Annotated in this window: 61 protein-coding genes (2 of these 61 only partly in view); 9 read left to right on the top strand and 52 right to left on the bottom strand. The window is 67.3% G+C overall.

The window, feature by feature from the left end; all coding sequences use genetic code 11:
• Together HZF05_RS04855 and HZF05_RS04850 are read right to left on the bottom strand one after the other, a co-directional pair.
• Positions 1-67, bottom strand: the 5' end (the start) of a protein-coding gene (locus HZF05_RS04855) for a GGDEF domain-containing protein (protein ID WP_160363259.1). Its footprint begins 1,151 nt before the window's first position; 67 of the gene's 1,218 nt are visible here — the first part of the coding sequence; its start codon is at positions 65-67; its stop codon lies beyond the left edge, outside the window.
• A gap of 159 nt (positions 68-226) precedes the next feature.
• Positions 227-742, bottom strand: a complete 516-nt coding sequence (locus HZF05_RS04850; RefSeq protein WP_160363258.1) for a Spy/CpxP family protein refolding chaperone — start codon at positions 740-742, stop codon at positions 227-229.
• Between the two features lie 322 nt (positions 743-1,064).
• Between HZF05_RS04850 and HZF05_RS04845 the strand changes: the two genes are divergently transcribed.
• Positions 1,065-1,262, top strand: coding sequence for a hypothetical protein (locus tag HZF05_RS04845; RefSeq protein WP_160363257.1), 198 nt, complete (start codon positions 1,065-1,067; stop codon positions 1,260-1,262).
• Positions 1,263-1,549: 287 nt separating this feature from the next.
• On the opposite strand, the gene ftsZ is transcribed toward HZF05_RS04845, so the two are convergent.
• The 19 genes from ftsZ to HZF05_RS04750 all read right to left on the bottom strand — a co-directional run bounded on the left by ftsZ (position 1,550) and on the right by HZF05_RS04750 (position 22,257).
• A complete protein-coding gene (gene ftsZ, locus HZF05_RS04840; protein ID WP_160363256.1) occupies positions 1,550-3,025 on the bottom strand; it encodes a cell division protein FtsZ in 1,476 nt (491 codons plus the stop codon).
• Positions 3,026-3,145: 120 nt separating this feature from the next.
• The gene (ftsA, locus tag HZF05_RS04835) at positions 3,146-4,408 is read right to left on the bottom strand and encodes a cell division protein FtsA (RefSeq protein ID WP_160363255.1); all 1,263 of its coding nucleotides are present in this window, start codon (positions 4,406-4,408) and stop codon (positions 3,146-3,148) included.
• A gap of 4 nt (positions 4,409-4,412) precedes the next feature.
• The gene (locus HZF05_RS04830) at positions 4,413-5,363 is read right to left on the bottom strand and encodes a cell division protein FtsQ/DivIB (RefSeq protein ID WP_160363254.1); all 951 of its coding nucleotides are present in this window, start codon (positions 5,361-5,363) and stop codon (positions 4,413-4,415) included.
• The gene (locus HZF05_RS04825; RefSeq protein WP_160363253.1) at positions 5,360-6,361 is read right to left on the bottom strand and encodes a D-alanine--D-alanine ligase; all 1,002 of its coding nucleotides are present in this window, start codon (positions 6,359-6,361) and stop codon (positions 5,360-5,362) included. Before HZF05_RS04825 ends, HZF05_RS04830 begins: the two co-directional genes overlap by 4 nt.
• Positions 6,328-7,230: a UDP-N-acetylmuramate dehydrogenase gene (gene murB / locus HZF05_RS04820; protein WP_160363252.1), complete on the bottom strand. Its 903-nt coding sequence runs from the start codon at positions 7,228-7,230 to the stop codon at positions 6,328-6,330. Before murB ends, HZF05_RS04825 begins: the two co-directional genes overlap by 34 nt.
• Positions 7,227-7,430 carry a hypothetical protein gene (locus tag HZF05_RS04815; protein WP_160363251.1) on the bottom strand — a complete coding sequence of 68 codons (204 nt, stop codon included), beginning with the start codon at positions 7,428-7,430 and terminating at the stop codon, positions 7,227-7,229. Before HZF05_RS04815 ends, murB begins: the two co-directional genes overlap by 4 nt.
• A gap of 124 nt (positions 7,431-7,554) precedes the next feature.
• Positions 7,555-8,982, bottom strand: a complete 1,428-nt coding sequence (murC, locus tag HZF05_RS04810; protein WP_160363250.1) for a UDP-N-acetylmuramate--L-alanine ligase — start codon at positions 8,980-8,982, stop codon at positions 7,555-7,557.
• Positions 8,979-10,112 carry an undecaprenyldiphospho-muramoylpentapeptide beta-N-acetylglucosaminyltransferase gene (gene murG / locus HZF05_RS04805; RefSeq protein WP_343046833.1) on the bottom strand — a complete coding sequence of 378 codons (1,134 nt, stop codon included), beginning with the start codon at positions 10,110-10,112 and terminating at the stop codon, positions 8,979-8,981. Before murG ends, murC begins: the two co-directional genes overlap by 4 nt.
• Positions 10,109-11,320 carry an FtsW/RodA/SpoVE family cell cycle protein gene (locus HZF05_RS04800; RefSeq protein ID WP_160363249.1) on the bottom strand — a complete coding sequence of 404 codons (1,212 nt, stop codon included), beginning with the start codon at positions 11,318-11,320 and terminating at the stop codon, positions 10,109-10,111. Before HZF05_RS04800 ends, murG begins: the two co-directional genes overlap by 4 nt.
• The gene (gene murD, locus HZF05_RS04795) at positions 11,317-12,663 is read right to left on the bottom strand and encodes a UDP-N-acetylmuramoyl-L-alanine--D-glutamate ligase (RefSeq protein WP_160363248.1); all 1,347 of its coding nucleotides are present in this window, start codon (positions 12,661-12,663) and stop codon (positions 11,317-11,319) included. The genes HZF05_RS04800 and murD overlap by 4 nt, the downstream gene beginning before the upstream one ends.
• Positions 12,660-13,733 (bottom strand): phospho-N-acetylmuramoyl-pentapeptide-transferase, encoded by a 1,074-nt coding sequence (gene mraY / locus HZF05_RS04790; protein WP_160363247.1) that lies wholly within the window; start codon positions 13,731-13,733, stop codon positions 12,660-12,662. Before mraY ends, murD begins: the two co-directional genes overlap by 4 nt.
• Entirely contained in the window at positions 13,733-15,106 is a 1,374-nt protein-coding gene (locus HZF05_RS04785) for a UDP-N-acetylmuramoyl-tripeptide--D-alanyl-D-alanine ligase (RefSeq protein ID WP_160363246.1), read from the bottom strand. The genes mraY and HZF05_RS04785 overlap by 1 nt, the downstream gene beginning before the upstream one ends.
• A 127-nt stretch (positions 15,107-15,233) precedes the next feature.
• Positions 15,234-16,682, bottom strand: coding sequence for a UDP-N-acetylmuramoyl-L-alanyl-D-glutamate--2,6-diaminopimelate ligase (locus HZF05_RS04780; protein WP_160363245.1), 1,449 nt, complete (start codon positions 16,680-16,682; stop codon positions 15,234-15,236).
• Between the two features lie 10 nt (positions 16,683-16,692).
• The gene (locus HZF05_RS04775) at positions 16,693-18,357 is read right to left on the bottom strand and encodes a peptidoglycan D,D-transpeptidase FtsI family protein (protein ID WP_160363716.1); all 1,665 of its coding nucleotides are present in this window, start codon (positions 18,355-18,357) and stop codon (positions 16,693-16,695) included.
• A gap of 83 nt (positions 18,358-18,440) precedes the next feature.
• Positions 18,441-18,974 (bottom strand): hypothetical protein, encoded by a 534-nt coding sequence (locus tag HZF05_RS04770; RefSeq protein ID WP_160363244.1) that lies wholly within the window; start codon positions 18,972-18,974, stop codon positions 18,441-18,443.
• Positions 18,971-19,942 carry a 16S rRNA (cytosine(1402)-N(4))-methyltransferase RsmH gene (gene rsmH / locus HZF05_RS04765; RefSeq protein WP_160363243.1) on the bottom strand — a complete coding sequence of 324 codons (972 nt, stop codon included), beginning with the start codon at positions 19,940-19,942 and terminating at the stop codon, positions 18,971-18,973. Before rsmH ends, HZF05_RS04770 begins: the two co-directional genes overlap by 4 nt.
• Complete coding sequence (locus HZF05_RS04760) at positions 19,939-20,445, bottom strand: division/cell wall cluster transcriptional repressor MraZ (RefSeq protein WP_160363242.1); 507 nt, start codon at positions 20,443-20,445, stop codon at positions 19,939-19,941. Before HZF05_RS04760 ends, rsmH begins: the two co-directional genes overlap by 4 nt.
• 424 nt (positions 20,446-20,869) lie before the next feature.
• Positions 20,870-21,262: a hypothetical protein gene (locus HZF05_RS04755; RefSeq protein WP_181638800.1), complete on the bottom strand. Its 393-nt coding sequence runs from the start codon at positions 21,260-21,262 to the stop codon at positions 20,870-20,872.
• The gene (locus HZF05_RS04750) at positions 21,259-22,257 is read right to left on the bottom strand and encodes a cysteine synthase A (protein ID WP_160363241.1); all 999 of its coding nucleotides are present in this window, start codon (positions 22,255-22,257) and stop codon (positions 21,259-21,261) included. The genes HZF05_RS04755 and HZF05_RS04750 overlap by 4 nt, the downstream gene beginning before the upstream one ends.
• 158 nt (positions 22,258-22,415) lie before the next feature.
• Between HZF05_RS04750 and HZF05_RS04745 the strand changes: the two genes are divergently transcribed.
• A complete protein-coding gene (locus HZF05_RS04745) occupies positions 22,416-22,826 on the top strand; it encodes a hypothetical protein (protein ID WP_160363240.1) in 411 nt (136 codons plus the stop codon).
• Between the two features lie 130 nt (positions 22,827-22,956).
• Positions 22,957-25,131 (top strand): phosphoribosylformylglycinamidine synthase subunit PurL, encoded by a 2,175-nt coding sequence (gene purL, locus HZF05_RS04740; RefSeq protein ID WP_160363239.1) that lies wholly within the window; start codon positions 22,957-22,959, stop codon positions 25,129-25,131.
• A gap of 509 nt (positions 25,132-25,640) precedes the next feature.
• Here the strand turns inward: purL and HZF05_RS21755 are convergent.
• Positions 25,641-26,612, bottom strand: a complete 972-nt coding sequence (locus HZF05_RS21755; RefSeq protein WP_246331591.1) for a hemerythrin domain-containing protein — start codon at positions 26,610-26,612, stop codon at positions 25,641-25,643.
• A 111-nt stretch (positions 26,613-26,723) separates the two neighbouring features.
• Here HZF05_RS21755 and HZF05_RS04730 point away from each other — a divergent pair, with 111 nt between their 5' ends.
• The 3 genes from HZF05_RS04730 to bfr all read left to right on the top strand — a co-directional run bounded on the left by HZF05_RS04730 (position 26,724) and on the right by bfr (position 28,778).
• Complete coding sequence (locus HZF05_RS04730; RefSeq protein ID WP_343046832.1) at positions 26,724-27,956, top strand: DUF418 domain-containing protein; 1,233 nt, start codon at positions 26,724-26,726, stop codon at positions 27,954-27,956.
• Between the two features lie 64 nt (positions 27,957-28,020).
• Entirely contained in the window at positions 28,021-28,194 is a 174-nt protein-coding gene (locus HZF05_RS04725; RefSeq protein WP_022688425.1) for a (2Fe-2S)-binding protein, read from the top strand.
• A gap of 83 nt (positions 28,195-28,277) precedes the next feature.
• The gene (bfr, locus tag HZF05_RS04720; RefSeq protein WP_160363238.1) at positions 28,278-28,778 is read left to right on the top strand and encodes a bacterioferritin; all 501 of its coding nucleotides are present in this window, start codon (positions 28,278-28,280) and stop codon (positions 28,776-28,778) included.
• A 96-nt stretch (positions 28,779-28,874) separates the two neighbouring features.
• On the opposite strand, the gene HZF05_RS04715 is transcribed toward bfr, so the two are convergent.
• The 8 genes from HZF05_RS04715 to HZF05_RS04680 all read right to left on the bottom strand — a co-directional run bounded on the left by HZF05_RS04715 (position 28,875) and on the right by HZF05_RS04680 (position 35,133).
• Positions 28,875-29,309, bottom strand: coding sequence for an Hpt domain-containing protein (locus tag HZF05_RS04715; RefSeq protein ID WP_160363713.1), 435 nt, complete (start codon positions 29,307-29,309; stop codon positions 28,875-28,877).
• Positions 29,310-29,381: 72 nt separating this feature from the next.
• Positions 29,382-29,612 carry a sulfurtransferase TusA family protein gene (locus HZF05_RS04710; RefSeq protein ID WP_160363237.1) on the bottom strand — a complete coding sequence of 77 codons (231 nt, stop codon included), beginning with the start codon at positions 29,610-29,612 and terminating at the stop codon, positions 29,382-29,384.
• Positions 29,609-30,988: a ribosome biogenesis GTPase Der gene (gene der, locus HZF05_RS04705; protein WP_160363236.1), complete on the bottom strand. Its 1,380-nt coding sequence runs from the start codon at positions 30,986-30,988 to the stop codon at positions 29,609-29,611. Before der ends, HZF05_RS04710 begins: the two co-directional genes overlap by 4 nt.
• Before the next feature lie 68 nt (positions 30,989-31,056).
• Positions 31,057-32,454, bottom strand: a complete 1,398-nt coding sequence (locus tag HZF05_RS04700; protein WP_160363235.1) for an outer membrane protein assembly factor BamB family protein — start codon at positions 32,452-32,454, stop codon at positions 31,057-31,059.
• Between the two features lie 52 nt (positions 32,455-32,506).
• Positions 32,507-33,196, bottom strand: coding sequence for a tetratricopeptide repeat protein (locus tag HZF05_RS04695; protein WP_246331664.1), 690 nt, complete (start codon positions 33,194-33,196; stop codon positions 32,507-32,509).
• 84 nt (positions 33,197-33,280) lie between these two features.
• Entirely contained in the window at positions 33,281-34,138 is an 858-nt protein-coding gene (gene panB / locus HZF05_RS04690; protein ID WP_160363233.1) for a 3-methyl-2-oxobutanoate hydroxymethyltransferase, read from the bottom strand.
• A gap of 9 nt (positions 34,139-34,147) precedes the next feature.
• Positions 34,148-34,786 carry a hypothetical protein gene (locus HZF05_RS04685; protein WP_160363232.1) on the bottom strand — a complete coding sequence of 213 codons (639 nt, stop codon included), beginning with the start codon at positions 34,784-34,786 and terminating at the stop codon, positions 34,148-34,150.
• Positions 34,786-35,133, bottom strand: a complete 348-nt coding sequence (locus HZF05_RS04680) for an ArsC family reductase (RefSeq protein ID WP_160363231.1) — start codon at positions 35,131-35,133, stop codon at positions 34,786-34,788. Before HZF05_RS04680 ends, HZF05_RS04685 begins: the two co-directional genes overlap by 1 nt.
• Before the next feature lie 146 nt (positions 35,134-35,279).
• Here HZF05_RS04680 and HZF05_RS04675 point away from each other — a divergent pair, with 146 nt between their 5' ends.
• The gene (locus tag HZF05_RS04675) at positions 35,280-36,110 is read left to right on the top strand and encodes an alpha/beta fold hydrolase (RefSeq protein ID WP_160363230.1); all 831 of its coding nucleotides are present in this window, start codon (positions 35,280-35,282) and stop codon (positions 36,108-36,110) included.
• A gap of 36 nt (positions 36,111-36,146) precedes the next feature.
• Here the strand turns inward: HZF05_RS04675 and bla are convergent, their stop codons facing one another.
• From bla to guaA, 3 genes are all read right to left on the bottom strand, one after another.
• Positions 36,147-36,983 (bottom strand): subclass B3 metallo-beta-lactamase, encoded by an 837-nt coding sequence (gene bla, locus HZF05_RS04670; protein WP_246331588.1) that lies wholly within the window; start codon positions 36,981-36,983, stop codon positions 36,147-36,149.
• Entirely contained in the window at positions 36,980-37,348 is a 369-nt protein-coding gene (locus tag HZF05_RS04665) for a YciI family protein (protein ID WP_160363229.1), read from the bottom strand. The genes bla and HZF05_RS04665 overlap by 4 nt, the downstream gene beginning before the upstream one ends.
• A gap of 93 nt (positions 37,349-37,441) precedes the next feature.
• A complete protein-coding gene (gene guaA, locus HZF05_RS04660) occupies positions 37,442-39,004 on the bottom strand; it encodes a glutamine-hydrolyzing GMP synthase (RefSeq protein WP_160363228.1) in 1,563 nt (520 codons plus the stop codon).
• Between the two features lie 118 nt (positions 39,005-39,122).
• Here guaA and HZF05_RS04655 point away from each other — a divergent pair, with 118 nt between their 5' ends.
• Entirely contained in the window at positions 39,123-40,178 is a 1,056-nt protein-coding gene (locus tag HZF05_RS04655) for a methyl-accepting chemotaxis protein (RefSeq protein ID WP_160363227.1), read from the top strand.
• On the opposite strand, the gene HZF05_RS04650 is transcribed toward HZF05_RS04655, so the two are convergent.
• From HZF05_RS04650 to rpsM, 5 genes are all read right to left on the bottom strand, one after another.
• Complete coding sequence (locus HZF05_RS04650) at positions 40,175-42,241, bottom strand: prolyl oligopeptidase family serine peptidase (protein ID WP_181638798.1); 2,067 nt, start codon at positions 42,239-42,241, stop codon at positions 40,175-40,177. The genes HZF05_RS04655 and HZF05_RS04650 overlap by 4 nt on opposite strands.
• 130 nt (positions 42,242-42,371) lie before the next feature.
• Positions 42,372-42,794: a 50S ribosomal protein L17 gene (rplQ, locus tag HZF05_RS04645; protein ID WP_160363226.1), complete on the bottom strand. Its 423-nt coding sequence runs from the start codon at positions 42,792-42,794 to the stop codon at positions 42,372-42,374.
• 122 nt (positions 42,795-42,916) lie between these two features.
• Entirely contained in the window at positions 42,917-43,981 is a 1,065-nt protein-coding gene (locus HZF05_RS04640; RefSeq protein ID WP_160363225.1) for a DNA-directed RNA polymerase subunit alpha, read from the bottom strand.
• A gap of 95 nt (positions 43,982-44,076) precedes the next feature.
• Positions 44,077-44,466 (bottom strand): 30S ribosomal protein S11, encoded by a 390-nt coding sequence (rpsK, locus tag HZF05_RS04635; RefSeq protein WP_022689616.1) that lies wholly within the window; start codon positions 44,464-44,466, stop codon positions 44,077-44,079.
• 53 nt (positions 44,467-44,519) lie between these two features.
• The gene (gene rpsM / locus HZF05_RS04630; protein WP_160363224.1) at positions 44,520-44,888 is read right to left on the bottom strand and encodes a 30S ribosomal protein S13; all 369 of its coding nucleotides are present in this window, start codon (positions 44,886-44,888) and stop codon (positions 44,520-44,522) included.
• A 274-nt stretch (positions 44,889-45,162) separates the two neighbouring features.
• Between rpsM and HZF05_RS04625 the strand changes: the two genes are divergently transcribed.
• Positions 45,163-46,212, top strand: coding sequence for an NAD(P)-dependent alcohol dehydrogenase (locus HZF05_RS04625; protein ID WP_160363223.1), 1,050 nt, complete (start codon positions 45,163-45,165; stop codon positions 46,210-46,212).
• Positions 46,213-46,323: 111 nt separating this feature from the next.
• Here HZF05_RS04625 and HZF05_RS04620 read toward each other — a convergent pair whose 3' ends face one another.
• The 14 genes from HZF05_RS04620 to rplX form a co-directional block, all read right to left on the bottom strand.
• On the bottom strand, positions 46,324-46,623 hold the full coding sequence (locus tag HZF05_RS04620; RefSeq protein WP_246331586.1) for a hypothetical protein: 300 nt from the start codon (positions 46,621-46,623) through the stop codon (positions 46,324-46,326).
• Between the two features lie 28 nt (positions 46,624-46,651).
• Positions 46,652-47,404, bottom strand: a complete 753-nt coding sequence (locus HZF05_RS04615) for an AAA family ATPase (RefSeq protein WP_343046831.1) — start codon at positions 47,402-47,404, stop codon at positions 46,652-46,654.
• A 13-nt stretch (positions 47,405-47,417) separates the two neighbouring features.
• Positions 47,418-48,068, bottom strand: coding sequence for an adenylate kinase (locus HZF05_RS04610; protein ID WP_160363222.1), 651 nt, complete (start codon positions 48,066-48,068; stop codon positions 47,418-47,420).
• Between the two features lie 35 nt (positions 48,069-48,103).
• A complete protein-coding gene (secY, locus tag HZF05_RS04605; protein ID WP_160363221.1) occupies positions 48,104-49,462 on the bottom strand; it encodes a preprotein translocase subunit SecY in 1,359 nt (452 codons plus the stop codon).
• 114 nt (positions 49,463-49,576) lie between these two features.
• Positions 49,577-50,110: a 50S ribosomal protein L15 gene (rplO, locus tag HZF05_RS04600; RefSeq protein WP_160363220.1), complete on the bottom strand. Its 534-nt coding sequence runs from the start codon at positions 50,108-50,110 to the stop codon at positions 49,577-49,579.
• A gap of 85 nt (positions 50,111-50,195) precedes the next feature.
• Positions 50,196-51,278, bottom strand: coding sequence for an acyltransferase family protein (locus HZF05_RS04595; RefSeq protein WP_160363219.1), 1,083 nt, complete (start codon positions 51,276-51,278; stop codon positions 50,196-50,198).
• Positions 51,279-51,559: 281 nt separating this feature from the next.
• Positions 51,560-51,736, bottom strand: a complete 177-nt coding sequence (gene rpmD, locus HZF05_RS04590) for a 50S ribosomal protein L30 (RefSeq protein ID WP_160363218.1) — start codon at positions 51,734-51,736, stop codon at positions 51,560-51,562.
• Positions 51,737-51,742: 6 nt separating this feature from the next.
• Positions 51,743-52,462 (bottom strand): 30S ribosomal protein S5, encoded by a 720-nt coding sequence (rpsE, locus tag HZF05_RS04585; RefSeq protein WP_160363217.1) that lies wholly within the window; start codon positions 52,460-52,462, stop codon positions 51,743-51,745.
• A 2-nt stretch (positions 52,463-52,464) separates the two neighbouring features.
• Positions 52,465-52,809: a 50S ribosomal protein L18 gene (gene rplR / locus HZF05_RS04580; protein ID WP_160363216.1), complete on the bottom strand. Its 345-nt coding sequence runs from the start codon at positions 52,807-52,809 to the stop codon at positions 52,465-52,467.
• 1 nt (position 52,810) lies between these two features.
• Positions 52,811-53,344, bottom strand: a complete 534-nt coding sequence (gene rplF / locus HZF05_RS04575) for a 50S ribosomal protein L6 (protein ID WP_160363215.1) — start codon at positions 53,342-53,344, stop codon at positions 52,811-52,813.
• A complete protein-coding gene (gene rpsH, locus HZF05_RS04570; RefSeq protein WP_160363214.1) occupies positions 53,344-53,739 on the bottom strand; it encodes a 30S ribosomal protein S8 in 396 nt (131 codons plus the stop codon). The genes rplF and rpsH overlap by 1 nt, the downstream gene beginning before the upstream one ends.
• A 10-nt stretch (positions 53,740-53,749) precedes the next feature.
• The gene (rpsN, locus tag HZF05_RS04565) at positions 53,750-54,055 is read right to left on the bottom strand and encodes a 30S ribosomal protein S14 (RefSeq protein ID WP_160363213.1); all 306 of its coding nucleotides are present in this window, start codon (positions 54,053-54,055) and stop codon (positions 53,750-53,752) included.
• A gap of 21 nt (positions 54,056-54,076) precedes the next feature.
• Positions 54,077-54,655, bottom strand: a complete 579-nt coding sequence (gene rplE / locus HZF05_RS04560) for a 50S ribosomal protein L5 (RefSeq protein WP_160363212.1) — start codon at positions 54,653-54,655, stop codon at positions 54,077-54,079.
• Positions 54,648-54,795: the end of a 50S ribosomal protein L24 gene (gene rplX / locus HZF05_RS04555; RefSeq protein WP_160363211.1), read on the bottom strand. Its footprint extends 170 nt past the window's final position; 148 of the gene's 318 nt are visible here — the last part of the coding sequence; its start codon lies off the right edge, out of view; it ends in the stop codon at positions 54,648-54,650. The genes rplE and rplX overlap by 8 nt, the downstream gene beginning before the upstream one ends.

Genomic DNA, 54,795 nt, shown 5'->3' with positions numbered 1-54,795 from the left:
CGACCAGGAAGGTGATGCCGAAGGTGATGTGCATCAACGGCAGTTCGAATGCGAAAGTGCCGTTCATACGCGCCGCAACCGCTCCATCCGCGCCCATCGCGGGTCCCGGCGGAAAATTACGAGGCGTGGGTAAAGATTTGGCGAATGCTGCCGTACTCGTTCGTCTCCGGGCGCCGCGTGCATCGGCTCGCGCGGCGCCCGGAGGATGGCATCCTCGTAACCGACCTTAGGCAGCGGGCGGCGGCGGAGCGCCCGGGCCATCGGGCCGGTGCCAGCCACCCATGCGGCCGTGCCCGCCATGCATGCGATCGCGGCGCAGATCGTCCAGCGCATCGAAGCGGCGCTGCTGCTCGGGCGACAGGCTCGCATAGAATTGCCGCGTCGCCGCGATCTTCTGCTTGAGCATCGTGTCGCGCGCGTCGGCCCGCGCCGCCATGGCATCGAGGCGCGCCGGCGTCGTCATGTCGGCGGGCGACGGCCGGCCCGGATCCGCGCGGTGCATCCCGCCGGCCTCGTCATGCGGCGGGCGCAGCGACTGGAGGTAGCTGGTCAGCGCCGGCTTCTGGTCCGGCCGCAGCCCGAGCAGAACGGCCATGTCGTCGATCCGCCGCGCCTCGCGCTGCGCATGCCTCTGCTCCATGTCGGCGCGGTTCCAGCGCGGGTGATCGGCCGGCGCGTCCGCCGCGATCGCGATGCCGGAAAGCAGGAATGCGGCCAGGGCCGCTATCGGTGTCTTGTTCATCAGGGCCTCCCCATTGGATGATGGCGGCCTCCGACTGCCCCGCATCCGTGTCGCGCGGATGTCCGTGGTTCGAGCGGAGCTGAAATCTTCGGATGCACTGCGATGGGCTTTGGTGCTCTGAGCGGGTCTTGGAGCGGTCGGGCAGCTATCGCCCCAGTTGTTGCCGTTCGCGGCTGATGTTACCGTACCCGGAAGCGGTCATAGCGACGTCGCAAAAGGGGTCCCTTTCGCGACAAATTGTCCGGGTTCGATCTGGTTGAAAGCCGCTTGTCGGCTACCGGAGAGAGGAATAACGTAAAAGCGACACACCAAGGAGGGCGGAATGAAGCCGGCACTGGTTTACCCGATCGCTGTCGGTGTGCTGACGGGCCTCTCCTTGACGCTCTTGGATGCATTCCATGTTGTTGGAGAGCATTCGGCATGGCGCGCTGCCCTAGTAGGCGGCCTCTGCGGAGGTTTGGTTTACTGGCTAGGGCCGAAGCTGGCTGGCAAATCAATCAAACGGACCGGCAGCCTCTGAGCGTTCACATAAGGCGATCGAGTGAATGCGTAGGAGGCGCTTTCTGCGTTCTCGGCGGTTGCGAAAGGGTTCCCTTTCGCACTTGTGGCCACCCAACCGCGAGATCAAAGGCTTGGCTGATGCAAAAGGCCGTAGCGGAATGGCGGCTTCCCGAGGGGACTTTCCCGAAAGCGGCCCGACTGCTCGCCACCAATAATTGCCATTCCCAGACACCGCGAGCCTAGAAAGAAAAGAGCGCCGGACCCTCGCGGATCCGGCGCCCCCATAACTCTAACGGGATCGCGTGCTTACTGATTGTTCTGGCGGTTCAGGAAGCCCGGCAGGTCCAGCGTGCTGTCGCGGCGCTGGGTGGTGGGCTGCTCCTCCTCCACCTGCGCCTTCTGCGCGCCGCGCGCGATCGAGCTCATCCGCTCGAACAGCGTGCCGCCGCTCTCGCGCGGAGCAGCCGCCGCGCGGCTGGTGCGCGGCGCGGGGGCCGGCTCCTCGGCGGCGGCGCCGGTGTTCAGGAAGCGGCGGCCCTGCTCGGGCGCCGGATCGATCGACGCGGCTTCCGGCAGCGGGTTGGGCGCGACCGGCGGGGTGAAGATCGTGTCGGCGCCGAGGACCAGCTCGTCACTGTCGTCCTCCGAAGCGGGCGCGTCCGCGCTCTCTTCGGCGGCAGGCGCCGGGCGGGCCGCCTCGGGCGTCACCGGGGCGGTGGCGACGGGGGCCGGGGCCGGAGCGGCCGGCGCCTCGACGCGCGGCTTGCTCGCCGCCGGGAAGCTGAACACCTTGGCCGGCTCCGCCTGCGAACCGACCTCGTTCTCGATGCCGGTGGCGACCACCGACACGCGGATCTTGCCTTCCAGATCGTTGTTGAAGGCCGAGCCCCAGATGATGTTCGCGTCCGGATCGACCAGCTCGCGAATGTGGTTGGCGGCCTCGTCGACCTCCATCAGGCGCATGTCCTCGCCGCCGGTGATCGAAACGATCACGCCCTTGGCGCCCTTCATGCTGACGCCGTCGAGCAGCGGGTTGGCGATCGCCTTCTCCGCCGCCTCGATCGCGCGGTTGTCGCCGGACGCCTCGCCGGTGCCCATCATCGCCTTGCCCATCTCGCCCATCACCGAGCGAACGTCGGCGAAGTCGAGGTTGATGAGGCCGGGCATGACCATCAGGTCGGTGATGCCGCGCACGCCCTGCTGCAGCACCTCGTCCGCCATCTTGAACGCTTCCTTGAAGGTCGTGTTCGGGTTGGCGATCAGGAACAGGTTCTGGTTGGGGATGACGATCAGCGTGTCGACGTGCTTCTGCAGCTCCTCGATGCCGCTGTCGGCCGAGCGCATGCGGCGCGCGCCCTCGAAGCTGAACGGCTTGGTGACGACGCCGACGGTCAGGATGCCGCGATCGCGCGCCGCCTTGGCGATGACCGGCGCCGCGCCGGTGCCGGTGCCGCCGCCCATGCCGGCGGCGATGAAGCACATGTGCGCGCCGTCGAGCGCCTTCTCGACCATCTCGAGCGTCTCTTCGGCGGCGGCGCGGCCGATCTCCGGACGCGAACCGGCACCGAGGCCCTGCGTGATGCGCAGGCCGAGCTGGATGCGGCGCTCCGCCGGCGAATGGTTCAGCGCCTGCGCGTCGGTGTTGGCGACGAGGAAGTCGACGCCCTGCACTTCGGCCGCGATCATGTTCGCGATGGCGTTGCCGCCGGCGCCGCCGACGCCGATCACGCTGATGCGGGGGCGAAGCTCGTCCACCTCAGGCCGCACGAATTCGATGCTCATCCCTCAACTCCTTGTGGCCCCCGGCAAGACGTACAACTGCCCGTGGGTTGATTCTGCCAAATACGGGACTCGGACGCACGCGTTAAAACCTCTTTTCCACAGGTTTTTGCGCCCAACCGGTCAATATCCGCTCCTGAACGCGGCGATCAGGCGGTGGACGAAGCCCTGGGGGGACGATCGGGGCGTCTCGCCCCGGTTCGGATCGGCGCCGCGCAGGTCGATCGGGTTCGACGCGGCGTAGAGCGCGAGGCCGGTCAGCGTCGCGAAAGCAGGGCCGCCATGCGCCTCCGGCAAGGCCAGCAGCCCGCGCGGACGGCCGATGCGGACGGCGCGGCCGAGCACGCCCTGGATATAGTCGGCGATGCCCTTGAGTTCCGCGCCGCCGCCGGTCAGCACCACCTGCCGCCCGACCGGGCCGGCAAAGCCCAGCTCCTTCAATGCGGCGGCGATGTCGCCCGAGAGGATGTCGAGGCGTTGCCTGATTACGGAGATCAATTGAGCGCGCGTTATGCGCTGCGGCTCGGTGCCCTCCTCCACGCCCGCCATCGGCGCGACGTCGATCATGTCGTGATTGTCGCGCGGGGAGGTGGTGGCGGAGCCGTAGAAGCACTTGATCCGCTCGGCCTGAGAGCGGCGCGTGCCGAAGGCGGACGCGATGTCGTCGGTGATGTCCTGCCCGCCATAGGGGATGGCGGCGAGGCCCACGAGCATCCCGCCCGCGAACAGCGAGACGTTGGTGACGCCCGCGCCCAATTCCACCAGCGCGACGCCGAGTTCACGCTCTTCGTCGGAGAGGCAGGCGAGGCCCGTCGCGATCGGCGCGGCGACGATCGCCTTGACCGCGAGGTGGGCCGATCGGATCGACAGATCGAGATTGCGCACCGGCGACGAATCCGCCGCGACGACGTGGATGTCGACGCCGAGCTTGTCGGCATGGAGGCCGAGCGGCTTCTTCACCCCCTGCACGCCGTCCAGCGTATAGAGCGTCGGCTGTGCGTGGAGGACCATGCGCCCTTCCGGGTCGATCGAGTTGCGCCCGGCATCGAGAAGGTCGTCGATGTCGCTCTGTTCGATGCGGTGGCCGCCCAGCTCCACCTCGACGGAGGCGACGCGACTGACGAGGCCACCCGCCGAGAAGCCGGCCCACACCTCCTCGATGTTGACGCCGGCGATACGCTCGGCCTGCTCCACCGCCTCGCGGATCGCGACCTCGGTGCGCTCCATGTCGGCGATGTAGCCGCGCCGCACGCCCCGGCTCTCGCGCTGGCCGGTGCCGAGCACGTTCAATTCGCCGCTCTCGGTCTTCTCCGCGATCAGCGCGCAGACCTTGGACGAGCCGATGTCCAGCGCGGTGATCAGCTTGTCGGAGCGCCCCTGCGCCATCGCGTCAGACGGCGTCCTGCCCGGCCGGGGTCGGCGGGGTGGCGGTGGTGTCGGCGGGGTCCTTGATCTCGTGGCCCGGCTCGGACGAGACGCGCACGACGAACTTGCCGGGGATCCGCATGTCGAAATGGACGAAGCCCTTGCCGAGCAGGGCGGCCGCCTGATCCATGCGATCGAACTTGGCGTAGGCGGCCTTGGCGGCGTCATCGCCCTCGGGCAGCGCCAGCGTCTCGCCGGTGTTGAAGCGAACGTCCCAGCGGCGATCGCCGACCCAGGTGGCGCCGACGAACATCGCCTTCAGGCGCGGCGCGGCGTTGAGCAGGTCGGTCAGCTCGGTCGCCTGCGTGTTGGCATCGGGGCCGACGACGATCGGCAGGTCCGGCATCGCCTGCGGATCGACCGGCTGGAGGATCACGCCGGTCTTGTCGATCAGGTTGAGCTTGCCCTGATACTGCCAGATCGCGGCGGGCTCGCGCTCGACGATATCGACCAGCAGCGTGTCGGGCAGGCGGCGCGAGACGCGGGCATCCTGCACCCAGCCGAACTGCATCAGCTTGCCCCGGATCTCGCCGAGATCGACCAGCGGCATCGCAGTCGACTTCTGGTCGAGCGCCACCGAATAGACCGGCAGGCGATCCATATGATGGATGCCCTGGATCTCGACGCGCTTCACCGAAAAGCCCATCACGCCGACCAGCTCACCGATCTGCGTGCCGACCATCTGCGGCACGCGCAGCACGAACAGGCCGACGACCAGCAGCAGCGCCATCGTAACCATGAACGCCTTCTGGCCGAGCCGCTTGAGCGTATCGGGCTGGATCGGCAGCGTGGCGAGCGCCCGCCCCGTCGCCTTGCGCGCGCGCGCATTCGCCGCCTGCGCGCCGCGTCGCGCGACGGTCGGCCCGCGCTGGTAGCGCGGCTGGGTGCCACGACGGATGCGCGCGCGCTCGGTCATTCGTCTTCGTCCCCCCGGCGCAAGGCCGCTTCCTTGAGCGCTTCCTCGACGAGACGCTGCACCAGCGCCTCGTAGCTCATGCCGACATATCTCGCCTGCTCGGGCACGAGGCTCAAGGGGGTCATGCCCGGCTGGGTATTGACCTCCAGCAGATACAGCCCCTCGACACCCTTCTCGTCATCCCAGCGGAAATCCGATCGCGAGCAGCCCTTGCAGCCGAGCAGCCGGTGCGCCTCCTCCGCCATCGCCAAGCACGCGGCGGCGACATCCTCGGGGATTTCGGCCGGGCAGACGTGGGTGGTGATGCCGTCGGTATATTTGTGCTCGTAATCGTAGAAGCCGCTGTCGATCTTCAGCTCGGTGACGGCGAGCGCCTTGCCGTCCGCCCCGCCGATCACGGCGGTGGTGAGCTCGCGGCCGCGGATGAAGGGTTCGGCGAGCAGCTTGTCGAAATGCTTCCACGGCCCCTCGGCGTCGCGCGAGATCGGGTTGCCGTAATTGCTTTCGTCGGAAACGATCGCGACGCCGACCGAGCTGCCCTCGTTGACCGGCTTCAGCACATAGGGGCGCGGCAGCGGATCGCCGGCATACAGCGTCTCGCTCTCCACCACCTTGCCCTGCGGCATGCGGATGCCGTGGGGGACGAGCTGCTGCTTGGTCAGTTCCTTGTCGATCGCGATCACCGAGGTGGTGAGGCCGGAGTGCGTGTACGGCAGGCCCATGATGTCGAGCAGGCCCTGGATCGATCCGTCCTCGCCCGGCGTGCCGTGCAGCGCGTTGAACACCACGTCGGGCGCGGCGAGGCTGAGCTTGGTGGCGACATCGCGCTCCATGTCGATCGCGACGACCCGGTGGCCGAGCTTGTCGAGCGCGGCGGCGACGCCCCGGCCCGAGGTCAGCGACACCTCGCGCTCGGCCGACCAGCCGCCCATCAGGACGGCGACGTGGAGGGGCTTCACCGCAGTCACTTCGCAATTCCCACGCGCTGGATTTCCCATTCGAGTTCGATGCCGCTCTGCGCCTTCACGCGGCGGCGGACTTCCTCGCCCAGCGCCTCGATGTCCGCCGAGGTGGCAGAGCCGAGGTTGAGCAGGAAGTTGGTATGCTTCTCGGAGACCTGCGCGTCGCCGATCTTCAGGCCCCGACACCCGGCCGCGTCGACCAACGCCCAGGCCTTGTGGCCGTCCGGGTTCTTGAAGGTCGAGCCGCCGGTCTTGGAGCGGAGCGGCTGCGAGGCCTCGCGCTCGGCGGCGATGCGGTCCATCTCGGCGCCGATTGCGGCGGGCTCGCCGGCATGGCCCCGGAAGGTCGCCGAGACGACGATCGCGCCTTCGGGCAGTTCGGAGTGGCGGTAGGTGTAGCCGAGATCGGCATTGGCCAGCATCCGCCGCTCGCCGGAGCGCAGCACGACCTCGCACTCGACGAGGATGTCCTTCACCTCGCGGCCATAGGCGCCGCCGTTCATCCGCACGAAGCCGCCGACCGCGCCCGGGATCGAGCGCAGGAACTCGATGCCCGCGATCCCCGCGTCGCGCGCCGCCGAGGAAACGAGGATGCCGCTCGCCCCGCCGCCGCAGCGGATCGTGGTCTCGTCCAGCCGCTCGACCCTGGCGAAGGCCTTGCCGAGCCGCACCACCACGCCCGGCACGCCGCCGTCGCGCACGATCAGGTTGGAGCCGAGGCCGAGCCCCATCACCGGCGTCGCCGGATCGAGGCGGCTGAGAAAATCGCACAGATCGTCGATGTCGGCCGGCTCGAACAGCCACTCGGCCGCCCCGCCCGCCTTGAACCACACGAGCGGCGCCAGCGGCGCCCGTTCGGTCAGGCGCCCGCGCACGACAGGAAGGGCGAGCGCCGCCGCGCTCACGCCTTGGGGCTCCACAGCGCGATCCAGCTTTCCCACGCCTTCACGCCGGACATGGCGGCATCGTGCGCCGCCTTTTGGAAGGCGATGCCGTCCTGCCCGGCCTTCATCGCGGTCTGCATCAGGTCGAGCTGGCGCTGCTGGAAGCGCAGCACCTCTTCCTGAAAGGCGATGAAACCCATGAAGGGGTGGCGTTCACTCATGCCACCGTCCCCACAAATACACCGTTCGCACTGAGCGAAGTCGAAGTGCGGGCTGCAAGCGCGGCGCCTGCGGCCCGTCCTTCGACTTCGCTCAGGACGAACGGAGTGTGGACGGTGAGCGTGGTCACTCGGCCGGCTCCGCCACTTTCGCGCGCTCCGCCTCGATGGCGGTCGCAAGCCCGGCGGCCCATTTGGTGATGTCGCCGGCGCCGAGGCAGATCACCATGTCCTTGGGCTTGAGCACGCCCGCCAGTTCCTTCGCCAGCGCATCGGCCCCGGCGATCTCGTTGGCCGAGCGATGGCCGCGCATGCGCAGGCCCGCGACCAGCGCCGCCGCATCGACACCCTCGATCGGCTGCTCGCCCGCCGCATAGACGGGCGCGACATAGACCATGTCGGCATCGTTGAACGCGCCCTGGAACTCCTCCATCAGATCGTGGAGCCGCGTGAAGCGGTGCGGCTGGGCGACCGCGATCACGCGACCCTCCGCGCCCTCGCGCGCCGCCGACAGCACCGCGCGGATCTCGACCGGATGGTGGCCATAATCGTCGATGATCGTCGCGCCGCCCGTCTCGCCCACCTTGGTGAAGCGCCGCTTGACGCCGCCGAACTTGGCGAAGCCGGTGCGGATCACCTCGTCCTTGACGCCCAATTCCAGCGCCACGCCGATCGCGGCGAGCGCGTTGGAGACGTTGTGGCGGCCGGGCATCGGCAGCTCGATCCCCTCGATCGACCGGCTGGTGCCGTCGCGGTGGCGGATGATCGTCTCGAAGCGGTTGCCGCCGGGGATCGGGGTGACGTTGACGCCGCGCACGTCGGCCTGCGCGCTGAACCCGTAGGTGACGACGCGGCGATCGCGCACGCGCGGGATGATCTTCTGCACTTCCGGGTGATCGAGGCAGAGCAGGGCCGCGCCGTAGAAGGGCACGTTCTCGACGAACTCGACGAAGGCGTCCTTCACCGCATCGAACGAGCCGTAATGGTCGAGATGCTCGGGATCGATGTTGGTGACGATCGCATAGGTGCCGTCGAGGCGCAGGAAGCTGCCGTCGCTCTCGTCGGCCTCCACCACCATCCAGTCGGACGCGCCCAGCCGTGCGTTGGAGCCGTAGCTGTTGATGATGCCGCCGTTGATCACGGTCGGGTCCACCCCGCCCGCGTCGAGCAGGGCCGCGACCATCGAGGTGGTGGTGGTCTTGCCGTGGGTGCCGGCCACCGCGACGGTGGATTTCAGCCGCATCAGCTCGGCCAGCATCTCGGCGCGGCGGACGACGGGGATGCGCTCTTCCAGCGCGCGCTCGACCTCGGGATTGCCGCGCTTGATCGCGGTGGAGGTGACGACCACCGCCGCATCGCCGAGATTGGCCGCGTCGTGGCCGATCATCACCTTGATGCCGCGCTTGCGCAGGCCTTCGACGACATAGCCCTCGGCCACGTCGGATCCCTGCACGGTATAGCCGAGATTGTGCATCACCTCGGCGATGCCCGACATGCCGATGCCGCCGATGCCGATGAAATGGATGGTGCCGATGTCGGTGGCGACGCCCTTCACGCGAGTGCTTCCTTGAACGTTGGTGCCGGCCCGACGGGGGCCGGGGTGGGGCCGGCGAGGCTCTCGACCAGATCGGCGAGCGCCTGCGTGGCTTGGGGGTATCCCGCATCGCGGGCGCGGGCGGCAGCGGTGGCGAGAGCGCCGGGCTCCAGCGCCATCTTCTGCATCTGCTTGGCGAGCTGCTGCGGAGTGAACTTCGATTGCGGGATCGAGGTGGCGCCGCCGGTCGCCGCCATTTCGCGGGCATTGGCGGTCTGGTGGTCGTCCATCGCCGACGGCAGCGGCACGAGGATGGCGGGGCGGCCGGCGGCGGTCAGCTCGGCGATGGTCGACGCGCCGGAGCGGCCGACGAACAGGTGGCTCCAGCCCAGCCGCTCGGGCAAGTCGCCGAGATAGGTGGCGAGGTCGGCGGGGATGTCGAGCTCGGCATAGCGGGCGCGGACCTTGTCGATGTCCTCGGGGCGGCACTGCTGCGTGACCTGTAGCCGCTGGCGCAGCGCGATGGGGAGCAGGCCGAGCGCGTCCGGCACGACGGTGGAGAGGACGGAGGCGCCCTGCGATCCGCCGGTGACGAGCAGGCGGAACACGCCCTCCCCGGTGAGCGGCGGATAAGGCTGGTCGCGCAGCGCGAGGATTTCGGCGCGGACGGGGTTGCCGACGATCACCGGCTCGATGCCCTTGGGCACGCGATCGACCTGATGGTAGGCGGTCGCCAGCACCTTCACGAAGCGCGCGAGCAGGCGGTTGACGCGGCCGAGCACGGCATTCTGCTCGTGGAGCGCGGTCGGCACCTTCTCGCCGAGCGACGCCAGCAGGGTCGGCAACGCCGGATAACCGCCGAACCCGATCGCGGCGGACGGCTCGTACTGGCGGATCAGCGCCTTCGCGGCCTTGCGGCCCTGCAGGATCATGGCGCCGGCGCTGATCCAGGTCCGGATGCCGCCGCCGATCCGGCCGGCAGGCAGCACATGAACCTCGACACCCTTGAACAGCCCGGGGATGCGCGCACCGCGATCGTCCGTCACCAGCACGACCTTGTGGCCACGCTGCATCAGTTCCTCGGCGAGCGCGTGGGCCGGGATCATGTGGCCGCCGGTGCCGCCGGCGGCGAGAAGGAAGGTGCGCTTCACCGGGCCTTGTTCCAGGTCACGACATAGGGGGACCGGGTGAGATACGGGTTCCGGCGCGTGAATGCCAGCAGCAAGCCGAAGCCCATCGACAGCGCGATCATCGACGATCCGCCGTAGGAGATGAACGGCAGGGTCATGCCCTTGGACGGCGCCAGCTGCACGTTCACCGCCATGTTGATGATCGCCTGCGCGCCGAATTGCGTGGCGAGGCCGGCGGCGGCGAGCAGGATGAACTGGTCCTCCTCGTCGAGCAATTTCACGAACACGCGCACCATGATCGCGGCATAGAGCGCGGCGATGGCGATGCAGGCGATCAGGCCGAATTCCTCGCCGATCACCGAGAAGATATAGTCGGTATGCGGCTCGGGCAGCTTGAACTTCATCGTCCCGGCCCCCGGCCCGACGCCGAACAGGCCGCCGTGCAGTAGCGTGCGCCGCGCGCTGTCCACCTGATAGGTGTCGCCGGTCTGGAACAGGAAGTTGTCGATGCGCAGATGCGCCACCGGATAGAAGAGATAGGCCAGCACGACCACCGCGATGCCGGATCCGGCGAGGATGGCGAGGCCCTTCATCGGCGCGCCCGACAGGGTGAGGATCGCCGTCCACATCAGCAGGAACATCACGGTCTGGCCGAAATCGGGCTGCTTCATCAGGAAGCCGGCGATCACCGCCGTCACCACGAAGCTGATCGGCACCACCGGCAGCGAGCGGTCATGCTGCTTCAAGGAGAACAGCCACGCCATCGCCACGACATAGAGCGGCTTGAGGAATTCGGACGGCTGGAGCTGCGCCCCGCCCGTCCCGATCCAGCGCCGCGCGCCGTTGACCTGGTGGCCGAGGAACGGGGTCAGCGCCAGCGCGAGGATGAACACCGCCGCGCCGATCAGGCACAGCCGCCGCGCCATCGACTTGGGCAGCATCGAGGTGACGAACATCACCGGGATGCCGACGCCCAGCCACATCACCTGCTTGTAGAAATAATACAACGGCGGGAACTGCACCGCGCCGTCCGAATAGCGCACGCCCGCCGCAGGCGACGCGGCGGCGACGGCGATCAGGCCGATGCCGATCAGCACCGTCACCAAAGCGAGCAGGACGAGATCGATCTCCCAGAACCAGCGGCCGAGCGCCGAGCGGTCGGCGCGGCCGAGCCTCGGCGGCTTGCCCCGGCGGAACCGGCCCCGGCGCGGAACGGCGTCCATCTTCATGCCTCGCTCCCCAGCATAGACACCGCCGCGCGGAAAGCGTCGCCGCGCGCCTCGTAATCCCGGAACTGGTCGTAGGAGGCGCAGGCGGGCGAGAGCAGCACCACCTCGCCCGGCCGCGCGATCTGGGCGGCCTGCTTCACCGCAGCGTTCAGCGTGCCGACATTGCGCGCATGGATGCCGGATTCGAGCAGGATGCGCTCGAACAGCTCCGCCGCCTCGCCGATCGTCCAGGCGGAGATCACATGGCCGTAAAAGGGCTTGCAGGCATCGAGATCGTCGGTCTTGCGCCGGCCGCCGAGGATCCAGTGGATGCGCGGATAGGCGCCGAGCGCGGGCGCGGTGGAGGTGGCGTTGGTCGCCTTGCTGTCGTTGACGTAGAGCACGCCGTCGATCTCGGCCACGCGCTGCATGCGGTGGGGGAGGCCCGCGAACGACATCATCGCCCGTATGATAAGCTCTTCGTCATCGACGAGTTGCTTCGCCGCGACGAACGCCATTGCCGCATTGCTCGCATTGTGCGGCCCCTGAAGAGACGGCAGAAACTTCTGCAGTGAACCTCTTTCACCATCAGTCGGCCAACGGCCGCTCGTGATGATATCGCTCCTATAACGAAGATCAGAGCCTCGGTAGGTTAGCTCTCCAAGATCGACCCGATCGAGCAAAGCCCATACCTCGGGGTCTTCGTCGTTGAAGACGCCGACATGCCCCTCCGATTGCATCTCGAAGAGCCGCCATTTCGATCGGATGTAGGCTTGGAAATCCTCATAGCGATCGAGATGATCCGGGGTGATGTTGGTCAGCACCGCGACGTCGGCGTCGAGGGTGAAGGTCAGGTCGATCTGGAAGCTCGACAGCTCCAGCACGTAGACGCCACCGGCCGGCAGCGGCTCCTGCCCGAGGATCGGCAGGCCGATATTGCCGCCGAGCGTCGTCGGCACGCCCGCCGTCTCGAGGGTATGGTGGATCAGCGCGGTGGTGGTCGACTTGCCGTTGGTGCCGGTGATCGCGACGACCTTGTGCTCCGGTAGCGAGGCACGGGCCTGCGCGAACAGCTCGATATCGCCGATGACCGGCACGCCCGCCGCCTTGGCGCGGGCCGCGATCGGATGCGTGTTGAGCGGCACGCCCGGCGACACGACGATGCCGTCGAAGCCGGCGAGATCGATCTCCATCGGATCGCCCAGCGTCACGCCGGCCGGCGCGATGGCGCACTTGGCCTCGTCCGAATCCCACGCCGTCACCTCCGCCCCGCTCGCGACGAGCGACAATGCGGTCGCCAGCCCCGACCGCGCGAGGCCCAGCACCGCATAGCGTTTGCCGGCAAAGGCGGGGGAGACGATCACCGCAGCTTCAGCGTGGCGAGGCCCGCCAGCGCGAGGATGAAGGCGACGATCCAGAAGCGGATCACCACGGTCGGCTCGGACCAGCCGATCTGCTCGAAATGGTGGTGGATCGGCGCCATCTTGAACACGCGCTTGCCGGTGCGCTTGTAGAAGAACACCTGGATGATGACGCTCATCGCCTCCACCACGAACAGCCCGCCGACGATGCCCAGCACGATCTCGTGATGGCAGGCGACCGCGATGGTGCCGATCGCGCCGCCCAGCGCGAGGCTGCCGGTGTCGCCCATGAAGACGGCGGCGGGCGGCGCGTTGAACCACAGGAAGGCGAGTCCCGCGCCGATGATCGCCGCGCAGATGATCGGCAGGTCTGCAGCCCCCGGCACGTGCGGGATGCCGAGATAGGCCGCGAACTTGGCGTTGCCGACGAGGTAGGAGATCACGAAGAAGGCCAGGCAGGCGATGATCACCGGCATGGTGGCGAGGCCGTCCAGCCCGTCGGTCAGGTTCACCGCATTGCCGAACGCGACGATCGTGAAGGCGGCGAACAGGATGTAGCCGTAGGAGAGATCGATCACCGGCCCGTTGTAGAAGGGCACGTAGAGGTGGGTGTTGCCGCCCATCGTCACCAGGATCCAGCTGGCGATGCCGGCGATCATGAACTCGAACAGCAACCGTACCTTGCCGGAAACACCCTTGTGGCTGCGCTTCTTCACCTTGTCGTAATCGTCGAGGAAGCCGATCGCGCCGAAGCCCAATGTCACGAACAGCACCGCCCAGGTGTAGCGGTTGGTGAGGTCCATCCACAGCAGCATCGACACGACCAGCGCGGTCAGGATCATCAGCCCGCCCATGGTCGGCGTCCCGCGCTTGGCGAGGTGGGTCTGCGGGCCGTCGAGCCGGATCGGCTGGCCCTTGCCCTGGCGCACGCGCAGATAGTTGATGAAGCGCGGGCCGATGAACAGGCCGAGGAACAGCGCAGTCAGCGCGGCGGCGCCGGCGCGGAAGGTGATGTAGCGGATCAGGTTCAGCGCATGGGGGAAACCCAGATGGCTGGCCAGCAGATACAGCATTACGCAAATTCTCCCGCCAGCGCCGAGACGACGCGGGCAAGCCCGATGGCGTTGGAACCCTTGACGAGCACCGCGTCACCGGGGCGGAGCATCTGCTCCAGCCGTTCGCGCGCGGTCGCGGCGTCGGGCACATGCTCGACATGGGCGCGGCCCGCAAGCGATTCGGCGAGTGGCGTCATGCCTTCGCCGACGAGGATGACCGGATCGGCGCCCGCCGCGATCAGCGGATCGGCGAGCGCGGCGTGATAGGCGGCCGATCCCTCGCCCAGCTCGCGCATCTCGCCGAGCAGAGCGATGCGGCGGCTGGCCTTCTCCTGCCCCAGCTCGCGGATCGTCGCTGCCATCGAGGCGGGGTTGGCGTTGTAGCTCTCATCGATGATCAGCGCCTCGCCATTGTGGAGGCGGACGGCACGCCGCGCGCCGCGCCCCGGCAGGCCCGCCATCTCGGCGAGCGCGAGGCCCGCCGCCGCGAGATCGCCGCCCGCCGCCTCGACCGCCGCCAGCACGGCGAGCGCGTTGGACACCCAATGCTCGCCGGGCAGGCCGATGGTGAAGGTCAGCTGGCCGGTCGGCAGCGTGGCGTTGACCAAAGTGCCGGCGATACCGCGCACCGCCTCGTTGGCGCGCACGTCCGCGCCTTTGCCGCGCCCGAAGCTGAGGACCGTCGTCGCATAGGGCTCGGCGGCGGCGCGCAGGCGCTCGTAATGCGGGCTGTCGAAGGGCACGATCGCGGTGCCGCCCGGCTCGAGACCGCGGAAGATCTCGCCCTTGGCGTCGGCGATCGCCTCCTCGCCCGAAAAGAAGGCGGAATGGGCCGGGGCGATGGCGGTGACGAGGGCGACGTGGGGCCGCACCAGCCTGGTCAGCGCGTCCAGCTCGCCCGCATGATTCATGCCCATCTCGAACACGCCGAACTTCGTGTCGGCGGGCATGCGCGACAGGCTCAGCGGCACGCCGACATGGTTGTTGTAGCTCTTCACCGAGCGGTGCGCCCTGCCCGGAACCGCGCGATCGAGCGCGGCCCAGAGCGCCTCCTTGGTGCCCGTCTTGCCGACCGATCCGGTGACACCGATGATCCTCGCGTCGGTACGGGCGCGCGACGCAGCGCCGAGCGCGTTCAGCGCGGCGGTGGTGTCGGCGACGCGGACGTGCGGCCCCTCGACGGGATCGGAGACGAGCACGCCGGCCGCGCCCTGCTTGTAGGCTTGGCCGACGAACTTGTGGCCGTCGGTGCTCTCGCCCTTGAGCGCGACGAACAGGTCGCCCGGCCCGACCTCGCGCGAATCATAGGCGACGCCCGAGACCGGGAAGTCGGCGGAGGCTTCGCCGCCGGTGGCGGAGGCGATGGCGGCCGATGTCCACAGCGCCTTCATGCGACACCGCCCGTGGCCCGTCCTTCGACAGGCCCAGGACGAACGGAGTGCGTGGGGCATACGCAATCTCCCCGGTTCGTCCTGAGCGAAGTCGAAGGACGGGCTGCAGGCGAGGCGGCCAACACACTCACGCCGCCACCTCACGCGCTACGCTGACATCATCGAACGGCAGCACCATGTCGCCGACGATCTGGCCGGTCTCGTGGCCCTTGCCCGCCACCAGCACGACATCGCCCTCGCCCGCTTCCGCCACGGCGGCGGCGATGGCGGTGCGGCGGTCGCCCACCTCTCTCGCGCCCGGTGCGGCGGCCATGATAGCGGAGCGGATCGTCGCGGGGTCCTCGGTGCGGGGATTGTCGTCGGTGACGATGGCGACGTCCGCCATCCGCGCGGCGATCGCGCCCATCTCCGGGCGCTTGCCGGTGTCGCGGTCGCCGCCGGCGCCGAACACGACGATCAGCCGCTCCTTCGCGTGCGGCTTCAGCGCCTCGATCGCCGCCTGCAGCCCGTCCGGCGTGTGCGCGTAATCGACATAGACCGGCGCGCCCTTCGCCGTGATCACCGCCCGCTCCAGCCGCCCGCGCACCGGCTGGAGGCGCGAGAGGCCGCCCAGCACGTCGGAGAGCGCTCCGCCCGTCGCCAGCGCGAAACCGGCCGCAACCAGCGCGTTGGCCGCCTGATAGGCGCCGATCAGCGGCAGGTTGACCTTGTGGACCTTGCTTTCCGCCTCGATCATCAGCGTCTGGCCGAGCTGGGTGGGCGTGCGCTCGACGAGCCTGAGCGTCTCGCCCTTCGTGCCGACGGTGAACAGCTTCAGCCCGCGCTCCCGCGCGATGTCCATCACCCGCGCCGAGACCGGATCGTCGGCCCAGATCACCGCGCTGCCGTCGCGATCCACCACCTCGGAGAAGAGGCGCAGCTTGGCCTCGAGATAGGCCTCCATCGTGCCGTGATAATCGAGATGGTCGCGGCTCAGGTTGGTGAAGCCCACCACCTTCACCGGCAACCCCTCGGTGCGGAACTGGGCGAGGCCGTGGCTGGAGGCCTCGAAGGCGGCGTTGGTCACCCCTTCCCGGCGCAGCCCCGCCATGTTGGAGAGGAAGGTCACGATGTCGGGTGTTGTGAGGCCGGTGGAGACCGCCTGCGCCCTGCCCTCGCTGTCGGTGGTGGTGACGCCGAGCGTGCCGATCGACGCGGCATGATGCCCCTGCATCCGCCACAACTGCCGGACCATCTCCACCGTCGAGGTCTTGCCGTTGGTGCCGGTGACGGCGACGGTCGTGCCGGGGAACGGCGCGAAGAACTTCGCCGCGATCCGGGCGAAGGCACGGCGCGGCTCGGCATCGGCGATGTGGACGACGCCCGCCGGCACGCTCGCTTCGGGCCGTGCGACCACCGCGACCGCGCCCGCCTCGACAGCACCCGCGATATAATCCTCGCCATTGCGCGCGAGCCCCCGGAAGGCACCGAACACCGTGCCGGGCGCGACCTTGCGATGATCGATCGCGCAGCCGGTGACAGTCGCCTCCGCCTGCTCGCCTGCCGCATCCACGCCGATCAACGCACCGAGTTTCATGAGCCTGCCATCAATCCTTGTCATGCTTGGCGGCCGCGGCGCCGGTCAGTTTCTTGGAGACACCGGGATGCCAGATCAGCGGCAGCAGCTCGCTCTCGTCGACATCGTGGCGCTCGTCCGGGATCACGCCCAGCAGCGGGCCGATACGCGAGATCATGCGGCCCATCGCCGGGCCGACCACCCAGGCCGCCGTCGTCCAGCCATAGGTGTCGGCGGTGGCGTGCGGGCCGTCGAGCGTCATCATCACCATGTATTTCGGGTCGTCCATCGGGAAGACGCCGGCGAATGTCGAGACGTTGAGCTTCTTGTTGTAACCGCCGTCGGCCGCCTTCTCGGCGGTGCCGGTCTTGCCGCCGAGACGGAAGCCGGGGACGTCGGCCTTCTTGCCGGTGCCGTCGGCGACCGGCAGCACGACGAGGCGCAGCAGCTGGCGCATCCGCGCGCTGGTCGATTCGGAGATCACCCGGCGCCCCGGGTTCAGGGGATGCTCCGGCCCGATCTTGTAGAGCGTCGCCGGCCGATAGATGCCGCCGTTGGTCAGCGCACAATAAGCGATGGCGAGGTTGAGCGGCGTCACCGCGATGCCGTGGCCGAAGCCCACCGTCATCGTCGTGGTGCGGCCCCAGTAGCGCGGCCACAGCGGCTTCACCTTGCCGGTCAGCTCGATCTCGGGCGGATGGCTGAAGCCGAGCTTGTCGAACATCGCGGTCTCGCGCTGCTGGCCGAGTTCGTCGGCGATGCGCGCGGTGACGATGTTCGATGACTTGGTGAACATCTCGGGGATGTCCAGCCAGCGGCCCGCCGGCTCCTCGTCGTGGATCTTGAAGCGGCCGACCTGGAGCGGCGCGGTGGCATCGTACTTCTGCGCCATCGACTTGATCACGCCGCTCTCGATGCCGTTGGCGAGCGTGATCGCCTTGAAGGTCGAGCCCAGCTCGTAGACCGACTGGGTCATGTTGTTCTTGAGGTTGCCGACGTCGGTCGCGCCCGGATCGTTCGGGTTGAAATCGGGCAGCGAGACCATCGCCAGCACCTCGCCGGTGCGCACGTCCATGACGATGCCCGATCCGGCGGCGGCGGTGAACTTGTCGCGGGCGGCGCCCAATTCCTGCTCCAGAGCGGCCTGCACGCGCGCGTCGATCGAGAGCTGCACCGGCTGGCCGCGCAGGTTCGGATCGAGCAGGCGGTTGTTCAGCACCTTCTCCATGCCGAACACGCCGCGCCCGTCGATATCGGTCCAGCCGAGCACGTGGCTGGCGAGCGTGGTCTGCGGGTAGAGACGCTCGGGCTCCTGCGCGAGCGCGATGGCCGGCTCGCCGATCGCGTTGGCCTGCGCAACCAGCTCGGGCGTCGCGCGGCGGCGCAGATAGATGAAATTCTTCTTCGATCGCAGCATGTTGAAATAATCGGCGACGCTGTGCTCGGGCATCAGCTGGTTGAGCTTCTGCGCGACCTCCATCGGGTCGTTGACCAGCTTGTTCGGGTGCAGGCCGATCGACCAGGCCATGATCGTGCGCGCCAGCGGCACGCCGTTGCGATCGACGATGTCGCCGCGCGCGGGCAGCAGACCGTCACCCGCCGGGGTCGGCGCCGAACCGCTCAGGAAGATGGACGAGAAGATCAGCTTGATCGCGATCACCGCGGCCACGCCGAGGAACACCAGCATCACCACCATGAGCCGGAAATGCACAAGCGCCAGCGATTGCTGGCGCTTGTCGGCGAGCCGAACCCGGTCGGGGCGTGCGATCGTGGCCGTCGTCACGGCCGGGGCGACTTCCCGCCCCGGTCGAGATAGGCGACCACCTGGTCGCCCGGGATCGTCAGGCTGGCACGCTGCAGCGTCGCCCGCTGGGCCGGGGCATCGAGATCGAGCGACACCGAGTGGACCAGCTTGGTGGCCGGCGCGTCGACCAGCTTATGATAGGCGACCGCAGCCACCGCCGGCGCCGCCTGGAGGCCGGTTGCGTCGGGCGTCGCGTCCGCATTCGCGGCGGGCGCGGTGGTGGTCAGGCTGGCGAGCTGCATCTCTCCCGCCAGATACTGGCCCGCCTTGGGCGCGGTCAACGACAGGACGTCCGCGTTCCACCGCTCCAGCTGCACCAGTCGGCTCCGCGTGCCGAGCTCGGTGTTGAGCGACCGGATATCCTGCTGCGCGGTGATCAGCGCATGCTCGGTATCCACCACCTTGGCACGCTCCGATGCCACCTGCAGCGAGACGAGGTAGCAGCCCAGCGCCGCCGCACCGGCGACGGCCGACCAGCTGACGGTCTTGAAACGGGTGGCGATCGTCATCGACGGGATCCTTGGGCAACAGGGGCGGCCTCGCGGGGCCAGGCGGACGCGGCGGTACGGGTGGCGGCGCGGAGCGTCGCCGAACGCGAACGGGGATTGCGACGGGTCTCGGCCTCGCCGGCGCGGATACCGCGCGAGACATGGTCGAAGCTCTGCGGGCGGGCCGCACCGGCCTGCGGGCGATGGCGCGATCCGGCGGGCGCGGGCTTGCCACGCGCGGTGAGGAAGCGCTTCACCATGCGGTCCTCGAGCGAATGGAAGCTCACCACGGCAAGGCGACCGCCGGTCTTCAGCAGCGCCTCGGCGGCCGCCAGCCCCTCGTCCAGTTCGTCGAGCTCGCGGTTGAGGTGGATGCGGATCGCCTGAAAGGTACGGGTCGCGGGGTCCTTCGGCATGCCCGGATGATGGCCGACCGCCCGGCGAACGACCTCGGCAAGTTCCCCAGTACGGCTGAGCGGGCGCGCGGCGACGATGGCGCGGGCGATGCGGCGGGCGCGCGGCTCCTCGCCATAATGATGGAGCACGTCGGCGATCGCCGATTCGTCGGCGGTGTTGACGAAGTCGGCGGCGCTCTCGCCCTCCTGACTCATCCGCATGTCGAGCGGGCCGTCGCCCTGGAAGGAGAAGCCGCGCTCCGCCTGATCGAGCTGCATCGACGAGACGCCGATATCGAGCGTCACGCCGTCCACGGCCTCCACACCCCGTTCGGCGAGCGCCTCGCCCATGCGCGAGAAGCGCTCCGCTACCAGCACGAGGCGCCCGTCGCTTGCCGCTTCCAGCGCACGACCGGCGGCGATGGCATCGGGATCGCGATCGAAGGCGTAAACCCTCGCAGCACCCGCCGCGAGGATGGCGCGCGTGTAGCCGCCCGCGCCGAATGTGCCGTCGACGTGCGTTTCACCCGGCTTGACCGCGAGCGCAGCCAGAACCTCTTCGAGCAGCACCGGGATGTGTGGCGCATCGCTCACAGCGTCACCCCGCGTTCCTCGAGCTGCTCGATCAGGCGGTCGCGGATGCGCGAGCCGGCGGGGAGATGCTCCAGCGCCCGTTCCGGGCTCCAGATCTGGAAGGTCGAGCCGACACCCCGGAAGAAGGCGAGGTCGGTGATCTTGGCGGCCTTGCGCAGCGCGGTGGAGAGCACCATGCGCCCGGCCCCGTCGAACTTCACGGCCTCCAGGCTGTCGAACGCGTCGGCGCGCGCCTCTTCGAGCGCCAGTCGCTGCTCGGCGGCGGGAAGATCCGCGACGCTGGCGGCAAGCTGCTCGTTGAGTTCGGTGGAAGCGACGGAATCGAACGCGGCGAGGCAGCGGCGCTGCTCATGCTCGCCGATCCAGAGCGTGTTGTCGGGGCTGCGCTGCGCTTCGAGGGCGCGGGCTTCGATGAGCGCGCGGAAGGACGCAGGGACCGACACCCGGCCCTTCGCGTCCACCGCGTTCAGCGCATGGCCTTGAAAGATATGGCCAACTGCCAAGCCTAGCCCCGTTTGGCGACGCGCGTCCCTCCGCCGCCTTTCCGCAATCCCGAGACCCTCGCTCCCCGCTGGCCCCCGTGCGGACGGTCATGGACCTATCATGGGTCAGGCTGGGGTTTCAATACCACTCTATGGGGTAAATATGGGTTGGCTGTGTATTTCTTGGGTAGAGTTTGGTCGTAGATGGAAGTCGATGCCGCGCCAATTGGGCGCAATTCCCGATTTGTTCTTGGGAAGCGCCTGTGGATAACTATGTGTGCGAAGTCGACCGCATTCGCCCGGTAGGGGCGGCAGTGGGATCGATGGAGGGACATGAGCGGGCCGACTCGACGCGACTCATCGTGCTTCGGAAAGCCGGAGCGTCGCAAAGGAAGCGATGCGCGTGCTGCCAAAACTCCGGCCTTCGCCGGAGTACGATGCGGCTCTAACGCTGCGCCGGCGCGGCGGTGTTGGACTGGTTGGAGAGCACCGGCGCCGGCGGGCTGAGCGTCAGCATCGGCGGATTGCCCGTCATCTGCGGGGCCGGCGTGGCCGTGGCCTTGGGCGTGTTGGCCCCGGGTGCGACGCCGAGCTCGGCGAGCGGCTCCTTGGGCGGATCGGACGGCATCTGCGCGTTGCCGACGATCGCCCCGTTGGCCAGTTTGGTGGTGTGATCGTCCTGCCCGAGGAAGCTAAAGACGGATGCCGCCAGCAGCGTCAACAGGAAGACGGCGGCCAGCCCGGTGATGCCCACGCGGACGCGCTGCATCATCAGGTCACGATGTTCGCGCGGCTGGTCCTGCGTGTCGGCCATGTCGCCTTGTAGCGGAGCCGTCACCCGCGCTCCAGCCATGGCGGCACGGCGAGGCCCTTGGCGCGCAGCCACTGCGGATTGGACAGCGTCGAGAGATAGCGCATGCCCGAATCGCACAGCATCGTGACGATCGTTTTGCCCGGCCCGAGCTGCTTCGCCAGCGCCACCGCGCCGGCGACGTTGATGCCGGACGACAGGCCGACATGCAGCCCCTGCGTGGCCAGCAGCTGGTGCACCCAGTGCAGCCCCTCCTCGTCCGAGATGCGGAACTGCGCGTCGATCGGAGCGCCGTCGAGATTGGCGGTGATGCGGCTCTGGCCGATGCCCTCGGCCACCGAATTGCCCTCCGCCGCCAGTTCGCCGCACTGATAGTAAGAGTAAAGCGAGGCGCCTTCTGGATCGGTGAGCGCGATCGTCACCGCCTCGTCATGCTCTTTGAGGCCGAGCCCGGTGCCCGCGAGCGTGCCGCCGGTGCCGCACGCGCAGGTGAAGCCGTCGATCCGCCCATCTGTCTGCGCCCAGATCTCCTGCGCGGTGGTGCGGATATGCGCCATGCGGTTGGCAGTGTTGTCGAACTGGTTGGACCAGAAGCCGCCATCGGTTTCTTCAGCGATCCGGCGCGACGTGTGCACATAGTGCGCGGGGTTGGAATAGGCCGTCGGCGGCACCTCGACCAGCTCGGCGCCCAAGGCGCGCAGCGTGTCCTTCTTCTCCTGGCTCTGCGTTTCCGGGATGACGATGATCGTCTTGTAGCCCTTGGCATTTGCGACCAGCGCGAGGCCGATCCCGGTATTGCCCGCCGTGCCTTCGACGATCGTGCCGCCGGGCTTCAGCAGTCCCCGTTCCTCGGCATCCTCGACGATATACAGCGCGGCCCGGTCCTTCACCGATCCGCCGGGGTTCATGAATTCGCACTTGGCAAGGATCTCGCAGCCCGTCGCCTCCGATGGAGCGGACAGCCGCACGAGCGGGGTGTTGCCGATGAGCGCGAGCGCGCCGGGCGCGATGCTGGATGTCATGGAGCCGGACATAGGCGGCGGCCGGACAGCCCGCAACGCAGCTTTGCTTTGTTTCCGAGAAGCCGGACGCGCTGCAATGTTGTAACATAAAAAATGCCGCAATGCCGCATATCCGGTCTTGACGTTAACCTTTCCGCTGCGCAATCAGCGAAGCCGCTATGCGAACCCCCTCCCGCACCCGCGCCTTCGTGGCGCTCGCCTTCGTTCCGCTGCTCACGCTCGCGGCCTGCAACTCCAAGCCGACGGTCATCCAGGCCCAGGACGATTCGGACGACATGAAGACCGCCGTGGCCAATGCCGCGCCGGTCGAGCTGCCGCCGTCGATCGTTGCGACCAAGACCTTTCGCTGCAAGGACAACAGCGTGATCACGCTGGACTTCTATTCGGACGGCAAGAGCGTCGGCGTCCATCCGAAGCCGAACACCCGCGCCACCGTTGCCAAGGCCGATGCGGCCGGCCAGCCGATGACCACTGCGGACGGCGCCTACACCGTGTCGGGCACCGCCACCGCGGCCTCGGTCGACGTCACCATGCCGGGCAAGGACAAGCAGGCCTGCGACGGCGAGTAATGCTTGCGCAATGACGTATCCATCCGGCCGGCGGGGCAACTCGCCGGCCTTTTTCTTTGTTCTTCCCCCTCCCTGGAAGGGAGGGGCTATTCGCTTCCCTTCCCTCCCCTCTCGCGCTATCGGCGCGCGCATGAGCCAGATCACCGCCGAGATCGTCGCCCAGCACGGGCTCTCCGAGGATGAGTATCAGCGGGTGCTGCATGCGCTCGGCCGGGAGCCGAACCTCACCGAGCTCGGCATCTTCTCGGTCATGTGGTCCGAGCATTGCTCCTACAAATCTTCCCGCATCCACCTGAAGAAGCTGCCCACCACCGGCCCGCAAGTGATCTGCGGCCCCGGCGAGAATGCCGGCGTGGTCGATATCGGCGACGGGCAGGCCGCCATCTTCAAGATGGAGAGCCACAACCACCCCTCCTACATCGAGCCCTATCAGGGCGCCGCGACCGGCGTGGGCGGCATCCTGCGCGACGTGTTCACGATGGGCGCGCGGCCGATCGCCAACATGAACGCGCTGCGCTTCGGCCGGCCGGACCATCCCAAGATGCGCCATCTCATCGCGGGCGTCGTCCACGGCATCGGCGGCTACGGCAATTGCGTCGGCGTGCCGACCGTCGGCGGCGAGGTCAACTTCCACAAGGCGTATGACGGCAACATCCTCGTCAACGCGATGACGGTGGGCATCGCCGATACCGACAAGATCTTCTATTCGGCCGCCTCCGGCATCGGCAATCCGATCGTCTATGTCGGCTCCAAGACCGGCCGCGACGGCATCCACGGCGCGACGATGGCGTCCGCCGACTTCGACGAGAAGAGCGAGGAGAAGCGCCCGACCGTGCAGGTGGGCGATCCCTTCACCGAGAAGCTGCTGATCGAGGCCTGCCTGGAGCTGATGGCGTCCGACGCGATCGTCGCCATCCAGGACATGGGCGCGGCCGGCCTCACCTCCTCCTCGGTCGAGATGGCGAGCAAGGGCGGCGTCGGCATCGAGCTCGACATGAACGCCGTGCCCCAGCGCGAAGAGGGCATGACGCCCTATGAGATGATGCTGAGCGAGAGCCAGGAGCGGATGCTCATGGTGCTCAAGCCCGGCCGCGAGGATTTCGCCGAAGCCATCTTCCGCAAGTGGGAGCTGGATTTCGCCGTCATCGGCCACGTCACCGATACCGGCCACATGATCCTCAAGTGGAACGGCGAGACGGTGTGCGACATCCCGCTCGCCCCGCTCGCCGACGAGGCGCCGCTCTACGACCGCCCCTCGGTCTCCAAGGAGGAATACAAGGCGTGGGCGGGCGTGAAGCCGCTCGGCGACATTCCCGAGAGCACCGACATCGCCGCCGACCTGCTCAAGCTGATGGCTTCGCCCGACCTCGCCTCGCGCCGCTGGATCTGGGAGCAGTATGACCACATGGTCGGCGCCGACACGGTGCAGCGCCCCGGCGGCGACGCGGCGGTGGTGCGCGTCCACGGGACGGACAAGGGCATCGCGATCAGCACCGACTGCACGCCGCGCTATTGCTATGCGGACCCCTATGAGGGCGGCAAGCAGGCGATCGCCGAATGCTACCGCAACCTCTCGGCGGTGGGCGCGACGCCGCTCGCCGTGACCAACTGCCTCAACTTCGCCAACCCGCAGCGCCCCGAGATCATGGCGCAGCTGACCGGCTGCCTCGAAGGCATGGGCGACGCCTGCCGCGCGCTCGACTTCCCGATCGTGAGCGGCAACGTCAGCCTCTACAACGAGAGCAAGGCGACGGGCGGCGGCTCGGCGATCCTGCCGACCCCGGCGATCGGCGGGATCGGGCTGCTGAGCGACTGGTCGAAGAGCGCGACGGTGGCGTTCAAGAACGAGGGCGACGAAATCTGGCTGTTTGGCGGAAATGGCTCCCACCTTGGTCAGTCAATCTGGCTGCGTGAGATCCATGGCCGCGAGGATGGTGAAGCCCCCAAGGTCGATCTTGTCGGCGAGAAATTGCGTGGCGACAGCGTTCGGTGGTTCATCGAAGTAGGCAAGGCAAACGCTGTACATGATATCAGCGACGGCGGTTTGATCATTGCGCTCGCCGAAATGGCACTCGCCTCAGGCCTTGGCTGTGAACTGACGATCTCGCTCGACGCTGCCAAGGCATTTGGAGAGGATCAGGGTCGCTACATCCTGACCGCTCCCGCTGGCGAGCATCTCGAAAATGCTGTGCCGATCGGTAGGGTCAGCGGCTCGACTGTTGCTGGCATTCCCCTCGCCGACCTCCGCCGCGCGCACGAGGGCTTCTTCCCGACGCTGATGGGCGCCGACGCCGCGCTGGCGTGATCTGCGTAAGCCCCTCCCTGAAAGGGAGGGGTTGGGGTGGGTCGCTTTCCGTATCTCGGATGCGCCTGCCCCAAGCGAACCCACCCCCTGCCCCCTCCCTTTCAGGGAGGGGAGAGTAGCGCCGGACACAGCTCGACTCCGAAATCAGGACAAAGGGAGAATACGGCCGGCGCGTCCGCGCCAACGGCACCCGGTGCTGGACGGCTTGGGCAAGCGAGTGCGGGTGGTAAAAGCCGCGTCCAGGCTTCGATGGATCGACTGGGCCTTCCGTCGCTGGCACGATGGCATGACCGTCAGAACGCCGATCCCTTGGTTACTCGAGTGCGAAGCATCGACTTTCAACCGGATGACTCCGCGCCGGCCGCCGGGCCGATGCGCGAACGCCCACCCGGTTCCGCCCTTCGATCCCGGTGCGCCACGGGTTCAAAGGACGCGGCGACTTATATCCTAATTGGTTCACTCTGTCAAGCACAAATTCTTCCTCCCTGCGCGAAGCGTGGGGAGGATGATCACGCCAGCTTGAAGCCCTCGCGGTTGGCCGCCGCGGTCAGCGCCTTGTTCTTCGCCTCGTCCAGACCGGCGTGGATCTTGGGGAAGATCTTGTCCTCCTCCTCGCGGATATGGGCGTTCAGGTCGGCGCGGAAATCGGCGACCTTCTGCGCGAATTCCGGCGCCGCCTTGTCCATATTGTCGAGCTCGTAGAGATACTGTTTCTGATAGCCCTGCTCGTGGTTGAGCGCATCGGCATCGGCTTTGTCGCCCCACTCGCGCAGCGCCGGGTAGATCACATTCTCCTCGGTGAAGGCATGCTTGCCGAGCGCGTGCTTGAGCTGGGTGAGCAGCAGGGTGCGCTTGGCCGGCTGCTCGGGCGTGGATTTCGCCAGCTTGTCGAGCAGCGCCAGCGCCGCCTTGTGCTCGCCCTTGAGCGCCTCCAGCCAGTCCCCGGCCATCACGCTCGGCGCCTGCACCGCCGCCTTGCGGCCGAGATTGGCGGCGATGCCCACCGCCAGCCCGGCTGCCGCGACGCCCAGCACCGTGCCGGTGCCGACCTTCGACTTCGCGGCGGCCTTGCGCGCGGTCGTGGCCTTGCGCGCCGCCGGCTTCTTCGCGGGCGTCATCGCCTTGCGCAGCCGGGACTGCGTAGCGCGGACCGTCGCGGCAACGCTCGTCGCCGCTTCGGGCAGGTGCACCGCCTCCAGCGCATGCCCGGCCGCCGCTTTGATCGAGTGGGCGGCATCGCTCGCCATGCTCACCGCGCCCTTCTCGGCCGCGACGACGCGCGCCGCGACCTTGTCGACCGTGCTTTGCGGCACCGGCGTCTTCGCCGCGGCGGGCTTGCGGGCGGCACGCTTGGCCGCGGGTTTCGCCGTCGTGGTCTTGGCGGCGGATTTCACCGACGCCTTGCGGGCACGGGCCGGCGCTTTGCTGCCGTTGACCTTGGCTGCGGCTGTCTTGGTCGGCGTGTCGGTGGCGGTCGCCATGGAAAACTCCTTGGGAACGGGGATGTTTCGCTCGGCGACTCAACCGATTGCTGCCCGCCATGTTCCCCGGGCGGCTTGACGCACGCCCCGGCAGCCGACAGGCGATGCTGCGTGAACGCGCGCCACGGCAGCATAGACGGGCTCAGGGGCCTCGCCGTGATGGGCATCCTGCTGATGAACATCGCGGGCTTCGCCCTGCCCTCCGGCGCCTATTTCAACCCGCTGGCGGGCGGCGGCACCGCGCCCGCCGATCTGGCGATCTGGGCCGTCAACTTCGTGGCTGTGGACGGGAAGATGCGCGCGCTCTTCTCGATCCTGTTCGGCGCCTCGACCATGATCGTAGTCCAGCGTGCCGAGGCGGCCGGGCGCAACGGCGCGCAGGTGCATCTTGCGCGGATGGCGACGCTGGCGCTGTTCGGCGTCGCCCATGCCGTGCTGATCTGGCAGGGCGACATCCTGCTCCACTACGCGCTGATCGGCACGCTGGCCCTGCCCTTCGTGCTGCTGGAGCCGCGCGAGTTGATCCGCGTCGCGATCCTGCTGCTGCTCGCGCAGCTGGTGGCGGAGGGGATGTTCGTGGCGGATTTCCTGTCGATGCGCCACGATGCGCTGGCTCCCGGCGCGACGCCGGCGGCGATCGATGCGTGGCGCGGCTTCTCGGAAGCGATCGGCGTCGGCCGCCCGCAGGATGTCGCCGCCGAGATCGCGCGGATACGCGGGCCGTGGATCGGCATCGTCCGGGAGAATCTCGCCGCCCTTCCCTCCGGCATCCCCTTCTTCATCGGCTTCGACGGGCCGGAGACGCTCGCCTTCATGCTGATCGGCATGGCCGGGCTGCGCTCCGGCTTCCTGACGGGCGCGTGGGAGAGGCGACGCTATCTCCGCTGGGCGGCGACCGGCTTCGCGATCGGTCTGCCGCCGACCATCGCGCTCTGCTGGCTCAACTTCCACAGCGGCTTCGACACGCTCGCCACGTTCGCTGCGGCGACGCTGGGCGGCGTGCCGTTCCGCCCGATCCTCGGCCTGGCCGAAGCCGCATTCGCGCTGGTTTGGCTGATGGCACGGGACCGTCCCCGCCTGTGCTCCGCAGGGCGCATGGCGTTCAGCAACTATCTCGGCACCAGCCTGCTGATGACTGGCATCTTCTACGGCTGGGGCCTCGGCCTGTTCGGCCGGCTCGACCGCATCGCGCTCTATCCGGTCGTCTTCGCCGTCTGGGCGCTGATGCTGCTGTGGAGCCCTTGGTGGCTCGCGCGCTTCCGCTACGGGCCGCTCGAATGGGCGTGGCGATCGCTGGCACGGTGGGAAATCCAGCCGATGCGCCGGATCGGTCCGCGCGCTTAATCTGATATTGAGATTGTCTTGCAATAGCCCTATATCGTGACCGACTCCACGGAGAGGGGCACGAATGGTCGTCTGCGTCTGCAATGCTCTGCGCGAACGCGAAGTGCGCGAGGCCGCCCGCTCGGGCTGTCGCGATCCGCTTTCGGCCTATGCCTCGCTCGGTTGCCGCCCGCGCTGCGGCCAGTGCGTTCCCTATGCGCGCCAACTGATCGCCTCCGAACAAGCAGACGCCGCATGAGAATGACTTGCGCGAGTCGTTCGCGCTGGGTTTCAAGCATCGATCAGCGTATCGGGGCCTTCTGATTGCAGAAGGAGACCGCCATGAAGGGCGACGCGAAAGTCATCGAACTCTTGAACCTCGCGCTCAAGAACGAACTGACGGCGATCAACCAATATTGGCTGCACTATCGCCTGCTCGACAATTGGGGCGTGCAGAAGCTCGCCGACTATGAGCGGCATGAATCCATCGACGAGATGAAGCATGCCGACTGGCTGGCGGAGCGCATCCTGTTCCTCGGCGGCCTCCCCAACTTCCAGCTGCTCGGCCGCTTGCGCATCGGCGAGACGGTGGAGGAGATCCTGAAAGGCGACATGGCGCTCGAGGAGGAGGCGATCCCGACGCTGCGCGAGGGCATGGCCCATTCCGAGAGCGTGCAGGACTATGTCAGCCGCGATCTGTTCGGACGTATCCTCCATTCCGAGGAGGAGCATGTCGATTTCCTGGAGAAGCAGTTCGATCTCATCAAGCTGATGGGCCTGCAGAACTATATCCAGCTGAACTCCAAGGCGGCTGGCGAGGGCGAAAGCACGGCTGGGGCTTGAGCATCTGGCCCATTCCCTGGAAGGCAGGGGCTTAGAAACCAAAAAGGCCGGCTCCCTTTCGGGGCCGGCCTTTTTCGTTGCCCTCTGATCAGGCGATCAGCGCTGCGCAATTCCGAACGTCCCCGCCGCCTTGCGGCCGAAACCACCCGGCCCCGGACGGCGCTCGACGATCGGGTTCACCTCGCGATCGAACAGACGGAGCGTCGCATCGAACAGCGGGCGCAGCTCGACGACCTTCTCGATCAGCTCGTCGGGGGTCTCGCGGGCTTCCACGCAGCGGCGCGCGGTCGTCTCGATCAACTCGGCGAGGTCGGCGAGCGGCACGGCGCCGAACTGGCGCGATTCGCCCTTCAGCGTGTGCGCCGGCAGCACCAAAGCGGCCGCCGAACGATCGCGGATCGCCTGCTCGATCTGGTTGACGGACTTGATGCCATCTTCGCGGAAATAGCCGAGAATCCGCACGAAGCCGGAACCCAGCTCGCTGCGGACACGGGCGAACACGCCCCAATCGACCAGTTCTGCGGCTCCCATAGCCACGATGGCGACCCCTTTCACCCGTAACCCTAACGATCGGGCTATGCACCCTATCGGGTAAAGGGAGTGTTACCGCACGTTAGCGGATAGTCGCAGTCCGGGGCCGATTTGCGTGATTTTCGGGGTGGCGGCCCACCCCCGTTCGGTTGCGACGGCGGTGATCTCGCGCGGTGCGATCGGATCGTCGGCGACGGCAAGGATGGCGGTGGCGTCCGGCCCGGCCTCGCGAATCGCGCGGGCGACGCGCAGCGCGGGCCACGGGCAGCGCATTCCTCGAAGATCGAGGAGCGTTTCGCTCATTCGGATGTTTTCCTGCCCTCGAAGGGGTTCTTGGGCGCCCGGAGCGTCAGCCGCACCGGCACCGCGCCGAAGCCCAGTTCCTTGCGGATACCGTTGATCAGGTAGCGTTGGTAGCTCATCGGCAGCTCGTCCACCCGCGTGCCGAACAGCACGAAACCGGGCGGGCGGGTCTTGGCCTGGGTGATGAAGCGCAGCTTGATGCGCTTGCCGCCGGGCGCGGGCGGCGGGTTCTTCTCCACCGCCTTCTCGAACCAGCGGTTGAGCACGCCGGTGGAGACGCGGCGGCTCCACGCGTCGCGCGTCTCGAAGGCGGCGCCGAGCAGCTGATCGAGCCCCTTGCCGGTCGCGGCGGAGACGGCGATCAGCGGCACGCCCTTCACCTGAGAGAGGCCCTCCTCCAGCGCGCCCTTCACGCCGTTGAACAGCGCCGACTGGCCTTCCGCCACATCCCATTTGTTGAGCGCGATGACGAGGGCTCGGCCCTCCTGAAGCACATGATCGGCAATGCGCAGATCCTGCGCCTCAAGGCCCCGCGTCGCGTCGAGCAGCAGCACGACCACTTCGGCGAAATCCACCGCGCGCATCGTGTCGGAGGCGGAGAGCTTCTCCAGCTTGTCCTCCACCTTGGCCTTCTTGCGCAAGCCCGCAGTATCGATCAGGCGGACGGGGCGGAAGCGGCCTTCCGGGCTCGGCCACATCCAGTCGACCGCGATCGAATCGCGGGTGATGCCGGCCTCCGGCCCGGTGATCATCCGCTCCTCCTGAAGGAACTGGTTGACCAGGGTGGACTTGCCCGCATTCGGACGGCCGACGATGGCGAGCTTCAGGATACGATCGGGATCGTCCTCGTCCTCCGGCTCCTCCTCGAAATCCTCGCGGTCGATATAGGGGAGAAGCGCGGTGAACAGGTCGCCCATGCCCTCGCCATGCTCGGCGGACAGCGCGATCGGATCGCCGAGGCCGAGCGCGAAGCTCTCCATGATGCCGGGCTCGGCAGCCCTCCCCTCCGCCTTGTTGCAGACGAGCACGATCGGCGTGTCGGAGCCGCGCAGCCATTGCGCCACCGTCTCGTCGAGCGGGGTCACGCCGGCACGCGCGTCGATCATGAAGATCGCGGCGTCGGCCTGCGCGACGGCGGCCTCGGTCTGCGCGCGCATGCGTCCCGGCAGCGTCTGCGGGTCGTCGCTCTCGAAGCCGGCGGTGTCGACGATGCGGAAGGGCACGCCGAGCAGATCGGCATCGCCCTCGCGCCGGTCGCGGGTCACGCCCGGGCGATCGTCGACCAGCGCGAGCCGCTTGCCGACGAGGCGGTTGAACAGGGTCGACTTGCCGACATTGGGTCGGCCGACGATGGCGACGACGGGGGCTTGGGCCATACGGCTCCTTTAGGGCCGATCAGGGCCGGAAAATAGCCCTCTCCCGCCCTGGCGGGAGAGGGGCTGGATCACCGCCAGGCCGTCAGGCGGCCGTCGCTCGAGAGCAGGTACATCATGTTGTTGGCCACCACCGGCGGCAGCGTGAATGGCGCCTTGGCGACGCGATCGCTGTCCTGAACCTTGCCGTCCGCCACCGTCACATAGGCGATCTCGCCCAGCGAGTTGGTCAGCACCAGCCGGCCGCCGGCGATCACCGGGCCGTTCCAGAAGATCAGGCCGTTCTTCTTCTTGGCGTTCCTCCAATGATCGAGCTGGGTGGTCCAGCGGATCTTTCCGGTGGTCCGCTCGATGCAGTAGAGCTTGGCATCGTCGGCCACCACGAACAGCCAGTCGCCGCCGAGAGCGGGCGTCGAGATACCGCCGAGATTGACCTCCCAAAGCCGCTGGCCGGTGGTCAGGTCGAGCGCGATCATGCGCCCGCCCGCGCCCACCGCATAGACGCGGCTCTCGTCGACAACCGGGCTGGCATCGACATCGGTCACGTCGCCGACCGAGGTGGACATGCTGGTGCGGGTCAGCGCGTCCTGCCACACGATGCGGCCATTCTCGTAGCGATAGGCGTCGAGATCGCCCGAGGAGAAGCCGGCGATCACAGTGGCGCGCGCGATCGCGGGCGCACCGGTACCGAACACGCCGGCGGTCTCCAGCGGGCCGGAGGCGGTCCACTGGGTGCTGCCGTCGGTTTCGGAGAGCGCATAGATCTGGTTGTCGGCGCTCATCACGTAGATCGCGCCGTTGGCGATCGAGGGCGCGCCGCGCAGCGGGCCGCCCGGCGTCACCTGCCAGCCAAGCTTGCCGCTCGCCGCATCGAGCTGCGCCACGTCGCCGAGTCCGCTGGTCGCGTAGAGCTTGCCGCCCTCGTAGCTGACGCCGCCACCGAACAGCGAACGGCTGTAATGCTTGGTCTCCTTCATGCCGACCAAGCCCATCACGCCGGCCTGCTTGAGCCGGGGGCCGACCTTGGCCTTGAGCTGCGTCTCCCACAGCTCGCGGCCCGACTGGGCGTCATAGGCATGGACGCGCGCCTGCGTGTCCATCACGAAGAGATGGCCGTCGGCGATCACCGGCGCGGCGGCGAGCCGCTCGTTCTTGCCGGCCTTGCCGATGTTGGCGTCCCACACGCGCACGGGCTGGGCGCCGAGCGCGACGTTGCCCATCGCCTTCTGCGCGTTGCCGGCCGGCTGGGTCCAATCGGTGTTGGTGTCGGCCGGCGGCACGATCACCGGGTTGGCCGCGATCGAGGCATCGGTGCCCGCGCTGCTCTCCACGGTCAGCACCGGAATGCGCTCGCCGAGCACCGCCGTCTTGGGTCCCTTCTCGCCGCCGCCCTTGAAGATGCCGCAGCCCGTCAGCAGCGTCGCCGCGATCAGCGCGCCCGCGAGCGGCGCCCGGCGCCGAATGTTCATGCTGTCCCGCCCCATCATCTGATTCATCAATCCCGTCCGATCGCCCGCTCCATCAGGAGGCGGGCATGTCCTGAGGCTGAACGGCCTCGTAGCCGAGGTCCGCCGCCAGCTGCGCGACGCGCGAGCGCAGCGATGCCGGCACGCTCTTGTCCTTGGTCATCGCCACGAACATCTCGCCCGCCTTCTTGGGCTGGCCGAGCTTCATCCAGGCGAGGCCGGTCATCTCGCCGGCGCTGCCGAACCAGGGATTGCCGGTCTGCGCGAGCGGCTTCATCCGGTCGATGACCTGCTGCGGCGGCAACGTGTCGAACTGCAGCGTGGTGGCGCGCATCAGCGCGACGTCGCGCAGCGGCTGCGGCACCGATCCATCCTGCGACAGCTTGAGGAAGGCGGCGGCGCCGTCGGCATCCTTGCGCTCGCGCACCAGCAGATCGGCCTGGAGCATGCGCGCCAGCGGGGCATAGCCCTTGGCATCCGAGCCGACCATCGTCGCCAGCTGCTTCTTCGCCTCGGCTTCCTTGCCGTTGGAAATGTTCGCCATCGCGTCGGTGAACGCGTCCCCACGCTGGCCCGCCACGGCGGCCTGGTGCGAACGCCACCACAAGGTGCCGCCGAACGCGGCCAGCGCCAGCACCACGATCACCGCGACGATCACGCCATAGCGGCGGGCCAGCTTCTGCGCCTGCTCGCGACGGACTTCCTCGTCCACCTCGCGGATGAAAGCTTCGTTATTCTGCGGCATGCGTGCCAATCACGATCTCCAGCGGGCACCCTGCGCCCTCAAAATTCGGCGGACCTTAGCGGCGAGTCTTGCCGAGCGAAACAGCTACTTGGGGGCGTAGGTCTGCTCCGCGGTGGGAAAGGCGCGCGAACGGACCTCGGCGGCGTAGGTTTCGGCCGCAGACGAGATGCGCGCCGCCAGATCGTCGTAGCGCTTCACGAAGCGCGCGGTGCGCTCGAACATGCCCAGCATGTCGTCGATCACCAGCACCTGACCGTCGCACTCCGCCGACGCGCCGATGCCGATCGTCGGGCAGGCGACCTCCTTTGTGATCCGCGCCGCGATCGGTTCGACCACGCCCTCGATCACCAGCAGGAAGGCGCCGGCATCGGAGATCGCCTTGGCGTCGCGCAGGATCTTCGCCTCCTCGGCCTCGCTGCGCCCCCGCGCGCCGTAGCCGCCGAGCGCGTTCACCGCCTGCGGGGTCAGCCCGACATGGCCGACCACCGGGATGCCGCGCTGGGAGAGGAACGCCACGGTCGGCGCCATCGCCTCGCCACCTTCGAGCTTGACGCCAGCCGCGCCCGTCTCCGCCATGATCCGCGAAGCGGAGGCGAAGGCCTGCTCGGGGCTCCGCTCGTAGCTGCCGAACGGCATGTCGATGATCACCACCGAATGATAGGAGCCGCGCACCACGGCGGCACCGTGCGCGCACATCATGTCGAGCGTCACCTGCAGCGTGGTCGGCAGGCCGTAGATCACCTGCCCCAGGCTGTCGCCAACCAGCAGCACGTCGCAATGCGGATCGAGCAGCTGCGCCATGCGCGCGGTGTAGGCGGTGAGCATGACGATCGGCTCGCCGCCCTTGCGCTTCATCACGGCGGGGACGGTCAGCCGCTTCATCGGCGCGGGCGTCGGGTGCGCGCGGCTCGTCGAGGTGTCGAGCGTGAAGGTGGTGGACATGGGCGTGGCCTAGCCTTTGGGCGGTGGGAAGTCGAGAATATCGGAGGTGTAGTTCTCCACCACGAGGCTGAACGGCGTGCCGTCCGGCGTCGTCAGCACGGCACGATGTTCCAGCACATGGCGAGGAATGGCGAGCGGTACGCCGCTGCCCTTCGGCAGTCCCTCATGCTCCCAGCCCGGCGCGAGCGGCGACCACAGCAGGGTCGCGGCCAGCGTATGGCGGCTGTAGTTCAGCGCCTGCACCGCGCGGCCGAAGGCGATGTCGCTGGTTTCGAGCGCATGGTTCATGTCGGCCGTCAGACGCGACGGCACGTACCAGTTGTCCGCCTCCGACAGCACATGTGCCCCGCATTTGAGACGCACCGCGCGATAGTTGACGGCGGTACCCGGCGACACCTTGAGCGCTTCATAGACGCCGGGCGGGATCGGCTTGCCGGCACCCTGCACCCGTTCGGCCACCACCGTGGCGGGGTTCGCCAGCTTGTGATCGGCGCACCAGCGATCGAGCGTCAGCGTCGCGCTCGGATGGCTCAGCAAGTCCGCGTTGAGCGTCTGGATCAGCGCCAGCACCTCCAGCCGCGAAACCGGCGTATCGGGCCAGCGCACGGCGGGCATGTCCACGGATGCGGCCGGCGGGTCGGCGATCATCAGGCGAAGGCTTTCCCGTACTGCTCCGGCCTGAATCCCACCAGCGTATGCCCGCCGAGATCGAGAACCGGACGCTTGATCATCGAGGGTTGGGCGATCATCAGCTCGATCGCCTTCTCGGCATCGATCCCCTCGCGATCAGCATCGGGCAGCTTGCGGAAGGTCGTGCCGGCGCGGTTCAGGATCGTCTCCCAGCCATGCTCCGCCACCCAGGCGTCGAGATGCGATCGATCGATGCCGGACGCCTTGTAGTCGTGGAAATCATAGGTGACGCCGTGATCGTCGAGCCAGCTGCGCGCCTTCTTCATCGTGTCGCAATTCTTGATGCCGTAGATCGTCACACCCACGCGAGGCTCTCCCTGCCGAGTTGCCCCGCCCTACCCCCGATGTCCCGCGAGTTGCACGGATTTTTCTCCGTGGCGGCCCTGACAACGTAAGACAACCGGCCTACACCCATGCTATCGTTGCGCCTCCGAACCAAGGGAGAGTCGCCATGGGCACGATCACGACGCAGGACGGCACCAGCATCTTCTACAAGGATTGGGGGCCCAAGGATGCCCAGCCGATCGTCTTCCATCACGGCTGGCCGCTGAGCGCGGACGACTGGGACAACCAGATGATGTTCTTCCTTGGCCACGGCTACCGCGTGATCGCGCACGACCGGCGCGGCCACGGCCGATCGGACCAGACGGACGGCGGCAACGAGATGGACACCTATGCGGCAGACGTGATCGCGCTGGCGAAGCAGCTGGACCTGAAGAACGCCGTCCATGTCGGCCATTCCACCGGCGGCGGCGAGGTCGCGCACTATGTCGCCCGCGCCGAGCCTGGCCGGGTCGCCAAGGCGGTGCTGATCGGCGCCGTCCCGCCGGTCATGCTCAAGAGCGAGGCCAATCCAGGCGGACTTCCGATGGAGGTGTTCGACGGCTTCCGCCAGGGCACCGCTTCCAACCGTGCCCAGTTCTTCCTCGATATCCCGACCGGCCCTTTCTATGGCTTCAACCGCGAAGGCGTCGCGGTGAGCGAGGGGGTGATCCGCAACTGGTGGCGACAGGGCATGATGGGCAGCATCAAGGCCCATTACGAGTGCGTGAAGGCCTTCTCCGAAACCGACTTCACCGAGGACCTGAAGGCGATCGACGTGCCCGTCCTGCTGATGCACGGCGACGACGACCAGGTGGTGCCGATCGCCGATTCCGCCCTGATCGGGATCACCCTGCTCAAGCACGGCACGCTCAAGGTCTATAAGGGTTATCCGCACGGCATGGCGACGACCCATGCCGATGTGATCAACGCGGATCTGCTGGAGTTCATCCAAGCCTGATCGGACGAGCGAGGGAGCGGTCCGCCGCTCCCTCGCTCATTTCGCTTTCGACTGGCGTTGGAGCTCCGCCTCGAAATCGACGCGGGACTGGGCCACGATCTGCCCGAGCAGCGCCGGATCGATCAGCTCGCCGCGCTGCGCACGCCCGATCACGTCGGCGATCTCGGGATGCGCCGGCAGCACGACGTCGGCCTTGAGCGCGCCCAGCGTATCGAAGCTCTTGCGGAAATCGGCGACGATGCCGGGATAGGTCGTGTTGCCGACCAGCCGGTTGCCCGCGACGGTGACGCTGCAGGGGAAGACGACCCGGACATTGCGCGTCTCGTAAGGCACGAACATCGCCCAGCTGGTGCAACCGGGGGTGTGGCCGGGCGTCGAATGGGCGACGAGCGCGCGATCGCCCGAGACGAGCCAGTCATGATCGTGGATCGGCTTGTCGACATGCACTGGCGGATAGGGCGTCGGCGTATAGAGCACCTCGCCCGGCGATCCGCCCCGTTCCAGCGCCTCGACATCGCCCGCGCCGGCCACCACCTGCGCGCCGCTCATCTTCGCGAGCGCGGCGACCGCGCCGGCATGATCGAAATGCGCGTGGGTGACGACGATCCATTTCACCTCGCGGATCGGCACGCCCATCGTCTCGATGTTGCGGCGGACCATGTCGGCATTCGCCTCCATCGTCCCGTCGATCAGGATCGCACCCATGGACGTGTGGATCAGGTAAGCGGCGATGCCCTTGCTGCCGACATAGTCGATCGGCCCGATCAGATGGAACGGCGCGATCGGCTGGGTCCATTCGGGCGGATCGGGGGCGCCTGCCGCCGCCGGCATCACCATCAGCGAACCGAGAAGCAGCGCGATGCGCAGCCTCATGGCATGTCGGCCAATTGATGCAGCGGGCGGATCTCGATCTCGCTCGGCCCCGGCATGGGGTTCGGGCAACGCTTCACCCAGGCGACCGCCTCGTCCATATCCTTCACGTCCCACAGCCAGAAGCCTGCGACCAGCTCGCGGGGATGCGCGAACGGCCCGTCGATCACCGTGCGGTCCGCACCGTCGAAGGCGACCCGCTTGCCCTGCGCGGACTCGGTGAGGCCATCGGCCATGACGAGGATGCCGGCATCGCGCAGTTCGTCGTTGAAGCGGCCCATCGCCGCCATCATCGCCATCGTCTCGGACGTGCGGACGAAGCCCTTCTCGCTGTCCTCGGTCGATTTCACCAACACCATGACGCGCATCGGCTTTCTCCCTCGGGGCTTATGGCTGCCTGCGGCGGCTTGCGCCACCAAGTGAACCGGGCGATCGTCCCCCGGACGCTCGCTTTTGCCGGTTCACTCCCACTCGATCGTGCCGGGCGGTTTCGAGGTATAATCGTACACCACCCGGTTGATGCCCTGCACCTCGTTGACGATCCGCGTCGCCACGCGGCTGAGGAAGGCGGCGTCGAAGGGATAGACGTCCGCCGTCATGCCATCGACCGAGGTCACCGCGCGCAGGCCGCATACGCTGTCATAGGTGCGGTGGTCGCCCATCACGCCGACCGTGCGGACCGGCAGCAGCACCGCGAAGGCCTGCCAGATCGCGTCGTAGAGGCCGGCGTTGCGGATTTCCTCGAGATAGATCGCGTCGGCCTTGCGCAGGATGTCGCAGCGCTCCTTGGTGACCTCGCCGGGGATGCGGATGGCGAGGCCCGGCCCCGGAAAGGGGTGGCGGCCGACGAAGGCGTCGGTCAGGCCCAGTTCCTTGCCCAGCAGCCGCACCTCGTCCTTGAACAGCTCGCGGAGCGGCTCGACCAGCTTGAGGTCCATCCGCTCGGGCAGGCCGCCGACATTGTGGTGGCTCTTGATCGTCACCGACGGGCCGCCCGAGAAGCTGACGCTCTCGATCACGTCCGGATAGAGCGTGCCCTGCGCGAGGAACTGGGCGCCGCCGATCTTCTTCGCTTCCTCCTCGAACACTTCGATGAAGGTCTTGCCGATGAACTTGCGCTTGGCCTCCGGGTCGGTGACGCCGGCAAGGCCGTTCAGGAACAGGGTCTCCGCGTTCACGTGGACGAGCGGAATATTGTAGTGGTTGCGGAACAGCGAGACGACCTGCTCGCTCTCCCCGGCGCGCATCAGGCCATGATCGACATAGACGCAGGTGAGCTGATCGCCGATCGCCTCGTGGATCAGCACGGCGGCCACCGAGGAATCGACGCCGCCCGACAGGCCGCAGATCACCTTGGCCGAGCCGACCTGCTGGCGGATCTCCTCGATCTTGGCGGCACGGAAACCCGCCATCGTCCACTCGCCGCCCAGCCCGCAGACGTGGCGGACGAAATTGGCGATCAGCTTGCCGCCGTCGGGCGTGTGAACCACTTCGGGGTGGAACTGGACGCCGTAGAAGCGGCGGCTTTCGTCGGCGGTGATCGCGAAGGGCGCGCCCTCCGAGACGGCGATGGGGTGAAAACCTTGCGGGAGGCGCGTCACCTTGTCGCCGTGGCTCATCCACACCTGGTGGCGCTCGCCCTCCTTCCAGAGGCCGTCGAACAGCGCCGAGCGATCCTTCACCTCGATAAAGGCGCGGCCGAACTCGCCGCCCTCGCCCGAGACGACCACTTCACCGCCGAGCTGCTTGCACATCGTCTGCTGGCCGTAGCAGATGCCGAGGATCGGAATGCCCGCCTCGAAGAAACGCTGCGGGGCTGACGGTGCGTTCTCCTCCGTCACCGACGCCGGGCCGCCCGAGAAGATCAGTCCCTGCGGCTTGAGCCGATCGAAGGCCGCATCCGCCGACTGGAAGGGCGCGATCTCGCAATAGACCCCCGATTCCCGCACGCGGCGGGCGATCAGCTGGGTCACCTGGCTGCCGAAATCGACGATGAGGATGGTATCTGCGGGGGCGACGGTCATGGCGAGCCGATAGGCATGTCGCGCGCCCGAGTCCAGCGGGCCGAAACGATGGTCAACGGCTTGTTTACCCTTATTGCCTAAGCCCGTGCGGGGACTGCTTTTTGTTGGGGATTGTTCGATGCCTCGTCGTATCCGCTCGCTGCTATCGACGCTGCGGGAAGAGGTTCAGCATTATGCTGCCGAAACGGAGGCGATCGCCGGCCGGACCAACCTGCTCGCGCTCAACGCCACCATCGAGGCGGCGCGCTCCGGCGAAGCCGGCCGCGGCTTCTCCGTCGTCGCGCAGGAGGTGAAGGCGCTGGCCGGACAGGCGCGCATGTCCGCCGGCAAGTTCCGCGCCGAGGTGCTCGATCGCCTGGCGCAGGGAGCCGGCATCGCCGACGAGCTGGTCGCCGAGGTGGAAGGCGCCCGCCTCGCCGAGCTCGCCCAGTCGATCATCCAGACGATCACACGCGCGCTCTACGATCGCTCGATCGATGTGCGGATGCTGGCGACCGATCCCTTCGTCATCGACGGCGCCGCCCACGCCCGCACCGATTCCGCCGCCGAATCGCGCGCGATGGAGCGGCTGCGTTCGATGCTCCATTTCTCGCCCTACTTCCTCAACGCCTTCATCGCCGACGATCAGGGGCATGTCGTCGTCAGCGCGCACGCCAATGCCGAGGTGCGCGGCATCAACCTGCGCAACGAGCCGCAGTATCAGAATGCGCTGAGCGCGGCCGATCACGAGGAATGGTTCACCGACGAGGTGTGGGAAAACCCCTTTTCGGGCAATCGCAAGGTGCTGATCTACGTCTCGCCGATCCGCAAGGACGGACGGGTGATCGGCGTTGGCTATCTGGAATATGACTGGGAAGCACAGGCGGCCGCGATGCTCCACTCGGTCGAGCAGGCGAGCTCGGGCGCGGTCGTCACCATCGTCGACGACCAGAACCGGATGATCTCGTCGACCGGCCGCTACGCCTTCAACGAGATCCTGCCTATCGCCAGCGTCGCCGCCGCCGCCGGCCGCCATGTCGAGACGCGCGATGAGTCGATCGTGGCGCAGGCGATCGCGCTGCCGGTCCATGGTTTCGACGGCCTGAAGCTGCGCTGCGTGATCGAGCAGCGCGTGCCCAACGAGCGCGAGATCGAGCTTGCGCTGAGCGGCGCCGCGCGGGCGCGGGCGGCCTAGGCCGCCAGCCCGCTCCACTTTGCCGCGAATGCCCAGAGGTCGGCGATTTCGTCGATCTGCTTGGCGGTCGGCTTGCCGGCGCCGTGGCCGGCACGCGTCTCGATGCGGATCAGATGCGGCTTCGGTCCGATGTTCGCGGCCTGCAGCGCGGCGGCATATTTGAAGCTGTGCGCGGGCACCACGCGATCGTCGGTGTCGGCGGTGGCGATCAGGATCGCGGGATAGTCGGCGCCGTCGCGAATATTGTGGATCGGCGAATAGGCCATCAGCACCGCCAAATCCTCCTCCTTCCCCGGGTCGCCATAATCGTCGATCCAGTAGCGGCCGGCCGTGAAACGATGGAAGCGCGTCATGTCGTGGACGCCGACCGCCGGCAGCGCGGCGGTGAACAGGTCCGGCCGCTGGTTGGTCACGGCCGCCACCAGCAGCCCGCCATTGCTGTGGCCATGGACCACGACGCCTGAAGCGACGCCCTCCGTCTTCAGATGCTCGGCCGCCGCGATGAAATCGTCGAAGACGTTCTGCTTGCTGGCGCGCCGGCCGGCATCGTGCCACGCCTTGCCATATTCGCCGCCGCCCCGGATGTTGGCGACCGCATAGACACCGCCCATCGCCGCCCAGCAGAGTGCTGCCGAGGAGAAACCGGGGGTCAGCGAGATTTCGAACCCGCCATAGCCGTAGAGCAGGGTCGGCGCGGCGTGCGTCACATCCTTCCGGCGCAGCAGGAAGAGCGGGATGACGGTGCCGTCCTTCGAGGTGCAGCTGGTCTGCTCCACCACATATTCGTCACGGTCGAATTGCAGCTGCGGCTGCGCATAGGGTAGCGCGACCGCGCTCCCTGCATCGAGCCGGTGGATTTCGGTCGGGCGATCGTAGCTGGTGAAGGCGAAGAAGGCCTCGCTGCTGTCGCCACGCCCCTCCATACCGGTCACCGCGCCGATGCCGGGCAGAACCACCGTATCCATCAGCCTGCCGTCGAGATTGTAGATGCGCAGTTCGCTCGCGACGTTGCGCAGCACCGAGACCAGCAGCCGATCGCCGACCAGAAGCGCATCCGCCACCAGGTCCTCGCCGTGCGGCACGATCTCCCGTCTGCGGCGCATCTCGGAGGCGACGTCGATCGAGACGATGCGGCGGCGCGGCGCCTCCAGATCGGTGACGAAGTAGAAGATGTCGCCCTTCGATCCGGCCAGCCGCCAGTCGTTCTCCAGCCCGCGCACGAGGATCTTCGGCGCGAGCTTCGGCGCGGTGAGATCAATCACCGTCAATTCGGTGCGCGCCTCCGTCCCCTCGGCGGACGAGATCAGCAGCCAATGCCCGTCCTCGCTCACCTCGGCGGTATGGATCAGGCGCGGGCGATCCGGTGTCGCATAGACCTGGAAATCCGCAGCCTGATCGGTACCGAGCCGATGGAAATAGACGGCGTGGTCGAGGTTCTGCGCCTGATGCTCCATCCCGGCGCGCGGTTCCGGAAAGCGCGAATAGAAGAAGCCCGAGCCGTTACTTGCCCAGGCGAGGCCCGAAAACTTCACCCAGCGTACCTCGTCGGAAAGCGTATCGCCGCCGATCGCGTCCAGCACTCGCACGACCCGCCAGTCGCTGCCGCCGTCCTGCACGGTGAAGGCGAGGCGACGACCGTCGTCGGACGGCTCCCATTCGCCGAGCGCGGTCGCGCCGTCCTCGGACCAGTCGTTGGGATCGATCAGCACGCGCGCCGGCGCATCGTGCGCCTCGCGCGCGCAAAGCACCGCCTGCGCCTCCAGCCCGCTGTTGCGCAGAAAGAAATAGCGCCCGCCCCGTCGACGCGGCAGCGAGACGCGCTCGTAGTTCCAGAGCTTCGTCAGCCGCTCGCGGATCGCGATGCGACCCGGCAGCGTATCGAGATAGGAATCGGTGAGCGCCACTTCGGCCGCGACCCATGCCTGCACGCGCTCGTCTGTGCGGACATCGCCCTCCAGCCAGCGCCACGGATCGGCGAACCGGCGGCCGCCCAGCTCCTCGATCGCATCGTCGCGCGCGGTTTCGGGATAGGCGATCGGTCCGTCCGGGCTGATATCGTGCATGTCCCCTCCCTGAGGCTGCCATCCGTAACGGTGCGTGAACCGGATGCAAAGCTTGGGCGCGCGCAAAGCAAAAGGGCCGCCCCGATGCGGGACGGCCCTTCCGTTGCTCTTTCGGGATGGATCGAAGCGATCAGGCCGCCTCGTCCAGCTCCTCGTCGCTCAGGACGGGGCCCGAATCCTGGCCCTTGGCCGAGACGTCGCGGTCGACGAACTCGATGATCGCCATCGGCGCCGCGTCCGACGCGCGGATGCCGGCCTTGATGATGCGGGTGTAGCCGCCGGCGCGCGCCTTGTAGCGATCGGCCAGCACGTCGAACAGCTTCACCAGCTGCGTGTCGTCGAGCAGGCGCGAATGCGCGAGGCGGCGGTTGGAGAGGCCGCCCTTCTTGGCCAGCGTCACCAGCTTCTCGACATAGGGGCGAAGCTCCTTCGCCTTGGCGAGCGTGGTGAGGATCTGCTCGTGCTTGATCAGCGCGGCCGACTGGTTGCGGAACAGGGCGGTACGGTGGGACGCGGTCCGCTGCAGCTTACGACCGCCAACGCGATGGCGCATGATATTTCCTTTCGTTCGTCAGGGGGCCGTGCGAGGTACCCCGGGCCAGGCGACAATTCGGGAGGTCGCCCCTTCTCCCTGCTTGGCCCCTCCCCCGCTTGCGCGGGAGAGGGGAAACCCGATCAGTATTCCTGCTCGAGCTTCTTGGCCATTTCCTCGATATTCTCGGGCGGCCAGCCCGGGATGTCCATGCCGAGACGCAGGCCCATGGACGAGAGGACTTCCTTGATCTCGTTCAGCGACTTGCGGCCGAAGTTCGGCGTGCGGAGCATCTCGGCCTCGGTCTTCTGGACCAGGTCGCCGATGTAGATGATGTTGTCGTTCTTCAGGCAGTTCGCCGAACGGACCGACAGCTCCAGCTCGTCCACCTTCTTGAGGAGGTAGCGGTTGAGCTGGTTGGCGTCCTGCTCCGGCTCGGCGCTCGCGGACGAAACCGCGACACCCGCCATCTGCGGGACGGAGGTCTGCAGCGTCAGGCCGTCGTCGAAGTGGACGAAGAGCTGCAGCTGGTCCTGCAGGATGCGCGCGGCATAGGCGAGCGCGTCCTCCGGGGTGACGGTGCCGTCGGTCTCGATCGTCAGCGTGAGCTTGTCGTAATCGAGCTCCTGGCCGACGCGGGTGTTCTCCACCTTGTAGGCGACCTGACGGACCGGCGAGTAGAGCGCATCGACCGGGATGAGGCCGATCGGCGCATCGGCCGGGCGGTTCAGCGCAGCGGCGACATAGCCCTTACCGGACGAAGCAGTGAGCTCCATGTTGAGCGTTGCGCCGTCGTCGAGGTGGCAGATCACCAGCTCGGGGTTCATCACCTCGATGTCGCCGGTGGTGGCGATCATGCCCGCGGTGACTTCCGCAGGGCCGGTGGCCGAGAGCTGGAGGCGCTTGGCGCCCTCGCCCTGCATGCGCAGCGCGATCTGCTTGACGTTCAGCACCATGTCTGTGACGTCCTCGCGGACGCCGGCGAGGCTCGAGAACTCATGAAGGACGTTCTCGATCTTGATCGACGTGACAGCGGCGCCCTGGAGCGACGAGAGCAGCACGCGACGCAGCGCGTTGCCCAGCGTCAGGCCGAAGCCGCGCTCCAGCGGCTCGGCGACGAAGGTGGCACGGCGCTTGCCGTCGCCGCCCTTCTTCTCCAGGCCGTTCGGCTTCTTGAGTTCCTGCCAGTTCTTGGCGTTGACGGCCATGTGTTTTCCCTCAAGGGTTGGGCCAAAGCGGATGCGTCCACCCGCGGCCGGGAAACGGGAACGCGGGCATCAGGCGCCCGCGTTCCGATACGAAATCAGACGCGGCGGCGCTTGGACGGGCGGACGCCGTTGTGCGGGATCGAGGTTACGTCGCGGATCGACGTGATCTGGAAGCCCACCGCCTGCAGCGCGCGGAGCGCCGACTCACGGCCCGAACCGGGGCCCTTCACCTCGACCTCGAGGGTGCGGACGCCATGCTCGGCGGCCTTCTTGCCGGCATCCTCGGCGGCGACCTGGGCGGCATACGGGGTCGACTTGCGCGAGCCCTTGAAGCCCATCATGCCCGCCGACGACCACGCGATGGCATTGCCCTGCGCGTCGGTGATGGTGATCATGGTGTTGTTGAAGCTGGCGTTCACATGGGCGACGCCGGCGGTGATGTTCTTGCGTTCGCGACGGCGAATACGCTGCGGTTCACGTGCCATTTTCTGCTGTCCTACCTGATTGGAGGAGCGAGCCGCTTCTCAGCGGCTCAAGCTCACTTCTTCTTGCCGGCGATCGGCTTCGCCTTGCCCTTGCGGGTGCGGGCGTTGGTGTGCGTGCGCTGGCCGCGGACCGGCAGGCCCTTGCGGTGACGCAGGCCGCGGTAGCAGGCCAGGTCCATCAGGCGCTTGATGTTCATCGCGGTCTGGCGGCGGAGGTCACCCTCTACCATGTAGCCCGCGTCGATCGCCTCACGGATCTGCAGCACTTCCTGATCGGACAGGTCCTGCACGCGGCGCTGCTGCTCGATGCCGAGCTTGCCGGTGATTTCCTTGGCCTTGGCCGGGCCGATGCCGTGAATGTAGGTCAGCGCGATTTCGACGCGCTTGTTGGTCGGGATGTTCACACCCGCAATACGTGCCATGGTAAACTTTTCTCCTGCTCCACGGGGGCCCTGGCGAGGCCGCCCATCTCAGCGCTTCGCCCCTCAACGACGGACAGCCGACGCGCGCACGGGTGGCGGCGCCGGACGACCGGGTTTTGGGATCGGGGGTCCCTATAGGGCGACTCACCCCCTGTCAAGCGCGGCAGCCGCCCGCCGATCTTCCAGAAAGATTATGTACCGACCGGTTGCAGGTCAGCGTTGTCAGCGATAGATTGCAAGTCCCTTCATTCCCCCGAAGAGGAATTCCAGAACCATGGCTACCAAAGCCTATGCGGCGCAGAGCGCCGATACCCCCTTCGCGCCGTTCGAGATCGATCGCCGTACGGTCGGTCCGCACGACGTACAGATCGACATCCTCTATTGCGGCGTCTGCCATTCGGATCTGCACCAAGCGCGCGGCGAATGGGGCAACACGCTGTGGCCGTGCGTTCCCGGCCACGAGATCGTCGGCAGGGTCACCGCCGTCGGCGATCACGTCACCAAGTTCAAGGTGGGCGACGTCGCGGCGGTGGGCTGCATGGTCGACAGCTGCGATCATTGCGCGTCGTGCGACGAAGGCCTCGAGCAATATTGCGAGAACGGCTTCACCGGCACCTACAACGGCAACAACGTCGATCAGAACACTTTTGGCGGCTATTCCGAGAAGATCGTCGTCAAGGATCATTTCGTCCTCAAGGTAAGCCATCCGGAGGATCAGCTCGCCGCCGTCGCGCCATTGCTGTGCGCAGGCGTCACTACCTGGTCGCCGCTCAAGCATTGGGGCGCGGGCCCGGGCAAGAAGGTCGGCATCGTCGGGATCGGCGGGCTCGGCCATATGGGCATCAAGCTCGCCCATGCACTCGGCGCCCACACCGTTGCCTTCACGACTTCGGAATCAAAGGTGGAGGCGGCCAAGGCGCTCGGCGCCGACGAGGTGATCATCTCGAAGAACGAGGACGATATGGCGGCGCACGCGCGCAGCTTCGATCTGATCATCAATACGGTGGCCGCCAGCCACGATCTCGATCCGCTGCTGAACTGCCTGAAGCGGGACGGAACGATGGTGCTGAACGGCGCGCCGGAGCATCCCCACCCCTCGCCCACCGTCTTCAGCCTGATCTTCGCACGCCGGTCGATCGCCGGATCGCTGATCGGCGGCATCGCCGAGACGCAGGAGATGCTCGATTTCTGCGCCGAGAAGGGCGTCGTCTCGGACATCGAGATGATCGCCATCCAGGATATCGAGACGGCCTATGACCGCCTGCTCAAGGGCGACGTGCGCTACCGCTTCGTGATCGACAACAAGACGCTCGCGAACGGGTAAGGCGCCTCTCCTTCGTCATTGCGAGGAGCGCAGCGACGCGGCAATCCAGAGCTCCAGGCGCAGCGCCCGTGGCTCTGGATTGCTTCGCTACGCTCGCAATGACCGAGAGGGTCAGTCCTCTTCCGCGTCCCCGTCGCGCTCCATCCGCTCGGCGGCGGTGAGATAATCCTCCGCCGCGCGCTTGAGCTCGGGATCCTTGGGGAAGGCCTCGGCCGGAAGCGGCGCGAAATCCAGCACCGCCATCAGCACCCAGAGCGCAAACCGGCGGCCGGGCTCCTTCTCGGTGCCGAAATCGACGCGCAGCCGCTCCGATCCCAGCGTGAAGCCGAAATCGGTGATCGTGTCGGGATCGTCGGTGCCGAAATAATGCTGGAGAAGCGCGTCGATATCCATGGCCGCTCCATTGGCCATGACGCCCGCCTTTGCAATGCCGCCGATGTCAGTCGTCGATCATCGAGCTGACCATGCCGCCGGGATCCAGCACGAACTGCCGCATGATCCGGAAATGATCGGTATCTTCCAGCTCGACCGGCTGGAGCCCGTATTTCCCCATCTTCAGCAGCGTGGCGCCGGGATGCGCCATCAGGATCGGCGAATGGGTCGCCATGATCACCTGCGTCTTCGCCCCCGCCTCGATCTCGCGGAGCAGTTTCAGGAATTCGAACTGGCGGGTCGGCGAAAGCGCGGACTCAGGCTCGTCGAAGAAGAAGACGCCGGGCTGTGCACAGCGCTCCTCGAAGAAGCGGATGAAGCCCTCGCCATGCGAATGAGACAGAAAGTCCGCGTAAGGGCTACCCGATTCATCCAGATAGCGGGCGACGGAGAAGAAGCTTTCGGCGCGGAAGAACCAGCCTGAACCCACCTTCGGCAGCCAGCTTGCTCTCAACGCAGATGCGAGCGAGCCGCCGCCCGTTTCACGTGCCCGCGAATTGTCGACCGCCCGGTAACCGGGGCCACCTCCGCTCTCATCATAGCCGGCAAGGACGGCGATACCCTCCAGCAACGTCGACTTCCCGACGCCATTCTCGCCGACGATGATTGTGATGGGGCGATCGAACGAAAGCTCGAAACCGCCGCCCCGCAGCCACGGCAGGCAGTAAGGATAGGCCGCCTGGTCGGATCCGGCCGGCGGATCGTACCAGATGCGCTTGAGATAGGGCGGCAGCAGGCGCGTCTGGAACGACCGCGCCACCGCCCGCTACTCCTTATTTGTCGCCGAGGATTGCGTCGATCGCCGCGCCGACATGATCGATGTCGGCCATGCCGTCGACCTTCGCGACCAGCCCCTTCGCCTCGTAATAAGGCAGGATCGGCTGGGTCTTGGCGCGGTACTCCGCCATGCGGGTGCGCACCGTCTCCTCATTGTCGTCGGGGCGGCGCTTGAACTCGTGATGGCCGCAGACATCGCAGGTGCCCGCGACCTTCGGCTGCTTGAACGTATCGTGATAGCCCGCGCCGCAATTCGCGCAGGTGTAGCGGCCGACGATGCGCTCGACGAGCTTGTCCTCGTCCACCACCAGCTCGATCACATGATCGAGCTTGCGACCCCGCGCGCTCAGGATTTCGTCGAGCGATACGGCCTGCGCCTGGGTGCGCGGATAGCCGTCGAAGATCGCGCCCTGATCGGCGGGCATCGCGTCCAGAGCATCGCCGATGATGCCCGAGACGATCTCGTCCGAGACGAGCTGGCCGGCGTCCATCACCGCCTTGGCCTTGAGACCGGTCGGCGTTCCCGCCTTCACCGCCGCGCGCAGCATGTCGCCGGTGGAGAGCTGCTTCATGCCGCGCTCCTTGACCAGGCGATCGGCCTGCGTTCCCTTGCCCGCCCCCGGCGGCCCCAGCAGAATGATGTTCACGTCACTCCCCCTCCACTCCTGGAGTCGATAGCCGGTCAGCGGCGCAGCGCGCCACCCTTCAGCTTCGCCTTCTTGATGAGATCGCCATATTGATGCGCCAGCAGGTGGCTCTGGATCTGCGTCACCGTGTCCATCGTCACGTTGACGACGATCAGCAGGCTGGTGCCGGTGATCTGCATCTGCGGCAGTCCGAACGCCTTGATCATCGCTTCCGGCACCAGACAGATGACGGTGAGGTAGGCCGCGCCGATCACGGTGATACGGGTCAGCACGTAATCCAGATATTCGGCGGTCGACTTGCCCGGGCGGATGCCGGGGATGAAGCCGCCGTAGCGCTTCAGGTTGTCCGCCGTCTCCTCCGGGTTGAACACCACGGCCGTGTAGAAGAAGCAGAAGAAGATGATGCCGGCGGCATACAGCGCCAGGTACAGCGGCGAGCCGTGCTGGAGCGATCCGGTGACGGTCAGCAGGATGTCGTTCCAGCGGCTGTTGCCATGGACCTTGTTGCCGGCGAACTGCGCGATCGTCAGCGGCATCAGCAGCAGCGACGAGGCGAAGATCGGCGGGATCACGCCCGACGTGTTGATCTTGAGCGGCAGGTAGCTCTTGTCACCCTGCATCATGCCGCGCGCGGTCTGGCGCTTCGGGTACTGGATCAGCACCCGGCGCATCGCGCGCTCCATGAAGCAGATGCCCCAGATCAGGCCGAAGGCGATCACGATCGCGCCGATGATCACCAGCGGCGAGAGCGCGCCGGTGCGGCCCTGCTCGAACAGGTTCGAGAGGATGTTGGGGATCTGGCTGACGATGCCGGCCATGATGATCAGCGAGACGCCGTTGCCGATGCCGCGTGCGGTGATCTGCTCGCCCAGCCACATCAGGAACATGGTGCCGCCGATCAGCGAGACGACCGCCGAGACGCGGAAGACGATGCCCGGATCGATCACCACGCCCGAGGAATGCTCGAGCTGCACGACCATGAAATAGCCCTGCACCACCGTCAGGAAGACGGTGAGGTAGCGGGTATATTGGTTCAGCTTCTTGCGGCCGCTCTCGCCTTCCTTCTTGATCGCCTCAAGCGTGGGCGACAGCGAGGTGGCGAGCTGCACGACGATCGAGGCGGTGATGTAGGGCATCACGCCCAGCGCCACGATCGACATGCGATGCAGCGCGCCGCCCGAGAAATTGTTGAAGAGATCGAGCACGCCGCCCGTCGTCTTCGACATCGCGGCGGCAAGGCCGCGCGGATCGATGCCGGGCAGCGGCACGAAGCTCAGCAGGCGGAAGACCACCAGCGCGCCGATGGTGAACCACAACCGCTTCTTGAGATCGGTGGCCTGCGCGAACTTGCTGAGGCTGAGGCCGGCGGCGGCCTGGTTGGCGGCGGATGCCATGGGAATTGAGAATCCTCGAATGCGAAAGCGGCGGGTCGCATCGCTGCGCCCGCCGCCTCCATATAAGCACTTATCCGGCTTGTCTAAGCCCTAGGGCCTTGTCGACCGAAAGGCTCAGGCGCGGGCCGCCTTCTTGGCGTCGCGGACCGAGTTCTTCTTGGCGGCGGCCTTCTCGGCGGCCGGAACCACCTCGATCACATCGACCGAACCGCCGGCCTTCTCGATCGCGTCCTTGGCACCGGCCGAAACGCCGGCGACCTTGAAGGAGAGCTTCGCGGTCAGCGCGCCCTTGCCGAGGATGCGCACGCCGTCCTTGCCGCCGCGCGCCACGCCGGCCGCCTGCAGCGTCGCATGGTCGATCACGCCGTCGGTGGCGAGCGCCTTCGAATCGACCAGCTTCTGGATCTGGCCCAGGTTCACCTCGGCGAAATCCTTGGCGAACGGATTGTTGAAGCCGCGCTTCGGGATACGCATGTGGAGCGGCATCTGGCCGCCCTCGAAACCCTTGATCGAGACGCCTTCGCGGCTCTTCTGACCCTTCTGGCCACGGCCGGCGGTCTTGCCCTTGCCCGAACCGATGCCCCGGCCGACCCGCATCTTGCGGTGGCGGGCGCCTTCGTTGTCACGGATGTCGTTCAGCTTGGTCATGTCGGTGCACTCGCTTTCGCTTTTGTCGCGCGGATGAATGGAAGCGGCGGCCCTTAGAGGGATTCGCCGCGTTTGCCAACCCGATTCAGGGCAGCGACATCGCCGGTTCGGCGATCCGCCGGTCGCGGGGACGGAGCAGCGCGGCGCTGAGGCGGCGGCGCAGCGGCGCGTCGACCCAGCGATCGAGCAGCGCGCAGATCGGCAGCAGCGCTGCGATCGCGATCAGCCCGGCGGTCATGAAGGCGATGCGGCTGTGCTCGACATGGAGGACGACCTCCATCCGCACGAACTTCAGCACCGGCCCGTGCAGCGCGTAGAGCGCGTAGGAGACGAGCCCGCCCCAGCGGAACACCCTGCCCAGCCACGGCCCCGGCTCCAGCCTGAGGCCGGCCCAGACGATCATCGGGAGCAGCACCAGCGCCGCGACCAGATCGAACCACAGCCCGCCCCGGTTCATCGCGAGGATCGGGATCAGCATCAGCGGCGGGATGGCGCTCATCCAGCCGGTCCACACCCGGCCGTCATAGGCGCGCAGGATCAGCACGCCGAGCGCGAAGCTGTAGGTGACGCGGACGAGACCGCCGGCGATGCTCCCCCAGGTCGATCCCATGTCGATGCCGCCGTGACGCGTGCTCATCACCATCAAAGTGATGCCCGCCACCGCGACGATGATCGACAGCAGCCGGTTGGTGAGATGCCGCCAGAACAATGCGTAGAGGAAGTTGATCGCCAGCTCGAGGATCAGCGACCAGCCGGCGGCGTTGAGCGGTACCACCCAGCCCTTACCTGTCATCGCCGGAGTCGGCAGCAGCGCGAGGCCGGTAAAGAGCGCGGTGGCGATGCCCCAAGCCGTCTCTCCGCCGATACCGTGCTCCAGCCGGATCAGCGCAAAGGCCATGCCGACGAGCAGGCTCAGCGCGAACATCGGCCACAGGCGGATGCAGCGGATCAGCATGAACTCGCGCGTCGAAAGCCCGGCGGCAAGGCGATCGCGATATGAGGCTTCCAGCACGCAGCCGGACAGCGCGAAGAACAGGTCAACCGAGAGATAGGCGGATTGCGGGCGCAGGTGACCCACCAGCGCAGGCGAGTGGAACAGCACGATCATGATCGCGGCGATGCCCCGCAACCCGTCGAGCGTCAGGAAGACGCGCTTGTCGCCCCGCATGGTGTCACTCCCTGTCGCTCCGGCCCATGGCGCGCGAAGGTGGCAAAGATGTGGCGGCCAGCCTGCCCCCGAATACCAAAACCGTTCGTGCTGAGGAGCTGCTGAGCGAAGTCGAAGCGGCGTCTCGAAGCACATCCGCAGCGCATGCCCTTCGAGACGGGACTTCGACTGCGCTCAGCCCCTCCTCAGGGCGAACGGAGGTGGGCTCCAGACAGAAAAGGCCCCGCCACCTCATCGGTAGCGGAGCCCTTTCTGTCACCTCACAGGCGCAATCTCGGGCCTCAGCCCTCGACCGTCACCATGTGCTGCACCTTGCGGATCATGCCGCGGACCTCGGGGCTGTCCTCCAGCTCGCGGGTCTTGTGCATCTTGTTGAGGCCCAGGCCGACGAGGGTCGCGCGCTGGTCCTTAGTGCGACGGATCGGGGAACCCGTCTGCGTCACCTTGATGGTCGCCATGATCGATTACTCCACGATCGCCGCGGCTTCCGCCTCGGCCGTCTGCGAGCCACCGCGACCCAGCAGGTCGGCGATCTTCTTGCCGCGGCGCGAGGCCACCGACTTCGGGCTCGTCTGTTCCTTGAGCGCCTCGAAAGTCGCCCGGATCATGTTGTAGGGGTTCGAGGTGCCGACCGACTTGGTCACCACGTCGTGGACGCCCAGGCTCTCGAAGATGGCGCGCATCGGGCCACCCGCGATGATGCCCGTGCCGGCAGGCGCCGAGCGGACGGTCACGCGACCGGCGCCGAAATGGCCGTTGCCGTCGTGATGGAGGGTGCGGCCCTCCTTCAGCGGCACGCGGACCATCGCCTTCTTGGCGGCGGCGGTCGCCTTCGAGATCGCTTCCGGGACCTCGCGGGCCTTGCCGTGGCCGAAGCCCGAGCGACCCTTGCCGTCGCCGACCACGACCAGCGCCGCGAAGCCGAAGCGCTTGCCGCCCTTCACCGTCTTCGAAACGCGGTTGATGTGGACCAGCTTCTCGATCAGCTCTTCGCCGCCGTCCTCGTTGTTGTTGCGGCGATCGTCGCGGCGGCCACGGCCGTCACGGCCACGACCATCGCGGTTGCCGCCCGGGCCACCGCGACCACGGCCGCCGCGCGGGCCACGGCCCTCGCGCTGACCTTCGGGCGCGCCGGCAGCGGCCTCGACGGGGGCTGCGCCCTCGTTCTGAATTTCGTCAGCCATCGTCAGAACTCCAGACCACCCTCACGGGCGGCGTCTGCGAGCGCCTTGATGCGCCCATGGAAGAGGAAGCCGCCGCGATCGAACACGACGGTGGTGATGCCGGCGGCCTTGGCGGCCTCGGCCACGGCCTTGCCCACCTCGGCGGCGGCGGTGACGCCGGCGCCCGAAGCGTCCTTGCCCAGGGTCGAGGCGGCGGCGACGGTGTGGCCGTTCGCGTCGTCGATGACCTGCGCGTAGATGTGGCGGCCGGTGCGGTGCACGGACAGACGGGGCCGACCACCGGCGCGGGCGCGCAGCTGGGTGCGGACGCGCTGGCGGCGCTTGGCGAAGAGAGAGAGCTTTGCCATCTTACTTCTTCTTCCCTTCCTTGCGGAAGATATACTCGCCCGCATACTTGATGCCCTTGCCCTTGTACGGCTCGGGCTTGCGCCAGCGACGGATCTCGGCGGCGAACTGGCCGACGGCCTGCTTGTCGTTGCCGCTGATGTTGACGGTCGTCGGGTCCGGCGTCGCCACGGTGATGCCTTCCGGCACGTCCATGTTGACGTCGTGCGAGTAGCCGAGCTGCAGCTTCAGGGTCTTGCCCTGGGCCGCGGCGCGATAGCCGACGCCGGTGATCTGCAGGGTCTTCGAGAAGCCCTCGGTCACGCCGGTCACCAGGTTGGCGACGAGGGTACGCTGCATGCCCCAGAAGGAGCGGGCGCGCTTGGTCTCGTTCGCCGGCTGCACGACGACGTTGCCGTCCTCGATCGCGTAGGTGACCTCGTTGGCGAGATCGATCGAGAGGGTGCCCTTCGGGCCCTTCATCGAAAGCTTGCCGTCAGCGATGCTGGCGGTCACGCCGGCCGGTACGGCGACCGGCTTCTTGCCGATGCGGCTCATCAGAAGACCTCCGCGAGAACCTCGCCGCCGACATTCTGCTCGCGCGCTTCCGCATCGGAGAGAACGCCCTTCGGCGTGGAGACGATGGTGATGCCAAGGCCGTTGCGGACCACGGGCAGCTCCTTGGAGCCGCTATAGACGCGTCGGCCGGGCTTGGAGACGCGCGCGATGTGCTGGATCGCGGGCTGGCCCTCGAAATATTTCAGCTCGATGCGGATGCCCGGATGCTCGTTGAGCGTCTCGTCGGAGTAGCCACGGATGTAGCCCTCGCGCTGGAGAACGTCGAGCACGCGGGTGCGCAGCTTCGAAGCCGGGGTCAGCACGGAATCCTTGCGGGCGCGCTGGCCGTTGCGGATGCGGGTGAGCAGATCGCCCACGGGATCGTTGATCGCCATTTCTAAACCCTCACCAGCTCGACTTGGTCACGCCGGGGATCATCCCCTTATTGGCGAGATCACGCAGGATGACACGAGCGAGCTTGAACTTGCGGTAGTAACCGCGCGGACGACCGGTCATCTCGCAACGGTTGCGGATGCGGGTCGGGTTCCCGTTGCGGGGAAGCTCCGCCATGCGAAGGCGTGCGATCAGACGCTCGCCATCGTCCAGGCTCTTGTCGGCCGCGATCGCCTTCAGCTTCGCGTACTTCGGAGCAGTCTTCTTGACGAGCGCGCGGCGGCGCTCGTTCTTCAGCACGGAACTCAGTTTCGCCATGACTTAAGTTCTCTTTCTAGCTTACGCGGCCTGCTTCTGATCGGCATCGCCCACGAAGGGGAAGCCGAACAGACGCAGCAGCTCGCGAGCCTCGTCGTCGGTGTTGGCAGTGGTCGTGACGATCACGTCCATGCCGCGGATCTTGTCGACCTTGTCGTAGCTGATCTCCGGGAAGATCAGCTGCTCCTTGAGGCCGGTCGCGTAATTGCCCTTGCCGTCGAACGACTTGGGGTTGAGGCCCCGGAAGTCGCGGACGCGCGGCAGCGCGATGGTCACGAAGCGGTCGAGGAACTCGTACATACGCTCGCGGCGCAGGGTGACCTTGCAACCGATCGGCATGCCCTCACGCAGCTTGAACTGCGCGATCGACTTCTTCGCCTTGGTGATCACCGGCTTCTGGCCCGCGATGAGTTCCATCTCGGACGCGGCCTGATCGACCCGCTTCTTGTCCTGGGTGGCGTCGCCGACACCCATGTTGATCACGATCTTCTCGATCTTCGGGACCTGCATCGGGTTGGCGTAACCGAACTTCTCGGTCATCGCCTTGACGATCTTGTCCTCGTAGAGCTTCTGAAGGCGAGCCTTGTAAGCATCAGCCATCGATCTTCTCCCCGGTCTTCACGGCCACGCGGACCTTCTTGCCGTCCTGCGTCTCGAAACGGACGCGGGTCGGCTTGCCGTCCTTGGTCGCGATCGCGACCTTGGAGACGTGCAGCGGAGCCTCGATCCGCTCCAGGCCA

It is taken from the genome of Sphingomonas chungangi, from assembly GCF_013778325.1.
Classification (GTDB): Bacteria; Pseudomonadota; Alphaproteobacteria; order Sphingomonadales; family Sphingomonadaceae; genus Solisphingomonas; species Solisphingomonas chungangi.
The sequence above is the reverse complement of the archived record's forward strand: the minus strand, read 5'-3'. Positions and strand labels throughout refer to the sequence as shown.

Bases quoted from the DNA above. Each gene is read 5' to 3' on its own strand.
- rpsN (WP_160363213.1), bottom strand. From the start codon at position 54,055: ATGGCGAAACTGAGTTCCGTGCTGAAGAACGAGCGCCGCCGCGCGCTC.
- ftsZ (WP_160363256.1), bottom strand. From the start codon at position 3,025: ATGAGCATCGAATTCGTGCGGCCTGAGGTGGACGAGCTTCGCCCCCGC.
- HZF05_RS04675 (WP_160363230.1), top strand. From the start codon at position 35,280: ATGGGCACGATCACGACGCAGGACGGCACCAGCATCTTCTACAAGGAT.
- HZF05_RS04715 (WP_160363713.1), bottom strand. From the start codon at position 29,309: ATGGGAGCCGCAGAACTGGTCGATTGGGGCGTGTTCGCCCGTGTCCGC.
- rplO (WP_160363220.1), bottom strand. From the start codon at position 50,110: ATGACCAAGCTGAACGACATCCGTGACAACGAAGGCGCCCGCCACCGC.
- HZF05_RS04830 (WP_160363254.1), bottom strand. From the start codon at position 5,363: ATGACCGAGCGCGCGCGCATCCGTCGTGGCACCCAGCCGCGCTACCAG.
- rpsK (WP_022689616.1), bottom strand. From the start codon at position 44,466: ATGGCACGTGAACCGCAGCGTATTCGCCGTCGCGAACGCAAGAACATC.
- HZF05_RS04815 (WP_160363251.1), bottom strand. From the start codon at position 7,430: ATGAGTGAACGCCACCCCTTCATGGGTTTCATCGCCTTTCAGGAAGAG.
- HZF05_RS04770 (WP_160363244.1), bottom strand. From the start codon at position 18,974: ATGACGATCGCCACCCGTTTCAAGACCGTCAGCTGGTCGGCCGTCGCC.
- secY (WP_160363221.1), bottom strand. From the start codon at position 49,462: ATGGCATCCGCCGCCAACCAGGCCGCCGCCGGCCTCAGCCTCAGCAAG.
- HZF05_RS04800 (WP_160363249.1), bottom strand. From the start codon at position 11,320: ATGAAGATGGACGCCGTTCCGCGCCGGGGCCGGTTCCGCCGGGGCAAG.
- bla (WP_246331588.1), bottom strand. From the start codon at position 36,983: ATGAGGCTGCGCATCGCGCTGCTTCTCGGTTCGCTGATGGTGATGCCG.
- guaA (WP_160363228.1), bottom strand. From the start codon at position 39,004: ATGACCGTCGCCCCCGCAGATACCATCCTCATCGTCGATTTCGGCAGC.
- HZF05_RS04710 (WP_160363237.1), bottom strand. From the start codon at position 29,612: ATGAGCGAAACGCTCCTCGATCTTCGAGGAATGCGCTGCCCGTGGCCC.
- HZF05_RS04655 (WP_160363227.1), top strand. From the start codon at position 39,123: ATGCCTCGTCGTATCCGCTCGCTGCTATCGACGCTGCGGGAAGAGGTT.
- HZF05_RS04640 (WP_160363225.1), bottom strand. From the start codon at position 43,981: ATGGCCGTCAACGCCAAGAACTGGCAGGAACTCAAGAAGCCGAACGGC.
- HZF05_RS04700 (WP_160363235.1), bottom strand. From the start codon at position 32,454: ATGAACATTCGGCGCCGGGCGCCGCTCGCGGGCGCGCTGATCGCGGCG.
- HZF05_RS04650 (WP_181638798.1), bottom strand. From the start codon at position 42,241: ATGCACGATATCAGCCCGGACGGACCGATCGCCTATCCCGAAACCGCG.
- HZF05_RS04750 (WP_160363241.1), bottom strand. From the start codon at position 22,257: ATGACATCCAGCATCGCGCCCGGCGCGCTCGCGCTCATCGGCAACACC.
- HZF05_RS04775 (WP_160363716.1), bottom strand. From the start codon at position 18,357: ATGGTGGTGATGCTGGTGTTCCTCGGCGTGGCCGCGGTGATCGCGATC.
- rpsM (WP_160363224.1), bottom strand. From the start codon at position 44,888: ATGGCACGTATTGCGGGTGTGAACATCCCGACCAACAAGCGCGTCGAA.
- HZF05_RS04695 (WP_246331664.1), bottom strand. From the start codon at position 33,196: ATGCCGCAGAATAACGAAGCTTTCATCCGCGAGGTGGACGAGGAAGTC.
- HZF05_RS04595 (WP_160363219.1), bottom strand. From the start codon at position 51,278: ATGCGGGGCGACAAGCGCGTCTTCCTGACGCTCGACGGGTTGCGGGGC.
- HZF05_RS21755 (WP_246331591.1), bottom strand. From the start codon at position 26,612: ATGGCGACCGCCACCGACACGCCGACCAAGACAGCCGCAGCCAAGGTC.
- HZF05_RS04745 (WP_160363240.1), top strand. From the start codon at position 22,416: ATGCGAACCCCCTCCCGCACCCGCGCCTTCGTGGCGCTCGCCTTCGTT.
- HZF05_RS04780 (WP_160363245.1), bottom strand. From the start codon at position 16,682: ATGAAACTCGGTGCGTTGATCGGCGTGGATGCGGCAGGCGAGCAGGCG.
- HZF05_RS04625 (WP_160363223.1), top strand. From the start codon at position 45,163: ATGGCTACCAAAGCCTATGCGGCGCAGAGCGCCGATACCCCCTTCGCG.
- HZF05_RS04845 (WP_160363257.1), top strand. From the start codon at position 1,065: ATGAAGCCGGCACTGGTTTACCCGATCGCTGTCGGTGTGCTGACGGGC.
- HZF05_RS04785 (WP_160363246.1), bottom strand. From the start codon at position 15,106: ATGAAGGCGCTGTGGACATCGGCCGCCATCGCCTCCGCCACCGGCGGC.
- HZF05_RS04850 (WP_160363258.1), bottom strand. From the start codon at position 742: ATGAACAAGACACCGATAGCGGCCCTGGCCGCATTCCTGCTTTCCGGC.
- HZF05_RS04620 (WP_246331586.1), bottom strand. From the start codon at position 46,623: ATGGCCAATGGAGCGGCCATGGATATCGACGCGCTTCTCCAGCATTAT.
- HZF05_RS04725 (WP_022688425.1), top strand. From the start codon at position 28,021: ATGGTCGTCTGCGTCTGCAATGCTCTGCGCGAACGCGAAGTGCGCGAG.
- der (WP_160363236.1), bottom strand. From the start codon at position 30,988: ATGGCCCAAGCCCCCGTCGTCGCCATCGTCGGCCGACCCAATGTCGGC.
- rplR (WP_160363216.1), bottom strand. From the start codon at position 52,809: ATGGCAAAGCTCTCTCTCTTCGCCAAGCGCCGCCAGCGCGTCCGCACC.
- rplF (WP_160363215.1), bottom strand. From the start codon at position 53,344: ATGAGCCGCATCGGCAAGAAGCCGGTCGCCGTACCGGCCGGCGTGACC.
- rpsH (WP_160363214.1), bottom strand. From the start codon at position 53,739: ATGGCGATCAACGATCCCGTGGGCGATCTGCTCACCCGCATCCGCAAC.
- rplQ (WP_160363226.1), bottom strand. From the start codon at position 42,794: ATGCGCCATCGCGTTGGCGGTCGTAAGCTGCAGCGGACCGCGTCCCAC.
- rplE (WP_160363212.1), bottom strand. From the start codon at position 54,655: ATGGCTGATGCTTACAAGGCTCGCCTTCAGAAGCTCTACGAGGACAAG.
- rpmD (WP_160363218.1), bottom strand. From the start codon at position 51,736: ATGGCGACCATCAAGGTGACGCAGACGGGTTCCCCGATCCGTCGCACT.
- HZF05_RS04685 (WP_160363232.1), bottom strand. From the start codon at position 34,786: ATGATCGCCGACCCGCCGGCCGCATCCGTGGACATGCCCGCCGTGCGC.
- ftsA (WP_160363255.1), bottom strand. From the start codon at position 4,408: ATGGCGCAGGGGCGCTCCGACAAGCTGATCACCGCGCTGGACATCGGC.
- mraY (WP_160363247.1), bottom strand. From the start codon at position 13,733: ATGCTGTATCTGCTGGCCAGCCATCTGGGTTTCCCCCATGCGCTGAAC.
- bfr (WP_160363238.1), top strand. From the start codon at position 28,278: ATGAAGGGCGACGCGAAAGTCATCGAACTCTTGAACCTCGCGCTCAAG.
- panB (WP_160363233.1), bottom strand. From the start codon at position 34,138: ATGTCCACCACCTTCACGCTCGACACCTCGACGAGCCGCGCGCACCCG.
- rpsE (WP_160363217.1), bottom strand. From the start codon at position 52,462: ATGGCTGACGAAATTCAGAACGAGGGCGCAGCCCCCGTCGAGGCCGCT.
- HZF05_RS04665 (WP_160363229.1), bottom strand. From the start codon at position 37,348: ATGCGCGTCATGGTGTTGGTGAAATCGACCGAGGACAGCGAGAAGGGC.
- HZF05_RS04825 (WP_160363253.1), bottom strand. From the start codon at position 6,361: ATGGGAAATCCAGCGCGTGGGAATTGCGAAGTGACTGCGGTGAAGCCC.
- purL (WP_160363239.1), top strand. From the start codon at position 22,957: ATGAGCCAGATCACCGCCGAGATCGTCGCCCAGCACGGGCTCTCCGAG.